Genomic DNA, 56,200 nt, shown 5'->3' with positions numbered 1-56,200 from the left:
TGTCCCACAGCCGACTGACCACCTCGACAGCCTCGGACGCTTCCTCCCACGCAGACTCAGGACCCTGCACTGTCTTTCGGCCGAACAACGCCGCCTGCTCGGCGGTGTCGGACACCGCGACCTGCCAACCGGCCCGCCCAGCAGACGAGTAGTCGATACTCGCGACGGCCTTGGAAATGTGGAACGGCTCGGTGTGCGTGACTGTCGCAGTGGGGATCAGACCGATACGCGAGGTCACAGCACTCAGCCGCGCCGCAGTTGCCACCGCCTCCAATCTCCCGCGCACTGCGTGCCGGCCTTCGGATTGCAGTCCGAACGAGTCAGGGAGGAACGCCAGATCCACCCCACCCCGATCCGCGGCGGTCACCAGGTCCACCCAGTACGAGGGCGTGAACAGATCTTCGGCGCGCGAATCCTCGCGTCGCCAGGAGTACGGATGAGCTCCGGTTCCCTCGAATTCGAGGCCGACCAGGAATGCTCCGGAACTACGCTCGGACATGTTCGGCCTTTCGTGTCGAATGATCCCGCCCGGGGATCGCGTCGAGAAGTGTGCGTGTGTACTCGTTTCGGGGATTGTCGAAAATCTCGGTGGTAGTGCCGATTTCGAGCAATCGCCCGGACTGCATGACGCCGACGACGTCGCTGATCTGGCGAACAACCGCAAGATCGTGGGAGATGAAGAGATAGGTCAGGCCCAGTTCGCGCTGCAACTCGTCGAGTAGCGCCAGAATCTGCGCTTGCACCGAGACGTCGAGAGCGGACACAGGTTCGTCGAGAACGAGCAGGTCCGGCTTCAACGCGAGCGCACGAGCGATCGCCACCCGTTGACGCTGGCCGCCCGAGAGTTCGGCCGGTTTGCGGCTCAGAAACTGCTCGGGAAGTGCAACCTGATCGAGCAACTCTGCCGCACGAGTCTGCTGCTGGCTGCGTCCACCAACCTTGAAGGCCCGCAGCGGCTCCGCAACGATGTCCTGGACGGACAATTTCGGGTCTAGTGATGCATAGGGGTTCTGGTACACGAGCTGGATCTTTCGGCGCAGCTCGCGCAGATCGCTGCCCTTGACCTTCGTGATGTCGTGTCCGTCGAAGGAGATGGTGCCGGCATCCGCCTGCTCCAACCGCACGGCGATGCGCGCCGTGGTCGACTTGCCGGAGCCCGACTCCCCCACCAGCGACACCGTCTGACCCCTCGGAACAGTCAGCGACACTTCGTTCACCGCGGTGATCGAACTCCCGCGTCCGACGTTGAAGTGCTTGGTGATTCCCGTCAGGGTCAGCAGCGGGCTGGTGTCCTGGCGGACCGGGCGAACGACTGGTCCCGAGGACAGGCTCGGCGCAGAGCTCAGAAGTTTCTTCGTGTACTCGTCTCGCGGGTTGTCCAGAATATCTGCGGTGCGGCCGGATTCGACGATCCTGCCGCCCTGCATCACCAGGATCCGGTCCGCGCGGTCTGCGGCCACACCCAGGTCGTGCGTGATCAGGAGCACGGCGGCACCGGATTCGGCAATCCGCTCGTCGAGATGGTCGAGAATGCGCCGTTGAACCGTGACGTCCAGAGCACTGGTCGGCTCGTCGGCGATTACGAGGGCCGGGTTCGCGACAAGCGCGATACCGATCAGAACGCGTTGCCGCATACCGCCGGAGAGCTCGTGCGGGTACTGGCGTGCTCGGATTTCCGGCCGGTCGATACCCGCGCGCTCGAGCACCTCGACGGCGTCCAACCGGGCTTTGCGACGGTCTGCGAGGCCGTGGATCCGGAGGACTTCTGCAACCTGGTCGCCGATCCTCGTCACCGGGTTGAGCGAGGTCGTCGGATCCTGCGGCACCAAACCGATACGCGCGCCGCGGATTCGCTGCCACGCACGGTCGGAATACGAGTCGATCTGTTCACCCTCGAACTCGACGGTCCCGCCGGTGACGTGGCCACTGCCGGCGAGCAGACCCAATATCGCGTGGGCCGTGGTCGACTTACCGGAACCCGATTCCCCGACCACCGCAACTACTTCGCCCCGACCGACGGTGAAGCTCACGCCGGATACCGCGGGCTCGGCGCCGTAGGCGATCTGTAAGTCGGTGACGGAAAGCAACTGTTCCTCGGTCGTGCTCATCGCCGGTTGTTCCTTTCGATCTCGTGGCCGATACGGTGTGCCGAGATGACCACGGCGACAATCGCGAGACCGGGAAGTGTGGTCATCCACCAGGCATTGGCGAGGAAATTACGTCCCTCGGATACCAGCGATCCCCATTCCGGGGTAGGCGGAACGGCGCCGAATCCCAAGAAGCTCAGAGCCGACACCGCCAGTACTGCCTGCCCGAACTCGACAGCGGACAGCGCGACCACCGGCGCGTAGGAGTTGGGAAGCACGTGCCGACGCAGGACACCGAGCCACTGCACACCCGAACTGAACGCGGCCTCGACGTACTGAGCTCCGCGCACCCGCATCACTTCGGCACGCATCACTCGCGCGAAATTGGCGACCATACTGACGCCGACAGCAATGGCGACGTTGATGGTGCCGAAGCCGAGTGCGGTCACCAGTGCCAACGAGAGCAGCAGCGCCGGAATGGACAGCAGCACGTCGACGATGCGCATCAGCACGGCGTCGACGACGCCACCGACAAAGCCCGCGAGCAAACCGATTATCGATCCCGCCACCAATGCGATTCCGACCGCCACCAAGGTTGCGGTCAGGGACAGCGCGGCGCCGTGCACGAACCGTGTGTACAGGTCACGACCGAGATTGTCGGTTCCGAACCAGTGAGCCAGGCTCGGGCCCTGCAGTTTGTCCGCCGGGACACCGGACAACGGATCGCCGCTGGCAAAGAATCCGGGTGCGACGGCAAAGCCGATGGCAAGCAACACGATCAACACCGGAATCACCAAGCCTGGCTTTCGGATCCAGCCGATGGCCGTGGACTTTCGGCGCGAAACAACAGGTGCCTTCGCCTCGACGCTCGGATCGAGGAGTAGGGGTTCGATCAATGTGTCAGACATGAGCCGGCTCCAGATCGGTCGAGCTTTCGGTATTCGACTTTTCGGTGTGACTCTTCTTCGTCTGGATGATCCGTGGATCTATCAAGGGGTAGAAGAGGTCGACCGCGAGGTTGACGAGCACGAACACGAGAGAGGCGAACACAACGACTCCCTGCACCACCGGGATGTCCTGCGCCATCACCGACGTCTGTGTCAGACGGCCGACGCCCGCGCGGGAGAACACCGTTTCCACAACCACCGAGCCCGCCAGCAGCGTGCCGACCAGCACACCGGCAATGGTGAATGCCGGAATGCTCGCCAGTCGCAACGCGTGACGGGTCTGCACGCGCCAACGGCTTGCGCCCTTGGCGTACGCAGTCTCCACGTGCGGCGAACGTAGCGTCGACTGCAGGCTGGTCGTGAGCACCTGCGCGATCACCGCGCCGGTCGGGATCGCCAAGGTGATCGCCGGAAGAATCACCGTTGCGAATCCCTTGTCTCCGAATGCCGGGAAGATGTGCAGACGGAACGAGAAGAGTTGCAGAAGAATCAGGCCCACCCAGAAAGTGGGCACTGCCACACCCAGCGGCGGCAGCGAGAACAACAGATTCGCGAGCCACCGCTTGCGGGTGTAGGTAGCGAAGAACGCGATCGCCACTCCGAACAACACGGCCAGAACCAAAGCGGTGGTTGCCAAGACCAGAGTGCTCGGCAGCGCCGAGAAGATGGCATCCGTCACCGACTGACCGGTGGAGATGGACGTACCGAAATCGCCGCGAAGAGCATTCGTCAGCGACGTCCAGTACTGCACCCACACCGACTGGTCCAAGCCGTACCGTGCCCGAAGCTGATCGAGCGCAGCCTGATCCACTGCAACACCCTGACCGGACGAGTCGGCAGCCATGCTGACGGGATCACTCGGCAGGAGGAACAGAATCACGAACGAGATGGTGAAGGCGGCCCACAGAACCACTGCGGCCTGGCCCAGTCGGGTGAGTACGTATCGAGTCATGATTACTTACCCGACAACCATGCGTCGTAGAACTGCAGGCGCGAGGAGGCTTCGAAGTTCAGGTCCTGCACACTCGATCCGGCGCCGATGGCCTGCGAGAGCTCGATGGTGGGGATGGAGAGTCCACGGTCGAGGATCAATTCCTGTGCGGTGGATACCAGTTCGCCGCGTTGGCCGTTGTCCGTGGCTGCAAGCTGGTCTGTGAGTACATTGTCGAGCTCCGGATCTGCGCCGCGACGGTTCAGGTTGCGGCCTTCGGTGCTGAACGATGCCCGCAAGATGTCGGCGTCCGCGCGAGTGCTGTTGTAATACAGCGAATCGTAATCACCCGATACTCCCTTCTCGGTCCATTCACCGTTCGAGACCAAGTTGAGCTGCAGGTCGACGCCGACCTTCTTGAGCTGCTGCTGCACGAGCTCGAGGATGGCCTGGTTACCCGAGAACACCGGACTGAAGGTGACGCTGAAAGTGAGCTTCTGCCCGTCCTTCTCGCGGATACCGTCGCTGCCGGTCTTCCAACCAGCCGCGTCGAGGAGTTTCGCCGACTTGTCGGCGTCGTACGTCACGACACTGGATTCGTCGCTGTAGAGCGGAGTGGTGTGAGCCAGCGGGCTCGTGGCCGGGAAGAACGACGGATCCAGAACGGTGTCGACGAGTTCTTGGCGGTTGATCGCGGGAATGATGGCCTGACGAACAGCCTGATCAGCGAGAACGCCGCGACTGACGTTGGGCTGGAAGAAGAAGCTCACACCCGGGTTCGGCCTTGTGAGGATTCGTCCACCCGCGCCCTCGATTTGCGGCGCATCCTGCGGAAGCGCATCGCTGACCGCATCGAGCTGGCCGGAGGCCACGCTGCCCGCCCGCACACCGGATTCGGGAACCACCGTGAAGTCGACGCCATCGAGGTACGCCTCGCCCTGATGCGCGACCGCATCCGAGGCCCAGTTGTATCCCGCACGCTTGGCGATCTTGACGCTCTTGTCCTGCTGCCAGTCGGTGTACACGAACGGTCCGGAGGCGATCACCGCTGCACCGGGGCAGCGCTGCTCGGATGCCAGCGCGGTGGTGGAATCGGCGAGGATTCCGAGCTGTGGCGTCGAAGTTGCTTGCAGGAACTGAACATTGGGTCCGGAGAAATTGATCTTCGCCGTGTGAGCATCTACGACGTCGGTACCGGTGTACGAGGACAGGTAACTCTTCGCCAACGACGCGTTCGGTCCCAGGTTCTTGACCGAGTCGAAGGTCTTCTTCACCGAATCCGCCGTCACCGGTGTGCCGTCACTGAAGGTGGCGTCGTCGCGAAGGACGAACGTGAAGCTAGCGGCGTCGGGGCTGATCTCCCAACTCTTGGCGAGCCACGGGGTGATCTCTCCGGTGTCGGGATTTTGATCGGTAAGCGAATCCACCACTGTCCGAGTGACATACACGGTCTGGTTACTGCCGGCCTGGGCCGGATCGGCGCACGTCGGCGCCTGCGACAGACCGTAGCGAAGGGTTCCGCCGGACTGGGCGGGGCCTGCGTCGGCAGCACTGTCACTCCCGCTGCTGCAGGCGGCGAGGACGGTGCCGAGAACCGAGACAGCACCGATACCGGCGATTACGGTCGCGCGTTTGCGGGCACCGAATGAGGGCGAAGACACCAAGAACTCCTAAAGAGGCATGCCGAAGAGCGCACCCGTCGCCTGAGACGAAAAAGGCGATCGAGCACGAATCACTTGTGAGAGAAGAGAAAACAGACTTGTCGACGACTCGCCTGAGTGTGAATGACTGACCGAGAGGTCAGTTGGTACAGAAAGATCCCGCGGTGCGGCACAGGTCTACGTGACGACGCGACCAGGCGGTATCGAAACCGCCTTCGACTGCCTTCATTTCGTGTTCCTCCATCGGTCCTGGCGGTAGCACCCGCACCCGCTCACTCGGGGGGTTGCTGCGACTTCAATGAGCCAGGTCTCTCGGTCGCTCTGGATGGTCGTTCGCAAGTGTACGAGGTCAAACCCGGGTGTTGTCAACCCGGTCGGTAGGAATTGCTGCTCGAGTCACATTTTCGAGCACCCGAAGTTGTTTCTCGAACGGGTGGACGCCCACCTCTTCGGGCGAGAGTGAAGCGTCGTAAAGCGGTGTGTATCCACTGGACAGATACAGCGCGACGGCCTCCGGCTGCCGAGGACCCGTCGTGAGAAACACACGGTTGTATCCACGAAGTTCGATCTCTCGTTCCAACTCGCGAACGACGGCCTTGCCGAGGCCGCGCTTCCGATAGTCGACCGACGTCCAGATTCTCTTCAGTTCGGCAGTGGTGGAATCGAATTGACGAAACGCACCACCGGCGATCGGCAGACCGTCGTGGGTGAGCACCAGAAGCGCACCCTGCGGGTAGGCAAATTCTTCTGCCGGATACGTCGTGAGATCCTCGAGCATCGCTTCGCGAGTCCCGCCGTAACGCGAACTGTATTCGAGTGCCAACTCCGCGATCAGTGGAGCTGCCAAGGGATCGTCCTGCGATACCGAATAGACCTCTACCGCTCCGACACCCTCGAGCTGCCGAGTTCCGAGCTCCAGTGCCACAACACTTTCCTCCATGAATCTGGTCAACGCTCCCCCAGCCTGAAAACTTCCGGAGCGAGGGTGGTTCCGTCGACGAGGTCCGCCACAAGTTCACCCAAGGCCGGACCGAACTTGAACCCATGCCCCGAGAACCCCGCCGCCACTGTGACGGCGCCGACTCGGTCGATGACGAAGTTACTGTCCGGCGTGCTCGTGTACAGGCAGGTGAGCGACTCGACACGGGTGGTGTCGACACCGGGTAACCACGACTCGGCGTACTCCACCAATCGCTGCTCTCCGTCGACACCAGGGGTGTAGTCACGGGTCTGCGGAGTCACCACCGGCCCGGTCGCGTGTTCGCCGATCTTGATCCCGTCCTCGGAACCGAGCCCGTAGATCCCCGCGGTCTCCAATTCTGCGCCGGTGTGGTGAACGAAACTCGGCCACTCGACTCCGGGATCGAGCGGTGCAAAGTGGGCCGGTTGTTCCTGTGTCGTGCGCAGCGTCGGCAAGACGATCTCGGAGCCGAGACCGCTGTCTGCGATCAGATCTGCAGTCCACGCACCGGCCGCGATCACGACCTGACGAGCTGCGAGCGTTCCACTGTCCGTCACCACGTCCACGCCGTAGGACGCTCGCGCGAGTGCCAACACCCGAACATCGTGACGGACCTCGGCACCGGCAAACACCGCTCCCGCCTTCAGGGCGGTCACTGCGCGGTCCGCGTGCAACCGGCCTGCGTCGGGATGATGGAGCACCGTGGTGTCGAATCGCAGCCCCGGCCAACGGGCGGACGCCTCGGCAGGAGTGAGGATCTCACCCTTGATGCCCGCCTCGAGAAGTATCTTCGCCTTGGACTGCACTGCCTGCGGCAGGCCGTGATCGACGGCACCGGTGAGTTCCAGGAACCCGATGTCCGTCGTGGTCTCCAACTCCCGCCACAGCGGCAGCGCGCCGGCCGCCAAACCTGTGTACAGGTGATTGTCGTACGCCTGCCGATAGATGCGCGAAGTACCGTGCGACGCACCGTGCTTGTGCCCCGGCCCGAACTGTTCCAGCTGAACGACGCTACGTCCGCGTGCCGCGAGCCGCCAGGCGGCGGAGGACCCGACGAGTCCTCCGCCGATGACGATCACATCGAAAATCTCACTCATGGACGAGAGCTCACTTGGTCTTCGGAAGGCCGGGCGGGTTGATCAGGGACGTGTCGACGGCTTCGCTGGTGATGTTCCAGCGCTCGAGGATCTGCTGGTACGTGCCGTTCTCGATCGTGTGGTTGATCGCGTCGTTGATCGCCTTGATCAGGCCGTTGTCCTTCTTCACCAGCACCGCGATCTGCCCCTGCAGGGTGTCGCCGGCCCCGGAGAACTCACCGACAACCTCGGTCTCCCCCGACTGCTTGGCGTGGAACTGCGACGACGGGTTCGGGCCGAAGTAGGCGTCGATCCGGCCGGACTGCAGCGGGAGGTAGTAGTCGGTGGTGTTCTGGTAGTAGGAGATGTCGGTAGGCGCCAGGCCGGCCGCGACGTTCTGCTCACTCCACTTGACCAGCAGCGCTTCCTGATTGGTGCCCGAGGAGACGGCGATCTTCTTGCCCGCGACGTCCTTGGGTTCCTTGATGGAGATTCCGGCACCCTTCTTGGCTTCGAAGGCGAGGGTGTCGAGACGGTAGGTCGCGAAGTCGTACTTCTCCTTACGCTCCTCTGTGACAGTCACATTGGAGAGGAAGGCGTCGGCCTCACCGGAGTCGATCCGGACGAAGTTCTGTGCCCAATCTGCTGTCTGCAGGTCGACCTTCAAGCCGAGAACGTCACCGATCAGATAGGCGAAGTCGGTCTCGGAACCGATGAGGGTGGTGTCGTCGTCGGCGTAGAAACGGAGCGGCGGAGCGGAACCGGCACTACCGGTGACGCGCAGCGTGCCACGATCGCGGATGTCCTGAGGTAGCTCGGCGGCGATTGAATCCACCTTGTCGGTGGTGATGCGGTTCTGATCGGCCGTGAGGTTGTAACCCGCAGCAGCGGTGACCTGGGCGCCGTCGGACTCGGCGTCCGCGCTGCTGCATGCAGCGCTGAGCAATCCGACGGTGGCAAGCGCCGAGATCAGAAAAGTCGCGCGACGGGATGTGGAGAACATCAATTTTTCCTTCCGGGAATGAGTCTGGGTCGCGTCAGAGGACGCGGGAGAGAAAGGCTTTGGTCCGTTCGTGGACCGGATTGTCGATCACCTGCGAAGGCGGGCCCTGTTCGACGATGACGCCGCCGTCCATGAAGACCGCAGTGTCCGCCACTTCCCGAGCAAATCCGACCTCGTGTGTGACGATCACCAAGGTGGCGCCGTCACGGGCCAGCTGAGCCAGGACTTCGAGAACCTCGCCCACCAGTTCCGGGTCGAGCGCCGACGTCGGCTCGTCGAAGAGAATGACCGCCGGCCGCAGTGCCAGCGCTCGCGCTATCGCGACGCGCTGTTGCTGGCCACCGGAGAGTTGGCGGGGATACTCGTCCGCCTTGTCCCCCACTCCCACTCGCTCGAGCAGTGCGCGGGCCTCGCGGTACACCTCGTCACGATCACGCTTCTGGGCCGAGAGCGGCGCTTCCACCACGTTTTCCAACGCGGTCAGGTGCGGAAACAGGTTGAAGTTCTGGAACACGAATCCGATGTGCGAACGCTGTTTCAGGATCTCGCGGTCACGCAGTTCGTGGAGCCGATTTCCCTTGCGCCGGTACCCGATCAGTTCTCCGTCGATCCGTACGGTCCCGCGGTCGACCTTCTCGAGGTGATTGAGGGTGCGCAGCAAGGTGGACTTACCGGAACCCGACGGACCGAGAATGACGGTCACTTCGCCCTTGCGGACCAGGAGATCAACGCCGGCAAGTACTTCCAGCGTGCCGAAGGACTTGTGAATTCCGCGTGCTTCGACGGCGTACACCGTATCTTCGGCCAGTTCTGCGGTCATCGGGTCGCACCTCTCGGAATATCGAGACGCGCATCGCGAATCTCTTCGAACTTCTTGCGCGCCTTCTGTACCGGAGTCAACGGAAGAGCACGGGCGGATCCTCGTGCATAGTGGCGCTCCACGTAGTACTGACCGATCGAGAGCAACGTCGTGAGGATGATGTACCAGATCGTGGCGACCATCAGCAGGGGCACGACTCGTCCGTTGCGGCCGAAGATGACCTGCACCTGGTAGAACAGTTCGGCGATTGCCATGGTGGAGACGATCGACGTTCCCTTGAAGAGTCCGATGACCTCGTTGGCGGCGTTGGGGAGGATCGCCCGCATTGCCTGCGGGAGAACGATCTTGAAGAACTGGCGACTGCGCGGAATACCGAGCGAGTGAGCAGCTTCGATCTGACCGTGATCCACCGAGATGATTCCGGAGCGAATGATCTCGGCCGAGTATGCAGCCTGGTGCAGCGCCAAACCGATGACTGCTGCGGTGAATCCGCCGATCACACCGCTGACCTGGAAGGTGAAGAACTCGGGACCGAAAGGTATTCCGAGAGAAAGCGTCTGGTACAGGTATGTGATGTTGAACCAGAAGAGCAGCTGCACGATGAGTGGAATCGAGCGGAAGGCCCAGATGTAGGTCCAAGCGATCACCTGCAGGACCGGGTTTTTCGACAACCGACCGAGTGCCAGGAAAACACCGAGACCGAATCCGAGGATCGTCCCCCACAGCGTCAGTTTGATCGTCATCCACAGCGCGGCGAGCACTGATTTCGCGGTGAAGTACTGCGCGAAGGTCGGCCAGTCCCAGCCGGGGTTGACGACGAGTCCGTGGATGAACTGAGCAAGCAGGACCAGCACGACCGCACTGATCACCCAGCGCAGCGGGTGCCAGGTGCGAGCGACGACAAGCTCCGAGTCGGGAAGTTGCGACTCGGACACCGACTTTTCGGGGCGGACATCGGTGGGCGCGCTCACGGCGCGCTACCTGACGGAGTGGACATCACGAATAGACCTTTCGGGGAAATGGGAACGCAGCTGTGTCCTCGAGTTGGTGCGCTCGAGTTGCGAAGACGACGAGAGTTCGGTCAGCGACAGTGACACGAAGCGGTGCGGCACAGATCGATGTGACGTCGCTTGTGCGCAGCGTGCGAAGTGGTAACCATGTGATGCCTTCCATCGGTCCTGGCGGTAGCACCCGCTCCCGATCACTCGGGGGGTTGCTGCGACGTCGACGAGCCAGGTCTCTCGGTCGCTCTGGATGGTGAGCAAAGACTAGACGCGAAATGTCGAGTCGTCAAATGTTGTATTTCCCTGCACTGCAAGGGAAATGAAGGGTCCACGATGTTGAAATCGCATTGATTCCAACGGTGTCCGCAGCCGCGTTCGGCGTGTTGAATGGAGCGTTCGAATGAAGACCGGGACCGCCGTCCGGACTGACTTTTCCTCTGCCGTACCGTCTGCGGAGTGAGTGGACTCGACGCTTTCTTCATCTTGTTGGCCGGTATCGGCGCGGGCGCGATCAACGCCGTGGTCGGCAGTGGAACGCTGATCACGTTTCCCACCCTGGTCGCCTTCGGCATGCCGCCCGTGACCGCAACCATGTCCAACGCGGTCGGGCTCGTCGCCGGCGGAGTTTCGGGTACCTGGGGCTACCGACGTGAGCTGTCCGGACAGTGGGACCGACTGAAGTGGCAGATTCCGGCGTCACTCGCCGGTGCACTACTCGGTTCGTGGTTGCTCATGCATCTACCCGAGAAACTGTTCGAGACCATCGTTCCGGTGCTGCTGGTCCTCGCTCTCGTGCTCGTCCTCCTCCAACCACGCATCCAGGCGTGGGCCAAGAAGCGTTCCACCGAAGAAACGACGCTGTCCACCAAGAGGCTGATGCTCCTGACCGCCGGCACTTTTGCAGTCGGCATCTACGGCGGGTACTTCACTGCCGCGCAGGGCATCCTTCTCATCGGTGTGATGGGTGCCATCCTCCCGGAAACCCTCCAGCGCATGAACGGCGCGAAGAACCTGCTGTCGCTGCTCGTCAACATCGTTGCAGCAGGGATGTACATCACTCTGGCATTCGATCAGATCAATTGGGCAGCAGCCGGTTTGATCGCCGTCGGCTCACTCGGTGGTGGCGTCCTCGGCGCCCGCTACGGACGGCGCCTGTCCCCCACTGCATTGCGCTACACGATTGTCGTCGTCGGCCTGATCGGACTGTGGCGCCTTCTCGCTTGACCGCCCACATCGGGCGCCACCCGCACATACTGGAGTAATGACCAGTACAGAAGATCAGACCGGTTGGACCTACCTCATGGACATGGACGGGGTTCTCGTCCACGAGGAGCACTTGATACCTGGAGCGGACACGTTCCTGGCAGAGCTGGCGTCGAACGACATCCCGTACATGGTGCTCACCAACAACTCCATCCGCACCCCGCGTGACCTGCGAGCACGCCTGCTCAATTCGGGACTCGACATCCCGGAGAAGTCGATTTGGACGTCAGCGCTCGCAACCGCGACGTTCCTGGCCAACCAGCGGCCGGGCGGCAGCGCCTACGTGGTCGGCGAATCGGGCCTGACCACTGCCCTGCACGACATCGGTTACGTTCTGACGGACAGCGACCCCGACTACGTCGTCCTCGGCGAGACGCGAACGTACTCCTTCGAAGCGATCACCACCGCTATTCGCCTGGTCGAGCGTGGATCGCGGTTCATCGCCACCAACCCGGACGCCACCGGGCCGTCGCGTGACGGCTCGCTGCCGGCCACCGGCTCGGTCGCCGCTCTCATCACCAAGGCGACCGGACGCGATCCCTACTACGTCGGCAAGCCCAACGCCTTGATGATGCGCTCAGCCCTGCGGTCCATCGGCGCTCATTCCGCCAATACGTTGATGATCGGTGATCGCATGGATACCGACATCGTCTGTGGCCTCGAAGCCGGACTGCAGACGATTCTGGTGATGACCGGGATCTCGACCCGCGCGTCGGTAGAGCTCTATCCCTACCGTCCGACCATCGTCCTCGAGTCGGTCGCTGATCTTGTGGGAACAACAACCGATCCATTCCGTAGCAACACAAACAATTGATTCAAATTGCAAAACAAAACCGAAACTCGGTAATTAACTGGTAAAAAACAGCAGATTTGCCAGGTTCCGACTCGTCCGCTTTGTCCAACTGAACAAACCAACGGTTTTATTCGTACCAAACTTACAAACGAGTAGTTAGACGCAGGTCAAAGATCATTTCGACACCGAGTGACAGTTGGACTCCAGTCGTAAAATTGATTTTTCGAAAAGTGGTAACGAATCGTTTGCCGTGTCTGATACTCATGTCTGAATGGCCCCATTTCGGGTCCCAGACATGAAATGAGATTTTCATGAAGAAGCAGACCAAGGGTGCGATCGCTGCTGCGGCGGCCGGTGCCCTCCTCCTCGGCGGTGCCGGCTCGCTCGCAGTCTGGAGCGATTCGGCCGACGTCAGTGGCGGCGGGCCCGTCACGTCCGGCGCCCTCGACCTGAGCTCTTGCGCACCGGTCGGCGGGGGTTGGAACTCCCTCAACCCGACGAAGACCGCGATCACCAACATTTCGGCCTACCGCGTCGTCACGACCGAAAGCATCGAATACACCTGCGACGTCACTGTGACCGCAGTGGGCGATCGTCTCGCGGCTGTTCTGACCGCTGATACGGCCGGAATCGTTCCGGGTGCGAACAGCGCCGAGCTTGCCGCTGCTGTCGTGCCCGTGACGACAATCAAGGACACTGGTGGCAACCCGATTTCGCAGATCACCAAAGCCCAGAACGGAACGATCGTCCACGTCGGAGTCCGGCTGAACTTCAACGAGGTGGCCAATCAGGTCGCGCAGAACCAGTCGCTGAACTTGTCGGCGATGAAGTTGGTCGTCACTCAGACAGCACTGACACCGGCCCCGTAATTTCATGAGGAAAAAGGTCTGGGGAGCGATCGCAGTCGCGGTGGCTGCTGTAGCGGTGTTCGCATCGTCGCAGCAGTCGCTCGCGCTGTGGTCCGATTCGGCGAGCGCGAATGGCGGTACGGCGACAGCCGCCAGCGTCAACCTCACGGTTGGTACATCTGCCGGAACCAGTGCGGCGTACACCCTGGCGAACTTGACGACGGCCGCGACGCCCGTTGTCCCGGGAAACACGGTGCAAGCACCGCTCACCGTCAAGAATTCGGGGGCTGATCCTCTGCGGTGGCGAATGCAGTCGACGACCACGCCACTTCCGGGATTCACGTTGACCACGTACGGCGTCGACAACGAAGGCGCCTGCCCGACCGGCGTGAACACGGCAGCTCCTGCGGTTCCATCCCTGATGTCAGCACCGATGACCGCGTCGCTGCAGCACCCGGTTTCACCGGCGTACATGCCGGATCCGCTCGTGCCTGGCGGCACCTACGTCTTGTGTCTGCGGCTCGCGGTGGACTCTGGTGCGGTCTCCGGTCAAACGAACAAGGCCACCTTCACGTTCCAGGCAGGTCCGGTATGACAAAACACTCGACCAAACGCGGTGAACGTACCGGCCCTCTGTGGTGGGTCACCTCGATTGTCAGCTGGACACTGCTGCTGGCAATTTCGGCAGTCATCGTCGCAACGATTGTCGTTCCCTTCTTTGCCGGAGCACAGCGCTTCACGATTCTGACCGGTTCGATGCGCCCGACGTACAACCCTGGATCACTGGTAGTGGTCAAACCTGTCGATCCGTCCGAACTGGGGATCGGTACACCTATTACGTACCAGCTGGAATCGGGTCAGCCGACCGTCGTCACGCACCGGATCATCGCCACAAGTGAAAACCAGAAGGGTGAAAGAACTTTCATCACCCAGGGCGATGCGAACGGTGAGCCTGACGAGAAGGAAGTACGGCCGGTGCAGATCCGGGGAAAGGTCTGGTACAGCCTGCCTTATCTCGGTTACGTGAACACCTGGCTGACGGGAGAGCAGCGCACCGTGATCGTGGTGATAGTCGTGACCGCTCTACTGCTGTACGCGTCGTACATGATGATCAGCGGCATCCGTGACGGCCGGAAGGAGCGAGCTCGAGCCCGATTGGCTCCTGACCCTGCAACTTTCGCGCCCGCAGACTCCGCCCAGATCGAGAAAGGCCAGCACGATGCCCTCGCGCCCTGACCGTCCGGCCCATCGGATTCGTCACCTGTTGACCAGCACGCGTTTTCGCGCGCTGCTCGCGCTGGGGATGGTGCTTGGTGTCGGCGGAGTGACCACGCTCGCGGCCTGGACGTCTTCCGCCACGGCAACCTCGGGCAACATCACGACGGGTTCTATCAATCTGCAGTTGAACAGCACCGCCCAGCCCACCCTGACCAAGTCCCTGAATTTCAGTGAGCTTGGCAAGTCCGGAATGATTCCCGGTGATTCGAACACCGCTCTGATCAAGGTCAACAACCTGGGCACAGCGTCAACTGTCCCACTGAAGTACACGATCACGTCTACGAGTGATGGTGCGTTGACGACTTCTCTACGAATGACGGTTTCCTCCAACGGAACTGTTGCCAACAAGTGCACTGACGGCACCAACGTGGTGTCCTCGCTCGCGCTGACACTCACCGCGAATCAAGCCATCGGTAGCCCCGACCGCCCACTGGCGGTAGGGGCTACCGAGAATTTATGTGTCTCGGTGCAGCTTCCGACAACACCGACACCGCCGACGAACAGCACGTCGAACATCGTCCTGACCTTCACGGCAAAGGTGTGATGGCAATGGCTCGACACACGAAAAAACATGCAAAGGCCTCGATGCCGAACCGGGTACGGGAAGTCCTGCTCAGTCTGGGAGCCCTCGCAGGCTTGGTATCCCTCATCATTTTCATCGCCGGTCTGGCTTTCGGTATCACCCCGCTGATCTTTCGGAGTGGATCGATGTCACCCACGATCGATACCGGTGCTCTCGCATTCGCGCGCACCGTGCCTGCTTCGGAAGTGCTGGTCGGTGACATCGTCAGCGTCTCCGACAGCCAAGGCACGCGCATCACCCATCGTGTGGAATCAATAGATCAGCAGGGCAACAACCTTGCCGTCGCACAACTGCGTGGTGATGCAAATCCGATCGCCGATCCCGATCCCTACGTCATCACCGAAGCCGATCGCGTCTTCTTCAGCATCAACCGCCTCGGATACGTGGCAGTCTGGCTGTCCGGACCGAGTGGGCTTGTGCTTGGTGCGATTACCGTCGGAGGACTGCTGTACATCGCATTTCGCCCACGAAAAAGACCGGATGAAGGGGAACCCAGCCTGGATCGTCAGGACGCGCACGGCGATTCCCACGCCTTCAAGGCAATCGTCGCATTGGCAACGGTCGGCCTCACTGTTGTCGGTGCGTCCCAGATCGGTGGCACCAAGGCGGGGTACACCGACACAGCCACGGCAACAAGCATTCAGTTCGGCACTGCTGCAACCTTTCCCACGTCGCCAAGCACAGCCAGTTGCGCGGTGAATTTTGCGCTCGTTGTTCCGGTCGCGGTGACAATCACCTGGCCCGCGACTGTCGGAAGCTCATACCGTCTAATTGCCCGCGATAGCAACGGATCCTTGTTGGGATCGAATGACTACACCGCAACGTCTACTACAGGCTCCATGAGATACGGCTCGGGCGGTACAACAGTCGCGTTCCCGCTCATAGTCGGCACCTACAACATCGAAATCCATGGACTGAGCGGCACGTCGGTCACGCCGTCGTACTCCGGCTACCAATTCAGCATTCTCGTCGGCCTGCTCTACTCGTGTGGCGGTCCGATCAGCGGGACATCTGCTCTCAGTCGATCGGCAGCGCCGGCACTGGCGGCAGACGCTCCGAGCACTCCTACTACGGCCGTCACTTCCACGACCGCCTCATCCACCACGCCCACCACGACATTGGCGCCGGCTGTGACAACCACCAGCACAACTGCACCGTCGACAACCACCAGCACAACTGCACCGTCGACAACCACCTCGTCACCGGCTACAACTACGGCGCCCCAGACGACGACCGCTACAACGACAACGACAACGACAACGGTGCCACCAACTACGACCACCCCGAGCGAGGTTCCCGTCGACGCCCCGGCGACCACGACCGGTCTCAGCGCCCAGAAGCTCTCGACTGCCAGCGGAACGGTTGTGTCCGTGTCGAATTCATCGGGCGCTGAGGTATATCGAGGTCCCGTTGACAGCGACGCTGTACTGCATTGGCTCACCGGAACCGATCAGTTGTATGTGATCACCACTGGCGGCGTCACCGTCATCGACACGTCAACGGGAGTCTGGGCCGAATCTCCTGCCCCGAGCGAACTTCCGGACGAGATCAAGGCGCTGGTGCCGTGATGAGAAAGACAACGAAAGCTGCCATGGCAGTTGCCGCGGCCGGAGCCGTATTGCTCGGCGGTTCGGGCACATTGGCGAAGTGGACCGACAGTGCGACCCTGACAAGCGCCGCTGTCCAGTCCGGGACCCTGGATCTGGGAGCATGCGTGACCACGAGCGGCGGGGGCTGGTATTCGCAGGTCTACGTCAACGCGCCCACCAATCCGAATCCACTCGTATATATCCCGGACATCACTACCTACCGGCTCAAGCCCGGATTCAACTACACGTATTTCTGCGATTCGAAGGTGATGGCCACCGGCCCACGTCTGAAAGCGAACGTGACAGTCGACAAGACCAAGTTGAGCGGCGGGCTCGCAGCCGCCAACATCGACCTTCGCACGTACGTCACGGATCAGAGCAACAATCTGCTGTACGACAGCACAGCACCGACGCCGAACCTCATCGCGGTCACGTCGGCCCTGAACAACACCAATCTGACGGCGCAGGTGTTGTTCACGATCTACCCCACCGACACGACAAGCTCAGGTCTCACACTGAATACGACGGCGTTGACGATCGACGTCAAACAACTGGGTCTCACGCCCGCACCGTAGAACGCCTTGCCGTCGGAAGTTCGAGGCAAGGCGCTCCAGCGATTCAGCCGAGTGCTCGCTTCAGATCAGCCAACAGATCAGCCGTGTCTTCGAGCCCGACGGACAGACGGACAACGCCGTCTGTAAGACCCACTGCTGCACGGCCTTCCGGACCCATGGCCCGGTGCGTCGTCGTGGCGGGGTGAGTGATCAACGACTTGGAATCTCCCAAGTTGTTGGAGATGTCGATGACGCGCAGGCCGTTGAGAACCTCGAACGCCCGCTTCTTGCCCTCTCCGTCAGGCGCATCGAGCTCGAACGTGACAACCGTTCCGCCACCGCTCATCTGAGACTTCGCGAGCTCGTGCTGCGGATGCGACGTCAGGTACGGATACTTGACCCACTTGACGCCGGAGTGTCCTTCGAGGAATTCGGCGATCTCGAGTGCCGAAGCCACGGAGTGCCGAATACGGACCGGCATCGTCTCCAGGCCCTTGAGCAGAGTCCACGCATTGAATGGACTGAGCGCAGGACCGGTGTGCCGCATCAGTTCTCGGACGGGACCACTGATGTATTCCTCGGTTCCGAGAATCGCGCCACCGAGCACGCGCCCCTGACCGTCGATGTGCTTGGTGCCGGAGTACACAACGACGTCGGCGCCCAGATCGAGGCTGCGCTGCAGAAGCGGCGTCGCGAAGACGTTGTCCAGCACTACCTTTGCACCGGCTGCATGAGCAAGCTCCGACACCCGTCGAACGTCGACGAGAGATTGCATCGGGTTGGACGGCGTCTCGAAGAACACTGCCGTGGTAGGCACGGACAGCGCCTCTTCCCACTGCGCGTTGTCTTCACCGTCGACGAAGACGACCTCGACTCCCCAGCGCGGAAGAATCTCGTTGCACACGACGAAGCAGGATCCGAAGAGGCTGCGCGCAGCCACCAATCGGTCGCCGTTGGCCAACAGTGCGCCCAACGCCGTGAAGACTGCCGACATTCCGCTGGCAGTCGCAAAGCAGGCTTCTGCACCTTCGATGAGACGCAGGCGCTCTTCGAACATCTTGACCGTCGGGTTGCCGTAGCGGGAGTAGACAAAATGATCCACCTCGCCGGTGAAGGCTTGTTCGGCGGCTTCTGCACTCTCGTAGACGAATCCGGAGTTGAGGAACAGCGCTTCGGAAGTCTCCTCGAACCCGGTACGCATCAGTCCGCCGCGAACACCGAGAGTGCCGAGACCGACGTCGTCCGGCAGCGCCCGTTGAAATGCGCCACCCTGGGGAATTCCGCTCACTGCTGCCTCCACGGCAAGCCGATGGCCCGCCAACCTACAAGTCCGCGATGTCCGTCGGCACCCAATGCGCCTTCGAACCCGTCGAGCACGTTGTACGACGGGCCGATGCCCGCCGCAGTCGCAGCTTCCGCCGCACCGATGGAACGCTGTCCGGATCGACACAGGAAAATCACCGGACGCTCCGACCCGGAGGAATCAGCAGTGATGCCGGCTTCCTTCAACTGGTCGACGAAGTTGTCATTGCGCGCGCCGGTCGGGTGGCTCACCCATTCGATCAGTGCGGCCTGCTTGCCGAGGGAGGACACATCGGGGACACCGACGTACTTCCACTCCGCATCGGTCCGCACGTCGACCAGCACGGCGTCGGGGTTTTCGCGGAGCAGCTCCCAGGCGTGCTCCGGCGTCAGATCGCCTGCGTAACTCACGTAGTCCATGTTTTCACAAGACTGCCGTGAGCGCCTGAGCGGGCCGTCAGTTGCAGACGACCCAACGGTTGCCGTCACGGGTCAGGGCCCAGGTCGAGACTCGCTCGCCCGCTCCGCCACCGGTGATCGTCACGTCGGCCCGGGCGCGATCGCCGTTGACCGCGACCCCGTCCACACCCTTCAGCTCGACCGTCCCGTCGACGCCGGCCATAGGACCGTTGCTCGAATTGAAGCTCGCGCAGGTCAGGGTCTTGATCGTCTCCGCGTCATTCCGATTCTCGGCATCGACGTAGTCGGTGACGGAGCGGCTCACGCGGTCCGACTCGGTGACGTTCTCCTCGGCCGGCGAGATCCACGATGCGACGAAGATTCCACCCAGGATCAAGGCGACGATGGCGACAGCCAAGAGGAACGGCCCCGCAGACGCCTTCTTGCCATCGATGTTGTCGGATTCGCGCAGCTCGTCACTCATAACGCCAATAGTCCCCCACAACTAGAAATTGTGGCCCGTCAAGGATCAGGCCCCTACCCCGGATACCCGAGACAACAGGAGAATGGGAGGAAAGAATAGGTTTACCCACAACCGATCGAGTGAGAGTGTGGATCCGTTCGGCCGCAACCGAGGCACTGTGCTTAGGTTCGGCTAAATTGGATACTTGTCGATATGTTGTCCGAACTTCGAAGAAGGTAGCTGTCCTCACGATGACTGACTCCAACCGCCCACTCCGGGTCGCGATCGTCGGCGCCGGCCCCGCCGGCATCTACGCCGCCGACGCCCTCATGAAATCCGACACCGCAGTTTCCGGCCGCGGCGTCAGCATCGACCTCTTCGAGCGCATGCCCGCGCCCTTCGGCCTGATTCGTTACGGCGTCGCGCCTGATCATCCGCGCATCAAGGGCATCATCACCGCCCTGCACAAGGTGCTCGACAAGCCTCAGGTACGCCTGCTCGGCAACATCGACTACGGCACCGACATCACCCTCGACGACCTGCAGTCGTTCTACGACGCGGTCATCTTCTCCACCGGCGCCAACGCCGACCGTGCGCTCGGCATCCCGGGCATCGAACTCGACGGCAGCTACGGCGCGGCCGACTTCGTCTCCTGGTACGACGGCCACCCCGACGTACCGCGTACGTGGCCGCTCGAAGCCGAGAAGGTCGCCGTCCTCGGCGTCGGCAACGTTGCCCTCGACATCGCCCGCGTTCTCGCCAAGACCGGCGACGAACTGCTGCCGACCGAGATCCCCGCCAACGTCTACGAGGGCCTCAAGAACAACAAGGCCGTCGAGGTTCACGTCTTCGGACGCCGCGGCCCGGCCCAGGCCAAGTTCACCCCTCTCGAACTGCGCGAACTCGACCACTCGCCGACCATCGAGGTCATCGTCGACCCCGAGGACATCGACTACGACGAGGGTTCCGAGCAGGCTCGCCGCAACTCCAAGCAGGTCGACATGGTTGCGAATACGCTGCAGGACTGGGCAATTCGCGACGTCGGAGCCCGTCCTCACAAGCTGTTCCTGCACTTCTTCGAATCTCCCACGGAGATCCTCGGTGAAGACGGCAAGGTCGTCGGCCTGCGCACCGAGCGCACTCAGCTCGACGGCACCGGCAACGTCAAGGGCACCGGCACGTACAAGGACTGGGATGTCCAGGCCGTGTACCGCGCCGTCGGTTACCTCTCGCAGAACATCACGCAGTTGCCGTTCGACGACCAGGCCGGCACCGTCCCCAACGACGCCGGACGCGTCGTCGCCGACGACAACGCCGAGGGCGCAGCCCGGTTCATGCCGGCCACCTACGTCACCGGCTGGATCAAGCGCGGCCCCGTCGGCCTCATCGGCCACACCAAGGGTGACGCCAACGAAACCGTCGCGAATCTTCTCGAGGATTCCGTCGACTTCGCGGGCGCCGCGAACCCCGACGAGAACGCCGTCATCGAGTTCCTCGAAGGCAAGCAGGTTCCGTACACGACCTGGCAGGGCTGGTACCGCCTCGACGCGCACGAGCGCAGCCTGGGCGAGCCCGAGGGCCGTGAGCGCATCAAGGTCGTCGAGCGTCACGACATGCTGAAGGCATCCGAGCCCGACCGCGCGAACTGAGTGCGCGGAAGTAACTGAACAGAAGCCCTCCACCGGCCCGACGCGACCCAGGTCACATCGGGCCGGTGGTGTGTGCAGGGACCCAGGGCAACAGGGCAAAATAGACCCCGTGTTTGACGCCCATGTGCATATCATCGACCCGCGCTTCCCGCTGGTCGAGAATCACGGGTACCTGCCTGAGCCCTTCACCGTGGCCGATTACCGGGCCCGGATTGCCTCGCTGAAGGGCCTCAGCGTTGACGGCGGCGCGGTGGTGACCGCGTCGTACCAGGGCAATGACCAGGAATACCTGAAAGCTGCCTTGTCCGAACTCGGTGAAGGCTGGGTGGGCGTCACTGCTTTGCCGCTCGATGCGACGGATGAAGACATCGTTGCTCTGGACGCACTGGGAGTACGTGCCGTCCGGTTCAACCTGCGCCGCGGCGCCACCGACCTGCGTCTGCTTGCCGATCTTGCCAACCGCGCATTCGATCTGGTCGGCTGGCACGCCGAGTTCTACGTCGATGCCACGCTGTTGCTGTCGTTGGAACCGGTCTTCGCCAAATTGCCCGCGGTGAGCATCGACCATTTGGGAATGTCCACCCGCGGACTGCCGTATCTCCTCAACCTCGTCGACCGCGGAGTGCGCGTCAAAGCCACCGGGTTCGGCCGCACCACCATCTCCGACGTCAGCGATGTGCTGCGCCAGATCCACGCGGTCAATCCCGCTGCGCTGATGTTCGGCACCGATCTACCCGGTACACGGGCACGTCGAGCGTTCGAGGTCCACGACCTGGACGTGATCGCCGACGCTGTCGGCGACGACCTGCCCGCGGTCATGTGTGACAACGCCCGCTCCTGGTACCGCTGCGCTCAGGTGAACGCAACGGCTCCCAGCCACAGCCCCGCCGCGATCAGCGCTCCGAACAGTTCCACCAGCATGGACAATCCGACTGCCTTCACCGCGTGAAGCGTCGACGACCAAGCGATGTCGTAACGGCGCAGCCGCGCTAGTTCCGCGAAATACGTTCCAACGATGAATCCGAGGAACAACCCCACGACCGGAATCACGAAGAACCCGATGATGCCGACGACGCCGCCGACCACCACCGACAGGTTGGGCACTCCCCCGGACTTCATCCGCTTGCCCGGCCACGTGTACTTCACGATCCCGGTGACCACCAGTGCCAGCGCGGACAGCGCGAACACCGTCCACGCCGTGGCACCACCGGTCATGATCGCCCACACCAGAATTGCACCGAAAACGAGAAGCGTCCCCGGGAGAATCGGAACGACGACACCGATCAGACCGACCAGGATGACCAGCCCGACGAGGACCTCGGCCGCTGGACTCATCCGACGGGACGCACCTTCGACGCAGCCTCGCGAGCACGGTCGCGTGCAGTAGGCACGTCGGCGGCCGTCGACACTGCAACACCCATGCGACGACGCGTGAAGCTCTCCGGCTTGCCGAAGAGCCGCAGGTCCGTCTCGGGAACCGCGAGCGCCTCGGCGACGCCGTCGAATCCGATCCCCTTTGCCTCCACTCCGCCGTAGATCACTGCCGATGCTCCCGGAGACGTGAGCGTCGTGTCGACCGGCAAGCCCAGGATCGCGCGGGCATGCAGTTCGAACTCCGAAAGTCGCTGCGTCCGCAGAGTCACCAATCCGGTGTCGTGCGGCCGTGGGCTCACTTCGGAGAAGAAGACGTCGTCGCCCTTCACGAATAGCTCGACGCCGAAGATGCCTCGCCCGCCCAGAGCCGTGGTCACCTTCTCGGCGACGTCTCGGGCCGAGGCGAGGGCAACCGCGGACATCTGCTGCGGCTGCCACGATTCGATGTAGTCTCCGGCCTCCTGCAGGTGCCCGATCGGTTCGCAGAACGACGTCTCGACCTGACCGCTCTCACCGACGGCTCGAACTGTCAATTGCGTTATCTCGTAATCGAAATCGACAAAGCCTTCGACGATCACCCGGCCGTGATTCACACGACCTCCGGCCATCGCGTAATCCCATGCGGCGTCGAGATCTTCGGCGGATCGCACCGTCGACTGTCCCTTCCCCGACGAGGACATGACTGGCTTGATGACGCACGGGAAACCGATTCGGTCTGTCGCTGCCTGCACTTCGGCAAGCGAGTCCGCGAAAGCGTACGGCGAAGTGGGCAGGCCCAACTCCTCGGCCGCGAGCCGACGGATTCCCTCACGGTTCATCGTGAGCTGGGTGGCTCGGGCGGTCGGAATGACCACCGCACCCCCGCGTTCTTCGACGAGTGCAAGCGCATCCGTCGCGATGGCCTCGATCTCGGGAACCACGAAGTGAGGCTTTTCCAACTCGATGACGGCAAGCAGTGCTTCCGGATCGGTCATGTCGACGGTATGAGCACGATGAGCCACCTGGTGCCCAGGGGCATCGGGATACCGATCCACCGCAATCACTTCGACGCCCAGACGCTGCAGCGCGATGACAACTTCCTTACCCAACTCGCCTGATCCCAACATCATCACGCGGATGGAGTTCTCGGTCAGTGGGGTTCCGAATCGGAGCGGAAGCGTCGGCAGGGGCGAAGGCGTCGAATCAAGCTGCATGGGTGCGACTATATGCCAATCCCGATGCAGGTCAGCGCGGTTATCGGCCGTCCACCACACCTTCGCGGCCAAATCCTCGCCGGATCGTTCGGGGTAGCGCAGGTTTGCGATAGGTGCGGGTGGCAGTGTCCGGCTCGGAATTCCGTTGCGGCACGGTGTCGTTGCCGACGCGGTGCACTTTCACGAGGTTGCGCCCAGCACGCTTGGCGTCGTACAGAGCCTCGTCTGCGACGCTCATGAGGGTCGACAGCGCCGGCGTCGCATGATCGACCCACGCGACGCCGACGCTGACGGTGCTCGTCACATCTGATACGGCCGAGTACTCGACTTGCGCGCCGCGGACCGCCTCGGCGACATCGATTGCTCGCGCGTAGCTGCAGTCCGGAAGCAGAACGGCGAACTCCTCGCCGCCGAGCCTTCCGATCAGATCGCCGTCCGACAATCGGTCAGCGGCCCGCTCGGCGAAGTTCGCGAGAACGCTGTCACCGGTCATATGTCCATGCGTGTCGTTGATGCTCTTGAAGTGGTCCAGGTCGAGCATCAGCAGGCCGACCGGAGATTGTGTGCGAGCCGCGTCGGCAAGTTCCGCTTCCGCGTGGCCGAGGAACGCACCGCGCGAGAGGACCCCGGTCAGATGGTCGAATTCGACGGCAAGGAAGAGCTCACGCTCGGCAGCACGGCGTTCCTCGGTCGCACAGGCAACCGCTATCGGCCCCAACGCGATCAGGGTGACCGCTATGGACGTGATGACGTCCTCGTTCCACGTCGAGGCGGCTTGATCTCCGATGTCGAGTCGACCGCTACCCGCCATCATGAGTGACCACACCGACCAGACCACTGAAACGAAGGCAGTGCTCGGAACCGAGATGCGAGTGGCACACCAGAGGAGAGCTGGAATCGGCAAGACCAGCGCAATCGGCCCTTCGATACTGAGGGCGATCGGCACGCAGGCTGCAGTGGCGAGTAGCGGAACGCTCAGAGCGGCGACAGTTCTGGCGGTCAGTTTCCTGCGGAACTCGGCAAGGCTCGACGGGATGGTGAGAGTGAGAATGAGAGGAAGGACCAGCAGGTACGCCATGACCTCGGTGGCACCCCAGTGGAAAAACGTGTCGGCAAAGGACTGACCGCGTAAGAGCCGGTCCAAGGCGCCGGCCGTGGCCGCGGTACCAGTCGCCGCCACGAACGAGACGAAGACCATCCATACCAGCGACTGCGAATCGACCAATCGGAACGGTGTGCGCTTCAAGTAGTACAGAACGAGAACACCGAGCGTCACTCCGGCGAGGTTGGCCCCGTTCAGCTGCAGGGCAAGCGACAGCGAGTTGCCCGTAATCAGGTCAGCGCAGACGTATCCGACGGCCGCGGCGATCCACGTCCGCCATTCGATCAGGACCGGCCATCTGACCATCATTCCCAGCAGAATGGCGTTGGCGCACCAGAATGTCGCGAGCAAACCTGGTGGGCGCGTGAGGATGCCGATCAACGATGCCGCAAGTACGACGGCCAGCACTAGGAGAAGGCGCAGAAAGCGACTCGTCCCTATCATGCGTCACCTCGCGGTCGGCTACCTCTGAATTCGGGAGCACCGGACGTCGCGGTGACCGTATGCCGATGTCGTCGAACCATCGTACGCAGGTGCTGCCACTCGCAGTTCTGTGTTCACATGCCAAAACGGCAGCTGCGACCATCTCCGCAAACGCGAGTGCCCTCCGGCCACGACAGTGGACAGAGGGCACCTGCATGCAATCCGATCGGCAGAGCCGAATGGACCCGCCGGAAGGGATGACTACTCGGCGGATCCGCTGGACAGACCCGAGAGTGAACCGGTGGACGAGCCCTCGCCCTTGCCGGACAGCGATTCGGTGGGAACGGACTTGAGGAAAGCTCCGAGCGCGGTGAGCAGGGGTCCGAGGGTGCTGAGTGATCCGAACATAGGAGGTTCTCCTGTATGTGAGGTGGTGTGATGTTCCAGCGCCATTCCGGCCGCAGGCGGTGGCCGAGATGGTTCGGGAACTTCTGCCGCACGGATGGCTGAACCGCCCCCCGAACAACATCCCGAGCTGTGATGTAGCGCACTTACTTGGCGCTGCCTGCATTTATAGACCGGCTTTCCACACTTGTCTAGCTACCTAATAGCTATCAATGCGGACTTTCGGTCACACCTTTACGGATAATTGCAGTTCAAAGCGCAAATTCACCCTCTAGAATGTCCCATAATGTGATTTCGCTCACAGTGAAAAGCCGAAAAGTGTGACCCACAGACAACTGCGAGCCACACTTTCGGACAAACTGGACTTACTTATCGGCCGCCGATCCCGTCCCAGGGGTGAGAGAGCCACCACCGAGTGCCGTGAACAGGTCCTTGAGCACCGGAATGAACGTCTTGACGACGCCGCTGAAGTCTTCGAATGAACCCATGTCGGGCCTCCTTTTGTCGGAATGCAGTTGAGATGAAGTGAGGACCGAGAACTACTCGGCGGCCGAACCGGCCGAACCCGAGCCGTCTGCCGATCCCGCGTTCAACTTGGTCACGAATGCAAGAACGCTCTTGAGGAAGGCGTCGAGATTCTGAATCGAGGTCATGCGACTACTCCTGTGTTGTTTCGGAAGATTTCTCGAGGTCGAACGTCAGGAGTTCGAGCTCGCGGTGTCCAGCCCCTGAAGGGTTTTGAGCATGTTGACCAGGGGCAGAAGCTGGAGAATGCCCCAGCCCATACCGTTGGCCTTGAGGAGGTTTCCGAGGGATCCCATATGTGACTCCTTGCATGAATATCTATGACGCGGCGCACGTTTTGTTCGCTGCACGTCTTTGTAGCCAAGCTAAATACGTACGTCCAGTTTGTTTCTGTCCAATCGAAAACGTGACACATTGGATGAATATGTAAACCTGCAGTTCAGGTGCTGTGACCTGAATCCAATCTCGAATTCGAGTGTGTTCGAGATCACAGTCAATTAGGACAAAAGGATGCAATCGTCAGAGTCGGTGCCAACCTCGACCGCGATCTGTCATACCGTGTGCGTGTGATCAATCGCGAACGAGCGGCAACCGAGGCAACTCACCGGGAACCGTCGTGCTAGCAAAACTCCTCAAGACGTACCTGCCGCCGTACCGCTGGTTGCTTGCCGGGGTCCTCGCACTGCAACTCTTCGGGGCCATCGCGTCGTTGGTCCTCCCCACACTCAACGCGCGGATCATCGACGACGGCGTCGCCCGAGGCGACACCGGATTCATCATGTCCACCGGCGGGATCATGCTCCTGGTCTCGCTTGCGTCGATCATCGCGTCGGTCGCATCGACCTATCTGGCTGCAAAATCGTCGATGGGCTTCGGCCACGACGTTCGAGGCGCCTTTTACAAGGCAGTCGGCAGTTTCTCGGATCGCGAATTCAACAGTTTCGGTGCGCCGACGCTGATCACACGCAACACCAACGACGTCCTGCAGATCCAGGCCCTGGTCATGCTGACGTCCTCGATGCTCGTCAGCGCCCCACTTATGTGCATCGGCGGCATCATCATGGCTCTGCGCGAGAACCTGCAGATGTCCTGGCTCCTGACGATTTCGGTACCACTGCTCGGCATCACCGTCTCGGTCGTGGTGGCCAAGCTGATCCCGCATTTCCGGACGATGCAGACGCGGATCGACAACATCAATCGATCACTGCGCGAACAGCTCACCGGTATGCGTGTCATTCGCGCCTTCGTTCGCGAACCCGACGAAACGATCCGCTTCGACAAGGCCAACAAGGAACTGACCGACACTTCGCTCCTCATCGGCCGGTACCAGGCGGTTCTGCTGCCCACCGTCATGTTGATCGCCAACCTGTCGAGCGTCGCGGTGCTGTGGTTCGGCGCGCATCTGGTCGATACCGGAGACATGCAGATCGGCCAGATCAGCGCCTTCCTCGCCTACGTCATGCAGATCCTGATGTCCGTGGTCATGGCGACCATGTTGGCCGTCGTGATCCCCCGCGCAGCCGTGTGCGCCGACCGCATCACCGAAGTACTCGACACCGAGGCGACCGTGCCCGCGCCGGCCCAGCCCCTTCGCCCGACCAGCCCATACGGCGTGGTCGAGTTCGGTGGAGCCGGATTCACGTATCCAGGAGCAGAAACGCCGGTTCTGTCGAATGTTTCGATGCGATGCATGCCAGGCACGGTCACCGCGATCGTGGGCAGTACGGGCAGTGGCAAATCGACCCTCGTCTCACTCATCCCCCGGCTCTTCGACGTCACAGCCGGCGCCGTCCTGGTCGACGGCTTGGACGTCCGTGGCTGGGATCAGGACGAACTCTTCGCCAACTTCGGATACGTGCCCCAGAAGGCCTATCTGTTCGCCGGCACGATCGCGAGCAATATCCGCTACGGAAACCCGACCGCCACCGACGACGAGATCTGGGCAGCCCTCACCATCGCCCAGGCAGACGACTTCGTCCGGGAGCTGTCCGACGGTCTCGAGTCACCGATCGCCCAGGGCGGCGGCAATCTCTCGGGCGGACAAAAACAACGTCTCGCCATCGCCAGAGCGGTGGTCCGCAGACCCCGGATCTTCGTCTTCGACGATTCGTTCTCCGCTCTCGACATGCATACGGACGCCGCGGTCCGACGCGAACTCCGGACGGTTTCGACTCATTCGACGGTCATCATCGTGGCTCAGCGCGTCGCATCCATCATCGATGCCGACCAGATCATGGTCCTCGAAGACGGTGCGCCGGTCGGCCTCGGCGACCATCAGTTCCTTCTGGCCAACTGTCCGACGTACCAAGAGATCGTGGCTTCCCAGATTCCCGCGGAGATGAGCGCATGACCAGCCCGCAGGACCCGACATGGGGCGGCCCCAACAGCCAGTACTTCGACGATGCCCCGACGGTGGTGTTCGCCAAGATTCCGAGCGAACCTGAATCCGCGGACGGGGATGCGAAGTCGAGTAACCCCGAGACCCCCGACAAAGAGCCGAAGCCCGCGCTGACCGCGACGGACACCAAACCTCGCCACTTCAAGGCGACGATGAAGCGGCTTCTCTCGCTTCTGCAGCCGCACAAGTTTGCGGTCTTCTGTGTCGTCGTTGCGACGATCGCCAGCATCGCACTCTCCGTCGCAGTGCCGAAGATCCTCGGTCACGCGACAGACCTCATCTTCGCCGGGTTCATCGGCAAGAGCCTGCCCGCCGGACTGACCCGCGAGCAGGCCGCAGACGCCATCCGGGCATCAGGGAATTCGACGTTCGCCGATCTTGTCGCCAACTCGACCGACGTCGTTCCCGGTGTGGGTCTGAACTTCGACGCCATCGGCAAGGTCGTCATGCTCGCGATCGGCGTGTACTTGCTCTCGTCGCTGCTTGCCTGGTTGGAAGCATTCCTCCTCAACATCATCGTCCAGAAGACCATCTACAACCTGCGTGCCTCGGTGGAGGCGAAGCTTCACCGTCTCCCCCTTCCGTATTTCGACAAGACACCGCGCGGCGAGATCCTCAGCCGCGTCACCAACGACATCGACAACATCTCGTCGACGCTGTCGTCGACGTTGACCTCGCTCCTGACGTCGGTGCTCACCGTCCTCGGCGTCCTGACGATGATGTTCGTCATCTCTCCGATGCTCGCCCTGATCGCCCTGATCGCGGTGCCGGTATCGGTGCTCCTCGTTGCCAGGGTCGCCAAGCGAGCACAGGTGTTGTACAAGGCTCAGTGGACCGAGACGGGCAAGATCAACGCGCAGATCGAGGAGAACTACAGCGGTCGCGACCTGGTACGCGTGTACGGGCATCAGGCCGAAGCCGAGCGTGAATTCGCCGAGCAGAACAAGAAGCTCCTCGACGCGTCCTTCGGCGCACAGTTCCTCTCCAGCCTGATCATGCCGGTCATGAACTTCGTCGGAAACATCACCTACGTGCTGCTCGCTGTGGTCGGCGCTCTCAAGGTCGCCAGCGGCAACATGTCACTCGGTGACGTTCAGGCCTTCATCGTCTATTCGCGCCAGTTCAGCCAGCCACTGACGCAGATCGCGTCCATGTCGACCAGCCTGCAGTCCGGAGCCGCGTCGGCGGAGCGGGTCTTCGAGCTTCTCGACGAACCCGAGCAGTCGCCCGACATCGACGTGCCGCTTCTCCCCGAGCCCGCCGGACGTCATCGCAACGTCGGTCACATCGAGTTCGAGAACGTCTCGTTCCGGTACGAGCCGGACAAGCCGTTGATCGAGAACGTGTACCTCACGGCCCGGCCCGGGCAGATGGTCGCCATCGTCGGGCCCACCGGTGCCGGCAAGACCACCTTGGTCAACCTGCTCATGCGCTTCTACGAAGTCGACTCCGGCCGAATCACTCTCGACGACGTCGACATCTCGCAGATGCGCCGCTCCGACTTGCGCAAGCACGTCGGCATGGTTCTGCAGGACACCTGGCTCTTCGGCGGCACGATCCGCGACAACATCGCATACGGCCGACTCGACGCCAGCGAATACGAGATTCACGAAGCCGCACGCGCTGCCTTCGTCGACCGCTTCATCCACACCCTCCCGGACGGGTACGACACCGTGCTGGACGAGGAGGCGTCGAACATCAGCTCCGGCGAGAAGCAGCTCATCACGATCGCTCGTGCATTCCTGTCGGAGCCGTCGCTGCTGATTCTCGACGAGGCGACCAGCTCAGTCGACACACGTACGGAACAGCTTGTGCAGCAAGCAATGTCCGCGTTGCGCGTCGGGCGGACCAGCTTCATCATCGCGCACCGGCTCTCCACCATCCGTAACGCCGATCTGATCGTCGTGATGGAGGCGGGCAAGATCGTCGAGCAGGGCACACACGACGAACTCATCGCAGCGGCGGGCGCGTACTTCCGTCTCTACAACGCTCAGTTCGAGGGTGCCGCCGTCTAGTGATCGGCGCCTCCCTCGGTGGACACAGTGCCCCGGAGCACACCTGATCGATTCGACACGTTACCGTCGGGTCAGAAGTGTTGTCACCGTCTGAATTGGGAGTGCGTGTGTCTGCAGAAGCTGTGGAGAAGAAGGGCCCGCTCGCGGGCATTCGGATCGTGGAATTCGCTGGATTGGGACCGGGCCCGCACGCCGCGACACTGTTGGCGGACATGGGCGCCGACATCGTCATCGTGCAGCGCGCAGGGCAGATTCCGCAGGACTCGAACGCAACCGACCAGATCAAGCGCGGCCGCCGCATCGTCGAGGCCAACCTGAAGGACCCGGCCGACGTCGCGAAAGTGCTCGATCTCCTGGACCGCGCCGACGTCCTCATCGAGGGTTTCCGCCCCGGCGTCATGGAACGCATGGGACTCGGACCCGACGTGGTCTCGGAGCGCAATCCGCGCCTCGTCTACGCCCGTATGACGGGCTGGGGACAGGAAGGACCGCTCGCCAACGCCGCCGGTCACGACATCAACTACATCTCACTGACCGGTGTCCTCAACGCCATCGGACGCAAGGGTGAACGTCCCGTCCCGCCGCTCAACATGGTCGGCGATTTCGGCGGCGGTTCCATGTTCCTGATCTTCGGCATTCTGTCGGCTCTCGTCGAGCGCTCGACGTCCGGTAAGGGCCAGGTCGTCGACGCGGCAATGGTTGACGGAACCCTCGCGCTCTCCCACATGATGTGGGCATTCCGCGGTCGCGGCGTCTGGTCCGACGAGCGCGGCGTCAATCTCCTCGACACCGGCGCTCCGTTCTACGACACCTACGAGACCTCCGACGGCAAGTACATGGCCGTCGGATCCATCGAACCGCAGTTCTACGCATTGCTGCTCGAGGGCCTCGAACTCGATCCCGCGACGCTCCCTCACCAGATGGACACGTCCAAGTGGGACGACATGAAGAAGCTCTTCACCGAAAAGTTCCTGTCCAAGACTCGCGACGAGTGGGCCAAGATCTTCCTCGGCACCGACGCCTGCGTCTCCCCTGTCCTGACTTTCGCCGAGGCTCCGTCCAACGAACACATCGCAGCCCGCGGTTCGCTCATCGAACTGGACGGCGTCACCCAGCATGCTCCCGCACCGCGCTTCTCGCGCACGCCCACCACGACGCCTGCTGCGCCGGCGCGTGAGGCGACGGATATCGATACGGTCTGGACCTAGGGCCTTCGGCCCCTGTGCGCCTTTTTGGTAGTTACTGCAACCAAAAAGGCGCACGGGGCGTCAGCCCAACCTGTAGAACCTGAACATCTCGTGCTCGATCGGCAGCACGTCCACCCGCTCGAAACCTGCCGCCTTGGCATAGCTTTCGAGTGTCGAGTGCCTCATCACCGTCCCGGTGGCAATGCTTCCCGGATGCGAAAGACTGTCCGGTAAGCAGCAGGTCAGCGAAAATCCGTACAGCAATTGCTCGATCGGACCCGCCTCGGGATCGAACTCATCCGCCGTTCGTTCGTCCATCACGATCACCGGAGCGCCCGGCTGGGCAATCGCCCGAGCCGTGGACAGAAAACCCACCGGATCCGGAACGTCGTGAAGGCACTCGAAAGCGAAGACGGCGTCGTAGGTCCCGGCATCGGCTCGCCCGGCCTCAGGAGCCTGTCCGGCGACGTCGACCAACGAGAAATGCACGCGGTCGTCCACCCCCCGATCATGAGCGTTACGACGGGCAGCGTTCACCGACGCCGCGTCGACGTCGAAGCCGTGCACTTCGATCTTCGGGTATCCGAGGGCGAGCGCGATCGACGACCAGCCCTCCCCCATCCCGAGATCAGCGACCTGCCCGCCGTCCGAAAGTGTGGCGTGCAGGTCGGTGACTACCGGCAGAAACTGCTGACAGAGCTGATGGAGATACATCGGCCGATTGAGTAGCGCCTGACCCTCGCGAGCATCGGGGCCCATCGATTCCCACGTGACTCCCCCACCGTGACGATAAGCGTCGAGTAGACGTGGCATCGACGACGTCGTCGCGACGAACAGCCTGGCCAGCGGCGCCAGGAAAAGAAGGTTCTCGTCGTCGACCAGAACATCGGCGTGGGCCTGCGGCAGGCTGTACCGGCGATCGGCATCCGAATTGACGTCCACATAACCGGCGACGGCCTGCTGCTCGAGCCACTCCCGCGCATATCTTTCGACGGTCCCTGTCCGGTCCGCCAGCTCCGTCGACGTGAGCGGGCCGTGATCGCTCAGCGCGCGGTACCAGCCCAACCGGTCGCCCAGATACACGGCCTGCAGCTCCGATGCCCCGAGCGTGGCCGCGAACAATCGTTCTGCGAGCGCTTCCGCCGCACTGGTTCCCGCTGCGCCTGTACCGTCTACCGCCGTCATGCCCTACCTCCTGGTTTCACACCACTTTCAGGGTGTGTACCCAGTTCTCAGACGACGACCATTCGTTGGTCTGCCGTGTCGCGATCCGTCGCGAGAGTGTCGTACGCAGCGGCGATGGACGCAACGCCGCGAATGAGGTCCTCGGGAGAACGTGCGTACGGCACGCGGATGAATCGTTCGAACGCACCTTCGACGCCGAAACGGGGGCCGGCAGCAAGGAGTACGCCGAAGTTGGGTGCCACCGCCGCCAACGCCGTCGAGACGGGCGCGGACATTCGCATCCAGACCGACATTCCGCCGGAACCGATGGTGGGACGCCAGTCCGGCAGATGCTCGGCCACCGCACCGAGGAGTACCGCACGCTGTTCTCGCAGAACTTCGCGACGCTGTTCGAGCAACGAGCGGTCGTCGGCGAGCAAGTAGGCGGCTGCCAACTGATCCATGACGGGAGTACCGAGGTCGACCGCGGCACGCGCCCCCACCAACTGGGTGATGAGCGCGCCATCGGCGCGAATCCAACCGACACGTAGCCCGCCCCACAGCGACTTCGCGGTCGAACCGAGCGTCACCACTTCGGTTTTCGCTGCGCCTCGCCCATGTGAGGCGACCGGCGCCGGCGGTGGTGCGTCGAGCCACAGATCCACCATCGTCTCGTCGACGACCAGAGTCATTCGCGTTTCGTGCGCAATCTTCGCAAGCTCGGCGCGGCCGGAAGAGTCCATGCAGAGGCCGGTCGGGTTGTGAAAGTCGGGGATCAGGTATGCCATTCTGGCAGCGGTTTGCCTTGCTGCACTACGAATCCCGTCGAGATCCCAGGCTCCGGCTGCCGCGAACTCCGGTCGGACCGGAACCGGTACGGGCCGAGCGCCGTTTCGCCGAATCGCTTCCAGCGCATTGGGGTACGTCGGATGATCGACCAGCACTCGCTCGCCGGGTGAGGTGAGCACCGACAGCAACAATCGAAGCGCGTGCTGCGCACCCGAGGTCACCATGATCTGTTCGGCGGTGGTGGGAAGACCCCGCGCCGTGTAGCGCTGCGCGATCACGTCACGCAAGTCGGCGATCCCGACCGGTTCCATCCCGTGAGTGGGAAGGAAGTTCGGAAGTTCCTGCAGCGCAGACGCATACGCCAGTTCGACCTGAGCGGCGGGAGCTGCCATCGCCGCGTAACTGAGGTCGACGACGGGTCCACTCGGCCCGGGTTGATGGGAGCGGAACATCAACCCGTTCGGCCGCGCGCCGGCAGGCAATGCCACGGTGCTTCGCGACCCCTGCCTGCTGATCAGGTACCCCTCGTCTCGCAGCACCGAGTACGACGACGTGATCGTGGTTCGACTGAGTTCGAGTACCGCCGCAAGTTCACGCTCACTCGGCAGTGCGACTCCCAGCGGAACGCGACCGTCGTGCACGAGCAGGCGGATACCGTCGGCAAGCGCACGGTACGCGGGCCTGCGTCCGGACTCTTCCTGCCAGGATCCCAGATCGCGCGCAAGCGAACGGGCACCGAGAACTCGAGTCATCATGCAGTCCAGTATCGACAACTTGGCTATGTAACTCAATACCAGTCGAGTTGATCATATGTCCATGACTACCTTCGCAACCCTGATCGGCATCGGACTCTTCGTGGCACTCGTCTACTTCTTCGCGCCGGCCGAAGGTGAAGGTACATACATTCGTTTGGAGCAGTTTCGCCTGGCAGCACCCCTCGGCGGCATCTTCCACGACAAGACTTCAGACCGCGAGAACGACGCTGTCAGACCCCCGTGCGATTGTGATCAGGGGGAAGAATTCACTGATCTCAGTCCAGTTGCGTGAAACTGGACTCTTTTCGCACTCAGAAAGTCTCCAGAGAGGGTTCCCATGCCGGCTTCCAAAAAGATTCTCTATATCGATCTCGACAACACCTTGGTCAACTTCCAGTCGGGCATCGATCGCCTGACCGACGGCGTCCGAGAGAAGTACAAGAACGACCTCGATGAAGCGCCGCACATCTTCTCTCGCATGGATCCTCTCGACGGCGCTATCGACGCCTACCACCAACTGGCACAGCAGTTCGACACCTACATCCTCTCGACAGCGCCGTGGAAGAACGCCACAGCCTGGCACGACAAGGTTCTGTGGGTCCAAGAGCACCTCGGAATGGAGGAAGGCAGCGTCGCATACAAACGTCTGATCCTCTCGCACCACAAACACCTCAATCGTGGCGACTACCTCGTCGACGACCGCGGAGCAAACGGAGCAGATCGATTCGAGGGCGAGTGGATCAAGTTCGGCAGCACCAAGTTTCCCGACTGGAAGACCGTCACCGCACACTTGTCGAAGCTGGCTTGAAACACGAAATCCCCGCTCATGCTTGCATGAGCGGGGATTTCGAGGGAACGAACTAGCGGACGATCTCGCGCCGGACGATCGTTTCGTCGCGGCCGGGGCCGACACCGATGCAGGAGATGAACGCACCCGAAAGCTCTTCGAGCCTAAGCACGTAGTTCTGCGCATTCTGCGGCAGTTCCTCGAAGGTGCGAGCCTCCGAGATGTCTTCCCACCAGCCGGGCATCTCTTCGTAGATGGGCTTGGCGTGGTGAATGTCGCTCTGTGACATCGGCATTTCGTCGTGGCGGACACCGTCCACCTCGTACGCGACACAGATCGGCACGGTGTCGAGGCTGCTCAGCACGTCCAGCTTGGTGAGGAAGTAGTCGGTGATGCCGTTGACGCGCGTCGCGTAACGCGCGATGACAGCGTCGAACCATCCCGTACGACGAGCGCGTCCGGTGGTGACACCGACCTCGCCGCCCTGCTTCGCCAGGTATGCGCCGTGATCGTCGAACAGCTCCGTCGGGAACGGACCGGAACCGACACGCGTCGTGTACGCCTTCAGGATGCCGAGCACTGTGGTGATCTTGGTGGGACCGATTCCCGAACCGACCGCCGCACCACCCGAAGTGGGGTTGGACGAGGTCACGTACGGGTACGTGCCGTGGTCGACGTCCAGCAGAGTGCCCTGCGAACCTTCGAGTAGAACGGTCTCGCCGCGCTCGAGGGCGAGGTTGAGCTCCAGGCGCGTGTCCGAGATGCGGTGCTTGAAACCCTCGGCCTGCGTCAGTACCTCTTCGACGACCTGCTGCGGGTCGAGTGCCTTGCGGTTGTAGATCTTGACCAGCACCTGGTTCTTGAATTCGAGTGCTGCTTCGACCTTCTGGGTCAGGATCTTCTCGTCAAGGACGTCCGCGGCACGGACACCGACACGGGCGATCTTGTCCTGGTAGCACGGGCCGATACCGCGGCCGGTCGTGCCGATCTTCTTCGCTCCCAGGAAGCGTTCGGTGACCTTGTCGATGGCCACGTGGTACGGCATGATCAGGTGCGCATCAGCAGAAAGCAGCAGGCGGGACGTGTCCACGCCGCGCTCTTCCAGGCCTGCCAATTCGGTCAACAACACACCCGGGTCGACGACGACACCGTTACCGATGACGTTGTTGACGGCGGGGGTGAGGATTCCGGACGGGATGAGGTGCAGTGCGAACTTGTCACCGTTCGGCAGAACCACGGTGTGTCCGGCGTTGTTACCGCCCTGGTATCGCACGACCCACTGAAGCTGCTCGCCCAGTAGATCTGTAGCTTTGCCCTTACCTTCGTCGCCCCACTGGGCGCCGATCAGGACGATTGCCGGCATGACGTTGTCTCCTACGGTCGACGTGCAGCAGTTGTCCCGCCGCATTGGTACTGCCTGGCTTCCGCGCACATGATGCAGCGCCGAACTGTTGCAGTGACCGAAGGAGCAGTCTAGCCCAGAGCACCAGACCAGACCTGACGGTCCAGAATTTGGCCGGTGACCATCACGATTGCGAGTCGACACAGACACTCGCACTAAGATCGTCGGCAGTGATTCGGACGGCCATTTCGGGGAAGGGTGGCGAGGTCCCACTACCCGTGAAGAAGTCTTGATCGAGCTAGGAGTGGCTTTGACCCCTGTGGTGCTCAAATGTGGCGATTCGCCGGTTCCACTCCCCCTGGGTGAACTCACGTCGTTCACTGTCCCTGAACTTCCGGAGAAGCAAGACTTCGACGAGGCCCTGTCCCAACTGCAGGTCGTCACGGAACCTCGCTTGATCGTCGTGGGTAACGACGGCGCGTTTGCCGCGGCATTGACGCGGTTGATGCGATTGGAGCGACTCAACGTCGAACTCGCCTACGTCACCGAGAACAGGTCCGACGCAACCGACGCGTACAAACTCGCGACCGGTGCAAGAGCTGCGCGCGCGGCCTTGAAAGGCACAGTCCACACCGTGCCGCTCATTCGCGACGACGCTGGAATCGCGCTGGTAGGTGCAGCAACTGTCACGGGTCCGGCGGATGCAGACGAACTGATCGGCGAGGCCTACGTCGACGACAACAAGCTGTTCTCCGGCACAGTCCCCGGCATCCGGATAGTGCCGAGCCCCAAGCTCCCCGGGATCAAGGCATCAGTCGACCGCAAGAGCCGCTGGAGCGGGCGACGCTGGCTGGAAGGCCGAGCCATTCAACTGGGCTCGCCGGCAGCGCGACTGGTACGCGACGGGGTGGCCAACCCACGCGATCTGAAGCGTTCGACCTTCTACCGGCACGACAAGACTTGGTTGTTGGTCAGGTGAGAACCGGAGCAGCACGGTCGGCGGTTCGGCCGAGCCCTGTCTTCCTCGGCGTCGTTGCGATCACTGTCATCGCCGGAATCGTCGCTTGGAACTCGACGTGGGGTTCCATCGCGGGCCGCGCGGGTGTTTTTGTCCTCGTGGTTGCCGGCTGGGTGGTCACGCTCTGCTTGCACGAATTCGCGCATGCCTATCTGGCGTGGCGTCATGGAGACACCGACGTCGAGGCTCGTGGCTACCTGACGCTCAACCCGCTCAAGTACAGCCATCCGATGCTCTCGATCGGTCTGCCGGTGCTGTTCATCGCATTGGGCGGCATCGGGCTTCCCGGCGGCGCCGTGTACCTGCGCACCGGGATGTTCCCGCCCAAGGTGCAGGCCCGAATATCGCTCGCCGGTCCGTTCACGAATGCCGTCGCCGCCGTGATCCTCCTCGTCGTCATACGTACGTACGGCTCATCGGCCGAGCATCTGACGTTCTGGGCCGGCCTCAGTTTCCTGGCCTTCTTGCAGGTCATGGCAACAGTTTTGAACCTGCTCCCAGTCCCGGGTCTGGACGGTTACAACGCGCTGGAGCCCTACCTCGCACCCAACACACGGCACCAACTCGACCAGTTCAAGCCGTACGGACTGCTCCTGCTGGTTGCGCTCCTGTTCGTCCCACAGATCAATGTCGTCTTCTTCGACGCGATCTACTGGATCTTCGAATTGAGCGGTGTGTCCGACTACTACGCCATGCTCGGTAACGCCCTCATGCGTTTTTGGACGTGATCGAGTGCGCTGGAGGAGACTCGTGAGAGTCTGACATTTCAGACATTCATTCTTCTTCAGGGGAGCATCGATGATTGCGACGTCATTTCAGTCCGGCGGAGTGGAGTACACCCTCACGCGGGCCGAGATTCGACACGTGGAGGCACTGATCGACTTGCTCGCCGACGACCCGATCGGCAGCACCCGGGAGACGACCAACCCCGAAGCCCGAACGATCTACGAGGACGCGTTCAAGCGAATCGACGAGGATCCGGCTCAACTTCTCGTCACCGTTCTGGTCGGCGACGCGGTAATCGGCACAATGCAATTGACCTTCATTCCGGGTATGAGCCGGATGGGTGCCACGCGACTGCAGATCGAAGCAGTTCGCGTCCACGAGGACTACCGAAGTAAAGGCATCGGCAGTTCGATGATCCGATGGGCCTGCGAAGAAGGTGCCCGGCGCGGCGCGTTTCTGGCGCAGCTCACCTCGGATCAAACTCGCAAGGAAGCTCACGACTTCTACGAGCGACTCGGATTTGTGGCCTCCCATGTCGGGTTCAAGAAGTCACTGAGCTGACGCCCTGCCACAAAACTCCCAAACGCGGGGACTCCCAAACGCGAGCTCGAGCACCGGGGCGTAGAGGTGCCCCGGTGCTCACGTCTTCAGTTGTCGCGATTCACGCCGCGGTGGGTGGGCTGTTCCCGCCGATCGGCTGCTGATACGGATCAACAGACATCGGCGGATAGAACACCGATTTGCGATCCGGCCCGATCTCCACCCGCCACTCGGTGTGGTGCATCGTCCGATGATGATGACCGCACAACAAGATCAGATTGTCGAGATCCGTTGGGCCACCAACGTTCCAGTGAACAATATGATGAGCATCGCACCACCCCGACGGTGTCCCGCATCCCGGAAACGCACACCCACCATCACGAACCGCCAACGCCCGCCGCTGCGGAACCGTCGCCGTTCTCGCTTCCTTACCGCAGTCGAGCGGAACACCATTCTCGTCCAGGAGGATCCGCGTCACGGTGCAGTCGCACGCCAACATCCGTGCAGTATCGATACTGATCGGACCCACCCAATCCGCCCACGCGAAACCCAGTTCCTGAGTCGACGGCAGTAGATCCTTCAATGCTTTGAGGTCGGTCATGTCTTTTGCACTGGCGGTGACTGTGATGTGCGGTTTCACTCCGCCTTCGATCGGACCCAACCCCGCCCGCTCGTACCGGCGCAACAACTCGCAAAACCCATCCGCCCGCCGTAGCGCCGGCGTGCGTGTGTCCTTCACGCCGTCTTTTTCCGGTGTCGGCGCAGACAGGCTCGACAACAACGTGATCAGACGGGCCCCGTTCACAGCATCCAGATCGCCCTTCACGGTCACCCGTCCGTACAACCCTTTCGAGGCGTAGAACTCGTTACGTTCGGAATCCTCGCCGACCGGGACGCCGTCTTCGCGTTTTCCGTACTGCTTCTCGATCCGCCGGATCGCCGCCCGCACCGCATCACAATCGGCAATGTTCTTCGACGCCAACCCCAACAGGATCCCGCGAGCCTTGTCCACATCCGCCAGGGTCATGTTCTTCGGCGGATGCTGACAAAACGACGCCACCTGACGGGCTTTCAACGCATCCACGTCACCACGATGAAACGCATCGCCGACAACCGGTTCGAGCATCAACAACCGCGCCAACCCGACCAGCAGACTGCACTCACCGATCTCCAGATTCGTCGAACCATGCAACCACTGTGCGATCGCCCGAAAACCCTTCCCACCGAGAACGTCCCGGGAAAACATCTCCACGATCAGCAACACCATCCGCGACTGCAACTCGTGTCGGGCGCGCACCAGATCCAGAACCTCACCCTTGAGGTCCTCGCTATCCAGTTGCCATGCTTCCCGACTGTCCATGCTCAAAGTTTAATCGAACATACTTTCGATAACCAGAGACAAACCGGACAACTTCAAGAAGACCTACACTCGAGAGCTGTTGAGATGCATCGCTATTCGCGCAACCGCCGACGCGATTCGTTGACAGAGACTCGCAACTCCCCCAAAGGCACTTCACGACCCGACTCACTGCGCACCTCGACGCGAACGCGCTCACCAGTAGCGTCGTCGGCCACCTCCAACGGTCCACCTTTTCCGCCGTGCAGATACTTGTCGCCCCACTGCATCAGCGCGAGAACCGCCGGCAGCAGGTCACGGCCCTTCTCGGTGAGCACGTACTCGTGCCGCGTCCGCTTTCCAGGCTCCTTGTACGGCACACGCTCGAACAGTCCCGCCTCAGTGAGTTCTTTCAGCCTCGCCGACGCAACCGCCTCGGTGATGCCGACTCGCGACGCGAAGTCGTCGAAACGCGTTGTGCCGTAATAGGCCTCTCGCAGAATGAGTATCGCGGATCGAGTGCCGACCACTTCCATGGCCCGCCCGATCGAACAGTGCGTGGCCCGCCAGGCGTCGCGATCTTCGAGCACTCCGGTCAGTCGTACAGCGTCCATGCAATTCACCATACCCCCTGGCTTGCCATAACCATAGCCAGAGTCTAGATTGCTGACTATGGAACTTCATAGCCAGCCGGTTCGGACCGGACCCCTGCTCGCGATACTGTCGGGGGCGCCGTTTGTCGCCAGCCTCGATCTTTTTGTGGTCAACGTGGCCTTCGGCGACATCGCCAAGAGCTACCCGGGTCACTCGCTCGGCGAGTTCAGTTGGATCCTCAACAGCTACGCGATCGTCTACGCCGCACTGTTGATACCCCTCGGACGCTGGGCGGACAGGATCGGGCACAAGCGCGCCTTCATCGCCGGCCTCGCACTGTTCACCCTCGCCAGCGCCGCCTGTGCCTTCAGCCCGTCCTTGTGGGCACTGGTGGCCTTCCGTATCGTCCAGGCAGTCGGCGCCGCAGCGCTCACCCCGGCCAGCCTCGGGCTTCTGATCAATGCGCTTCCCGCCGCGAAACGTCAATCCGGCGTTCGCATCTGGGCAGCCGCCGGCGCTGCAGCAGCTGCATTCGGCCCTGTCGTGGGCGGCATCCTCGTAGAGGCCTCGTGGCGCTGGGTCTTCCTGATCAATGTTCCAGTGGGCATCGTGTTGCTCTACTTCGCAGTCCGACTCGTACCGGATACAACACACAAGGACCCCGATGCCGGTATCGACTTCGTCGGCGCTGCCCTCCTCACCGTCGGAATCGGCTCTCTCGCGCTGGCACTCGTCCAGGGTCCGGACTGGGGATGGACCGACAATCGCGTTCTGATCGCCTTCGCCGTGGCCACCGTGACACTACTCTCGTTCTGGTGGAGCAACTCTCGTCACCGGACTCCGTTGATTGCTCCGGATCTTCTGAAGATCCGCTCGTTTGCCTGGTCCAACGTCACCGCCATCCTGTTCAGCGCAGCATTCGCCGCGGGTCTTCTCTCGAACATCCTGTGGCTCCAGGAAGCCTGGGGATACTCCGCTCTGCGAACCGGTTTCGCCGTCTCACCGGGTCCGCTTCTCGTTCCGCTGTTCGCCATCGCCGGCGGATCGCTGACGCGCAGGTACTCGGCGGGACGCGTCGCCGCACTCGGCAGCCTTCTGTGGGCAGTCGGAACCGTACTCGTTCTCGTCTCGGTTGATACGACGCCTAACTACGCGACCGGACTCCTACCAGGCTGGATCATCGCCGGGATCGGTGTCGGTCTTGCCCTGCCGACCATTCTGTCGCAGGCCACGGCGGATCTGGCACCTGCCAGATCGGCCACCGGTAGCGCAATCGTCAGCATGAGCCGACAGATCGGAACCGTTCTCGGCGTGAGCGTTCTGATCGCGGTTCTCGGCTCTGCTGTCGACTACGACACCTTCCGCCAGGCCTGGTGGGTGATCTTTGCCGTCGCGCTTGTGTCTGCCCTGGCATCACTGGGAATGACGCCTGCGACCACACCCACCCCGGTTGTCCCTGTTGAATCCGCCATCCCTGAAAGGAATTTGTCATGAGAGACGCAGTTATCGTCGAAGCCGTTCGCACTCCGATCGGCAAGGGAAAGGCGAACGGCGCCCTGCACGGCATCAACGCCGTCGACCTCCTCGCCCACAGCCTCAAGGCGGTAGTCGAACGCACTGGAATCGATGCAGCACTGATCGACGACGTCATCGGTGGAGCGGTAAGCCAAGTCGGTGAACAGAGCCAGAATGTCACTCGCACTGCCCTTCTCGCCGCCGGCTACCCTGAGTCGGTACCGGGAACCACCGTCGACCGACAGTGTGGAAGTAGCCAACAAGCAGTTCATTTTGCCGCTCAGGGCGTCATTGCCGGTGCGTACGACATCGTTGTCGCTGCCGGAGTCGAGTCGATGAGCCGAGTCCCTATGGGCTCGAGCAGCATCGGGCGCGAATCACTCGGCGTGGGTTTCGAAGAGCGCTATCCGGACGGTCTGGTACCGCAGGGCATCAGCGCCGAATTGATCGCTGCCAAGTGGGGACTGAGCCGCACCCAACTCGACGAGTTCTCGGCGTCGAGCCATCGGAAAGCCGCGCTGGCAACCGAGAGTGGTTACTTCACCAAGGAACTCGCCACGCTCCCGCAGCTGTCGGTCGACGAGGCCATCCGCCCCGGCACCACGGTCGAGACCCTGGCCGGCCTACGGACCGCCTTCGAATCCGACTACTACGCACAGCGATTCCCACAGATCGACTGGTCCATCACCGCGGGCAACAGCAGCCCGCTTTCGGACGGCAGTTCGGCGGTGTTGATCACGACCAGTGAGATCGCCGCGAAACTCGGCCTCACCCCGAAGGCACGATTGCACAGCTTCGCAGTTGCCGGCGACGATCCGCTCTACATGCTCACCGCGGTCATCCCGGCTACGCAGAAGGTCCTGGCCCGTGCGGGATTGACGGTCTCGGACATAGATCTGTTCGAGGTCAACGAGGCCTTTGCCCCAGTGGTCCTCTCGTGGGCAGCGGACACCGGCGTCGACCTCTCCAAGGTCAACGTCCACGGCGGCGCCATCGCGCTCGGCCACCCACTGGGCGGCAGCGGAACGCGGATCATGACCACCCTGGTCAACGCGATGGAGCAGCGCGGCGCGCGCTACGGACTCCAGACCATGTGCGAGGCAGGTGGGTTGGCAAACGCGACCATCCTGGAGCGTCTGGGCTGAGCGATCCCCGATGGACGGCATTCCGACATCAGTGACCGAGTGCCGTCCATTCGGGATCCGGCTTGCGCGCAACGACCCGAAACACGATTCCGCCCCGGCCGCTGCGCTGCACCTCGTCGATCAGGAAACCGGCGTTTTCGAGGTATTCAACCGGTTGACGGGTGAGATGATCGGCACCGAACCGAACAAAAAGCGGTTCGACGACCTTCATCAACGTACGAGCAACAACGTTCTTGCTCGGTCCGTGCTCGGCGAGGACGAATCGACCACCGGGTACCAGGACTCGAAATGCTTCGCTCGCAACTCGGTCCGGATCGGGGATCGTGCAAAAGGCGTAGGTCGAGACCAACGTGTCCACGCACTCGTCGGGAACATCGAGTGCTTGCACGTCTCCGAGTCGTAGGTCGACTTCGGTCTTCACTCCTTCGGAGACCTTGAGCCTGGCCTGATCGAGCATCGCAGTCGAGATGTCCACGCCGATGACGTAATCGACGTCGTCTCCGTAGAGAGGCAGGTTCAGTCCGGTACCCACGGCGATCTCGACCACGCGGCCATGCGCCTGGTCCACGGCCCATTTCCGGGCGTCACCGAGCACAAAGCGTTCGAAGCGCCCGATCTGTCGGTCGTAGTGCGCCGCCATTGCGTCGAAAGTCTTGGCGACCTGTGCAGTGTCTGGTTCACGCATAGTGCCCCGTTTCGATCGATCTTCTGTGCAGTCTTACACGCGAGCACCGGGTCGGGAAGACCTTTCGTGACGAAGGGCAACCGACCTCGCGAGGTCGTCCCTGACGGATGCCCCCGGTATCGTTCCAGGTGACCTGACCTCACCTACGACGATCATGGATAGAGACCTCGTGCGATCAAGTAACTGCGTCACCGGTTCGGTCCGGCCACCTTTTTCCACTGATTCCACTGGAGGTCTGTGATGGCCGGCGGACTCTTCGCCCTGCTCGACGACGTCGCAGCCCTGGCTCGCATGGCTGCCGCCTCGATCGACGACGTTGCCGCCGCAACCGGTAAGGCGACCGCCAAAGCGGCCGGCGTGGTGATCGACGACGCAGCCGTCACGCCGCAGTACGTCCGTGGGCTCGCAGCCGAACGCGAGTTGCCCATCATCAAGCGCATCGCCATCGGATCGCTGCGCAACAAGCTGCTGATCATCCTTCCGATCGCTCTGCTGCTGAGTCAGTTCCTCCCCTGGCTGCTGACGCCACTGTTGATGGTCGGCGGCTGTTACCTCAGCTACGAAGCGGTTCACAAGATCTGGGGTGCAATCTTCGGCCACGGTGACCACCACGAGGCCGCTGACGAGCATCCTCGCGACGAAGAAGCAGTGGTTTCGGGCGCCGTCCGCACCGACCTGATCCTGTCCGCCGAGATCATGGTGATCGCACTCAACACCATCGCAGGCGAAGGCTTCTGGAGCCGATTGGTGATCCTTGCCGTCGTGGCGGTCGTCATCACCGTGGTCGTCTACGGCGTCGTCGGACTGATCGTGAAGATGGACGACATCGGATTGAAGATCGCCGAGACGTCGTCTGGCTTCACCCACAAGGTCGGCCGAGGCCTCGTTCGCGGCATGCCTCACGTGATGTCAGTGCTCTCGGTCGTGGGAACCGCCGCGATGCTGTGGGTCGGTGGCCACATCCTGTTGGTCGGCATCGACGAACTGGGCTTCCACCCGCTCTACGACGCCGTTCATCACGGCGAAGAAGCAGTCAGTGACATCGCCGGAGTCGGTGGCGTGCTGGCGTGGATCGTCAACACACTTGCCTCGGCAGCACTGGGCCTGGTGGTTGGCGCCGTTATCGTCGCCGCTCAACTGGGTATCACCCGCATGCTCGCAAAGCGTTCTGCGACGGCTTAGCTGTCGTGCCCGTGGCGGAGCACCATCTGCTCCGCCACGGTGCGTATCCCTTCACGCAAAGACGAGGGTTCGAGCACCTCGACGTCGGCTCCCAGCCCGATCAGCTGCGAGAGCGCGACAGCTTCGCTCTCGAGTTTCAGCTCGGCACTGACCCATCCGTCGTTGTCCTCTGGCCCCACTTCGACTGCAGCGGCAAGCTCGCCCACCACATCGGGGAGCCGGCGCCTGCCCTCTGGTGACAATCGCACGCGACACTCGAAGCGAAGCAGCGAACGGTCGAACTCGGCCATCGACGCTGCCCACCACGACGGCAGGTCGAAATCCGCCGGGCGGGCGAACGAATCATCCTCTACGACGGCGTTTTTGATGCGGCCGACCCGGAACGAGAGCGTACGTCCGTTCAAACCTGCCACGAGATACCAAATTCCGGCTTTGATGACCAGACCCAGCGGTTCGACCGTCCGCTCGCGATCGCGATAGGCGAAGCGCAGTCGACGCGAGTCCAGCACAGCGGATGTGACGATCGGAAGCGCAGAGATGTCGTCGACGCCGCCGAACCAACCCGGAACGTCCACGAGAATGCGGTCCTGCCACAACCGTGCGCTCTCGCGCAGCGGACCGGGCAGGGAGCGGAGCAGTTTGGCCCCCGCCGAACCGGCGGCGTCTGATCGTCCGAGATCTGCAGCGATGGACGGCACACCCAACAGCATGAGTGCGGACGTCTCGTCGTCCGTCATACCGGACAACTTGGACTGCCATCCGTCGAGCAGACGGATGCCACCACCGGGGCCGCTCTCGGTCCAGATCGGCACACCGGCAGCCGACAACGAGGCCACGTCGCGGTAGATCGTCCGCACTGACACACCGAACTCGTCGGCCAACTGCTCGGCGACGACGCCGCGACTCCCCTGCAAACGCAGCATGAGTTGGAGCAACCGCGCGGATCTCATGGACCGAACATTACCGAGAATCACTGACAGAAGTTGTCAGGAATAGGGGTGCACAATGACCGTCATGGTCACCTGGAAGCAGTTCTCCGAAGAAGTACCCGCTCTTGCCGACGCGGTCCAAGCACGATTCAAAGCCCACAAGCATCACGTCCTCGCAACGCTGCGCAAGGACGGTTCACCACGGGTCAGCGGCACCGAAGTCGAAATCCTCGACGGGCGTCTGGTGCTCGGTTCGATGTTCGGCGCACTCAAGGCGAAGGACCTCATCCGTGACGGGCGCTACGCCCTCCACAGCAATCCCGGTGAGCACACCATGGAGGGCGGTGACGCGAAGATCGCCGGAATCGCACGCGAGGTGACCGGCGACGAGTTCGAAGCCGTGCTCGCAAGCTACACCTACGAGGTTCCGAAGCCTCTGCACCTCTTTGTCCTCGACATCGACGAGGTGGTGCACACGACTGTCGACGACGAACACATGTATGTCGACCTCTGGAAGCCGGGCAAAGATATCACCCGCTTCACCAAGTGACGTTCTTCTCGCAGTGCTCTCCGTTGGCACACGATTCCACCTGGACGGTGGCGTGGGAAAGACCGTGACTCTCGAGGACGGTGCGCGCGGATTCCAGAACATTCGACGAATTCGCGTCACTGGTCAGGTGGACCGTGGCGACATCCATGCCGGTGGTGAGAGTCCAGACATGTAGGTCGTGGACACCCATCACGCTCGGCAGCGCCGCCAGGTCGGCCTCGACCGCTTCGACGTCGACGTCGGCCGGCGACGCCTGCGTCAGAATGCGCAGCGATGCTGCGGCCAGTTTGATCGCACGCGGCACCACCCACAGCGAGATGAGAACACCGACGACGACGTCTGCCCACGTCCAGTTGAACAGCAGGACAAGGCCACCGGCGATCAGAACGCCGACGCTACCGACGGCGTCGGCAAGCACTTCGAGGTAGGCGCCACGCACGGCCAGGCTGTCCTTGGAATCGCCGCGCAGCATCAGCATCACGACGATGTTCGCGGCCAGGCCGGCGGCCGCCGTGATGATCAGGGCGCCGCCCGGGATCTCGGGTTCGTTACCGATGCGGCCGATTGCCTCGTAGAAGACCCAGGCGGCGACGGCCAGCAGCATCACCGCATTGGCCATGGCGGTCAGCACTTCGGCGCGGTGCCAACCGAAGGTCCTGGCCGCGGTGGTGCTGCCCCTCTTCGCGAGCAGCAGCGCCGTCAGTCCCATGGCCATACCCACCACGTCTGTGAGCATGTGACCGGCGTCGGCAAGCAGAGCCAACGAGTTGATCAGGATGCCGACCGTGGCCTCGAGTACGAGGAACGCAACGAGGATCGCAAGCGCGATCGCCATTTTTCTGATGCGTTGCGGTGACGGTCCTACGCCGACCGAATCTGCTGCCGAGTGGCCATGTGAATGACCGTGCCCTGCTCCCATTTGTCCTGTTCCCTCCCAAGTCCTTCTCAGAGCATATGCATACATTCGCATACATACAACGAGTTGCTCAGTGAGCGGGAAACGGCAGAGGTCAGTGATCCGGCTCGTAGGCGGGATGAGGCACGGTGGGCGGCAGAGTGGCGATCGACGAGATTCGCTTCATGCCCGCGACCTGCAACAGGTCGACGACCAGCGATCGAATCTGGGCGAACACCACCGTCGAGGACAGGCCCGCGTTCTCCACTATCGCCGGTTTCAGTTCCTTCGCGACCGAGCGCAGGACGCGCGCTGCTTCGGCCTGATCAGGCTGCTCCCCCGGCTCCGCCAGGATCATGTCCTCGAGAACTTCGACGGCTTTCGACAAGCGCTCGACCTGAGCCACCAGACGCGGATCGAGGATCTCGTCGTCCCTGACCAACGTCAACGAACGACGCGCGAGCACTCGAATGTTGCGCATCGCGTTGTCGATGGGATCGGCTGTCGCCATGAGCCTTTCGAGGCGAGGCCGACTGTTCCAGTACAGCGGGGAGATTCGGCTGATCTCGCGCCCGCCGAGAAGGTTACTGCGCAACCCGTCGATGGCACCCTGAGTTGCGCGCGCCTTCTGCAGTGCCTTCACGATCGGGTCCGGGTCATTCGCGACGAGGCCGTCTGCCACCAATTGCAGTACCTCGGAAGCGGTTCCGAGGATCGATGCGGCATCCTTGCGCGCGCGTCGTACCGGGTGGGTGGGGATGATCGCGACCACCGCGATACCCACCAGACCACCGACAAGGGCATCGATCATGCGATCGGGACCGCCGCTGCCGCCCGGCGGGATCAGCGTCGCCACCAGCACAGCCGAGTTTCCCGCCTGCATGGAGAAGATCGGCCCGCTGTTGAGAAGCACCGCGACGGACATCGCCAGCACGACAACCAAACTGATCTGCCACGGTCCGCTCCCGATACCGGAGATGATCAGATCACCGATTCCGATACCGACCGTGACTCCCGCAACCAACTCGAACGAGCGTCGTAGTCGTGCACCCAACGACAGACCGAGCGAGACCACAGCGGCAATCGGCGCGAAGAACGGCGCGTGGTGCCCGATCACCGTGGTGGCAACCCACCACGCCAATCCGGCCGCCAAGGCACATTGAATGATCGGTAGCGCCGACGTCTGAAGCCGACGCACCGATTTGCGAGCCCGGTCCTTGATGCCGGCCCGGCTCGGACGGAAACTGCTAACCGAGGCCAAGCGCTTCGGCGGCGTTGGGATCGCAGTCTTCGAGCAGATCGAGGCAACGCGCGTACTCGTCGGCTTCACCGATCGTCTTCGCGGCCTTGGCCAGGACTGCGACGCAACGCAGGAAACCACGGTTCGGTTCATGGCTGTAGGGCACGGGACCGAAACCCTTCCAACCGTTGCGACGCAGTTGGTCGAGTCCGCGGTGGTATCCGGTACGCGCGTAGGCGTAGGCCGTGATGGTTTCGCCCTTGTCCAGTGCAGCCTCGGCCAGGTAGGCCCACGCAATGGAGGCAGTGGGGTGGTCGGCCGCCACCTGGGCCGGATCAGCGTGGTTGAGCAGTGCCGATTCCGCGTCGTCGTCGCCGGGAAGCAGAGTGGGCTTGGGTCCGAGCAGGTCACCGAATTGGGTCATGCGCTCATTGTGCCCGCTACGCCTTTCTGCCACAGGACCGCCTCGCCGACGGTCGGAGTTATGCAGGCTACATACCGGTCGTTACCCTGACATGGTCATTGCTGCATAAGACCGAAGGGTTACCCGTGCCGGACTCGAAAGACGACAACTCGAAAAAGAGCGCAGCACCGAAGGGTGCGCCCGAGAAGTCGGCCCCGACCGAACCTGCGACTGTGGCGATCCAGAAGACAGACAAGGCCTCGAAAACGGACGGCGACGCCAAAGCTGCCAGCGCACCAACCGTCGCGATCCCCAAGGCAACTCAGGCACCCACAGCAGCACCGACACCCCAGCCCAAGCCGGAGCCCGCCACCGTCGCGATTCCGAAAGCCGCGCAGCCGACACCACCACCCCGGCAGGCTCCGACCCCACCACCACCGCAGCGCGCTGCGCCTCAACCGCAGCAGCGCGCCGCGCCTCAACGTGTGGGTGTCGCAGCGACCCCACCGCCGGCTCAGCCGATGCCGACTCGCATCGAGCCCGCCGCGCCGGAGAAGACCAAGCGCAGCGGCAAGGGCTGGTACATCGCGGCAGCAGCGGCCGGCGTCGCCGTCCTCGCGGCGATCGGCGTCGCCGTATTCGTCTCGTCCAACAGCGGTAGCGGTGAAAGCTCACCCGAAGCTCAGGTCCAGACCGCCATCTCGACGTACGTCGACGCTCTGCAGACCGGCGATCTGGCAACGCTGCGAACGTCGACCTGTGGGGCGTTGGGCGAGTACTACCGCACCATTCCCGACGCAGCGTTCGCGCAGGTCCACGACAATGCCGTCGCGCAGAAGACGATCCCGCAGGTCGGAGCCGTCGACGCGGTGCGCATCACCGACGACACCGCGATCGCTCAGGTCCAGGCGAGTTTGCCGAGCACGGGCGAGCAGTCGTGGCGCACGTTCGACCTCGAGCGCCAGGACGGCACGTGGAAGGTCTGCGATCCCAGCAAGTAGGTACCTGAACAGAAAATGCGCGCCGGCGAGAATTTCGCCGGCGCGCATTTTGTTCTGTGAAGCGCAGTTGTGAAACCGATCAGCCTGCCGACACCGAGCGTCCGGCCGACTTCAGGTCGTTGCACGCCTCGACGACGCGAGCCGTCATGCCGGCTTCGGCCTTCTTGAGGTAGCTGCGCGGGTCGTATGCCTTCTTGTTTCCGACCTCGCCGTCGACCTTGAGGACGCCGTCGTAGTTGGTGAAGAAGTGTCCGGCGATCGGACGGGAGAACGCGTACTGGGTGTCGGTGTCGACGTTCATCTTGACGACGCCGAAGTTCAGCGAGTCCTCGATCTCCGACTTCAACGATCCCGATCCACCGTGGAAGACGAAGTCGAAGGGCTGCGAACCGGAAGCCAGGCCGAGCTTGGCAGCGGCGACCTTCTGGCCCTCTTCGAGAACCTCGGGCTTGAGCTTGACGTTGCCCGGCTTGTAGACGCCGTGGACGTTGCCGAAGGTGGCGGCAAGGAGGTACTTGCCCTGTTCGCCGATGCCCAGAGCATCGACCGTCTTCTCGAAGTCTTCGCTCGAGGTGTAGAGCTTGTCGTTGATCTCGGCTTCGACGCCGTCTTCTTCACCGCCGACGACACCGATCTCGACCTCGAGGATGATGCGTGCAGCCTTCGAGAGGGCGAGCAGTTCCTTGGCGATGGCCAGGTTCTCGTCGATCGGGATAGCCGAGCCGTCCCACATGTGCGACTGGAACAGCGGGTTACGACCGGCGTCGACGCGCTCCTGCGAGATCGCGAGCAGCGGACGCACGTAGGTGTCCAGCTTGTCCTTCGGGCAGTGATCGGTGTGCAGCGCGATGGTGACGTCGTACTTTGCCGCGATCACGTGTGCGAACTCGGCGAGCGCAACAGCGCCGGTGACCATGTCCTTGACGCCCAAACCGGAACCGAACTCGGCGCCGCCCGTCGAGAACTGGATGATGCCGTCACTGCCGGCGTCCGCGAAGCCCTTGATGGCTGCGTTGATGGATTCGGAGCCGACACAGTTGATGGCGGGGAAGGCAAAGGAATGCTCCTTGGCCCGACCAAGCATCTCGGCATAGACCTCGGGAGTTGCGATAGGCACGGCGGGAGTCCTCCATATACGTGTCGTTCGGAGCGCTCGGCGATGTGAAAGCGCTTCGTGTGGTCCTAGCAGTATGGCAAGTCCGACTCGTCACGTCTCTTTGCGGTCTCGGCCCGCCGCCACCGACGCGATGACCTGCGGTGGTGGGAAACACTCAGATTCGGCCGGTACTCTGGCCACCGTGAATGTGCAGGCAGCAACTGAATCCGTGACGAACCTGGCCTTGCTGCCGGACTTCCTCGACCCTGTCCATCTTCTGAACTCGTTCGGGACCTGGTTCTTGCTGGGCCTACTCCTGGTCGTCTTCATCGAATCAGGCCTGCTGTTTCCGCTCTTGCCCGGCGATTCGCTCCTGTTCACTGCCGGTCTGGTCGCCGCGGCAGGCGCCGGAGCCAGTGAGGTCGAAGGCTTCGCACCGCTGTGGCTGCTGCTGCTCACCATTCCGATCGCCGCGATTCTCGGCGACCAGGTGGGCTACTACATCGGCATCAAAGGCGGAACTGCTCTCTTCAAGAGCAACGACGCACGCATCTTCAAGAAGAAGTACATCGACGAGTCGCATGCGTTCTTCGAGAAGCACGGTCCGATCACGATCTTCCTGGCGCGCTTCGTCCCGATCGTGCGCACGTACGCTCCGCTGGTCGCGGGTGCCTCACGCATGAAGTACTCGGTCTTCCTGACGTACAACATCGTCGGCGGCATCGTGTGGGGTGCAGGCGTCACGCTCCTCGGCTACTGGCTGGGGCAGATCGGCTTCATCCGTGACAACATCGACATCATCTTCATCGGCATCGTTCTGGTGTCGGTTCTGCCGATCATCTTCGAAATCGGAAAGCGACTTTTGTCGTCGAGACGCAGTGAAACGGCGAATACTTCCACTACGGACAATTCGACGGTGACAGTCCCCGAAGACCCCACCCCCTGATTGCAGAACGAGGCGAAGAACTGACGACGATGACGCTCGCATCCGGCAGTTTCTCCCCGCTCGAGACTGCCGGGCCTCTGTTGGTCTGGATCATCGTCGTCACGTTCGTCTTCATCGAGTGCGCGATCATCCTCGGGTTGTTTCTCCCCGGTGATTCGCTTCTGATCACAGCCGGAATCGTTCTTGCCGGCCACGAATCCGGCGCGGGCCACGTGTGGGCGTTGTCTGTCGGTGCGATGATCGCGGCCATTGCCGGCAACCAGGTCGGGTACGTCATCGGCCACCGGACCGGCAATCACATCAAAGCCCGTAAGGGCGGCAAGTACTTCACCGAGAAGAACCTGCACCGCGTGAACATCCTGTTGGAAAAACACGGGTTCTGGGCGGTCCTGATTGCTCGCTGGGTTCCGTGGGTGCGCACCCTGTGCCCGATGGTCGCGGGCGCAGCCAAGATGAACCACACGCGCTACACCATTGCGAGCACCATCGGCGCGATCATCTGGGCGCCCGTGCTCCTGCTACTCGGTTTCTACGGTGGCTCGTTCCTCGATCGCGTGCCGTGGTTGCTGCCCGCCGTGCTGATCGTGATGATGGTCAGCTTGGTCATCGGTACTGCGCTGGGAATCTGGCAGTACCGCAAGGAGATGGCCCGACCGGCCGAAGACGTCGAGGTCGAAGAAGTCCTCGACTAGAAGCTGACTGCTCAGTGCAGGTGGCTCTGGTCCCACGCCGGCAGCGGGTCTTCGTAGCGAGTCCATGCCCGCGGTCCTTCGCGTAGTTCGTCATCGGTCAGCAGAGCCGGATCGAGGATTCGTGACGGCGCCGCCGGGTCCAGTTTCACTCCGATGAACACGATCTCCTGCCCTGGCACCTCCGCCGCCGACGCCCACAGTTGAGCCGGTTCGATGACGAGGTTGGGGCCTGCCTGCGACCAGATCGCGGCGAACTCGGGCCGACTGGCGATCCAGCAGAATCCCTTGCTCCGCAGGAGTCCGGCGAACTGACCGAGCGCGGCCTCGAGTCGCGCCGGATGAAAGGGTCGCGAGGCGCGGTATGTGACGCTGCGTATTCCGTATTCCTCGGTTTCCGGGGTGTGCCCACCGGCCAGTTCCTCGTCCCAACCGGATACCTGCGCAGCAAGTTCCGGGTTGTAGAGACCGGTTTCGAGGACACGGTCGAGGGTGACTTTGCCGTGATCTGTTCGAATCAGTTGAGCGGTGGGGTTGAGCCTACGAAGCGTCGCCTCGACGGTTCCTGCCGCCCGCGGGCTCACCAGGTCGGTTTTGTTCAGCAAGATGACGTCGGCGAACTCCACCTGATCGACCAGGAGATCGGAGATGCTGCGTCCGTCCCCCTCCCCTGCTTCGAGGTTGCGTTCGTCCAGTCGTTCGCCTTTTGCCAGCTCGCCGAGGAAGGTCGACGCGTCCACCACGGTCACCATGGTGTCGAGCTTCGCGAGCGAGCCGAGGCTGAAACCGTCCTCGAATTCCCAGTCGAAGGTGGCCGCCACCGGCATCGGTTCGGAGATGCCGGTGGACTCGATCACCAACTGATCGAATCGCCCCTCTCGGGCCAGGGCGCCGACGGCGTCGATCAGATCCTCACGCAGCGTGCAGCAGATGCATCCGTTGGTCAGCTCGACCAACTTCTCTTCCGTGCGGTCGAGATGACCCTGGCCCGCGACGAGGGCCGCGTCGATGTTGATCTCGCTCATGTCGTTGACGATGACGGCGACCCTCCGGCCATCGCGATTGGCGAGAATGTGGTTGAGGAGTGTGGTCTTGCCTGCGCCCAGAAATCCGGACAGCACGGTTACCGGTAGCTGCTTCATTCCTTAATGGTAACCATTGTCATTATCGACAACAGCGGGCGGGCCTACTGCACTGCAGAGGCACTACCCGAGAACTGGCTCTCGGGCCTCGGCAAACCGAAATGATCACGAAGGGTCGTACCCGTGTATTCAGTCCGGAAAAGACCGCGATCCTGCAGGATCGGGACCACACGCTCGGTGAAGATCTCGAGCCCACCCGGGTAGTACGGCGGCATGACGTTGAAGCCGTCAGCAGCACCGCTGGTGAACCATTCCTCGATCGTGTCAGCCACCTGCTCGGCGGTTCCGGCAAACACCCGGTGCCCGCGCGCACCCGCCAAACGATGAAGCAGTCCCCGAACCGTCGGACGCTCACGCTCGACTATGCCGGCGATCACCTGCAATCTGCTTTGCTTGTTGTCGGTGACATCACCTGCCGCCGCGAACAATTCGACAGGAACCGGTGCATCCAGTTCCAGATTCCGAACATCGGTCCCGGTGAGTGCACCGAGTTGCGCGAGCCCGTACTCCGGCGAAGTCAACTCGTTGAATTCTCGCTCGAGCGCCTTGGCTTGTTCCTCGGTGTCACCGATGAACGGGCTGATTCCGGGCAGGATCTTGACATGATCGGGGTTGCGCCCGAACTGAGCAGCCCTCGACTTGATGTCGGTGTAGAACGCCTGCGCATCGGAAAGTCTCTGGTGCGCTGTGAAAATCGCCTCCGCATACTGACCGGCAAACGCGCGACCGTCGTTGGACGCCCCGGCCTGCACCAGCACCGGGTATCCCTGCGGCGTTCGCGGTGCGTTGAACGGTCCCCGCACCCGAAGATGCCGGCCGACGTAGTTGATCTCGTGAATCTTGTTTCTGTCCGCGTAGATTCCGTTCTCCCGGTCCAGACTGATCGCGTCGTCCTCCCAGCTGTCCCACAACCGCACCACCGCGTCGACGAATTCCCTTGCACGCGAATACCGGTCGCCGTGGTCCGGATGCTTGGCCAGCCCGAAGTTCGCGGCAGCCAGATCCGTACCCGTGGTGACGATGTTCCACCCAGCACGTCCGTTCGAGATGTGGTCGAGCGAGGCGAACAGCCGAGCCAGGTTGTACGGCTCGTAGTACGTGGTCGACGCCGTCGCGATCAATCCGATCCGCTCGGTTGCCACTGAAATGGCCGTCAACAAGGTGATCGGCTCCATCGTTCCTGCGGGACCGTGCTCGACGTCGCTGCGCAACGCGGGACCGTCGGCGAAGAAGATTCCGTCGAACTTCGCCGCCTCAGCAGTGCGAGCGATCTCCTGGAAATACGTGACGTCGAACAGACGTTCCGGTGTTGTCCACGGATGACGCCACGCCGCTTCGTGATGACCGGCGGGGTGGATGAACGCGTTGAGGCTCAGTTGGCGCGGAGAATCAGACATGCCTGAATGCTGGCAACTGCCGCCGCAGTCCGACAGGGTTAGGGTTCGCGTGATTCCAACTCGGGGTTGGCAGCTCGGTATCGTCACATGGGTGAGCCGCGTAGTCGTAGCCGAGTTCGTACCGTCCGGATCGACAGCAACTGTTCTTCACCAGTGGTGTGAGGTCTTCGCCGAAGGCCAGCGTCACCTGTCCGGAACTGCGCCGACAGCGACGGCGCTGATGGAAATGATCGAGGCCGAGGACAATTCGGCCGATGTATGGCGTTGGATCACACGCGACGCCGGCACCGACGAGGTCCTCGGCATCGCCCAGGCACGACGGAACTCGGCCGAAGCCGATCTCGCAGAGTTTCGGATGTACGTAACACCCCACGCGCAGCGACGAGGGGTAGGACGAGCGCTTGCCGAACTCGTCGAAGTCGACATCGCCGGGTTCGGCGTGCGAAGAATCAGAGTGACGGCGCTCGTCGGAAGCGCAGCCGAGCATTTCCTGCGATCGTT

General features: G+C 62.4%; 59 protein-coding genes and 2 riboswitches (2 of these 61 running past the window's edge). Of the genes, 26 read left to right on the top strand and 33 right to left on the bottom strand.

Features of this window, described 5'->3' with window-relative positions; all coding sequences use genetic code 11:
* The 11 genes from P0M12_RS19665 to P0M12_RS19620 all read right to left on the bottom strand — a co-directional run.
* Positions 1–499: the beginning of an LLM class flavin-dependent oxidoreductase gene (locus P0M12_RS19665; RefSeq protein ID WP_058038523.1), read on the bottom strand. 620 nt of this gene lie to the left of the window's left edge; the window shows 499 of its 1,119 coding nt (coding positions 1–499); its start codon is at positions 497–499; the stop codon falls past the left edge of the window.
* Complete coding sequence (locus P0M12_RS19660; protein WP_277376730.1) at positions 486–2,108, bottom strand: ABC transporter ATP-binding protein; 1,623 nt, start codon at positions 2,106–2,108, stop codon at positions 486–488. Before P0M12_RS19660 ends, P0M12_RS19665 begins: the two co-directional genes overlap by 14 nt.
* The gene (locus tag P0M12_RS19655; protein WP_007726838.1) at positions 2,105–2,995 is read right to left on the bottom strand and encodes an ABC transporter permease; all 891 of its coding nucleotides are present in this window, start codon (positions 2,993–2,995) and stop codon (positions 2,105–2,107) included. Before P0M12_RS19655 ends, P0M12_RS19660 begins: the two co-directional genes overlap by 4 nt.
* Positions 2,988–3,986: an ABC transporter permease gene (locus tag P0M12_RS19650; protein ID WP_003944382.1), complete on the bottom strand. Its 999-nt coding sequence runs from the start codon at positions 3,984–3,986 to the stop codon at positions 2,988–2,990. The genes P0M12_RS19655 and P0M12_RS19650 overlap by 8 nt, the downstream gene beginning before the upstream one ends.
* A gap of 2 nt (positions 3,987–3,988) precedes the next feature.
* Positions 3,989–5,626 (bottom strand): ABC transporter substrate-binding protein, encoded by a 1,638-nt coding sequence (locus P0M12_RS19645; protein WP_277376729.1) that lies wholly within the window; start codon positions 5,624–5,626, stop codon positions 3,989–3,991.
* A gap of 139 nt (positions 5,627–5,765) precedes the next feature.
* Positions 5,766–5,855 (bottom strand): putative leader peptide, encoded by a 90-nt coding sequence (locus P0M12_RS30430; RefSeq protein ID WP_310504006.1) that lies wholly within the window; start codon positions 5,853–5,855, stop codon positions 5,766–5,768.
* Between the two features lie 8 nt (positions 5,856–5,863).
* A riboswitch (SAM riboswitch) is annotated at positions 5,864–5,958 on the bottom strand.
* 17 nt (positions 5,959–5,975) lie between these two features.
* Positions 5,976–6,566 carry a GNAT family N-acetyltransferase gene (locus P0M12_RS19640; RefSeq protein ID WP_054826010.1) on the bottom strand — a complete coding sequence of 197 codons (591 nt, stop codon included), beginning with the start codon at positions 6,564–6,566 and terminating at the stop codon, positions 5,976–5,978.
* 8 nt (positions 6,567–6,574) lie between these two features.
* Entirely contained in the window at positions 6,575–7,684 is a 1,110-nt protein-coding gene (locus P0M12_RS19635; RefSeq protein ID WP_277376728.1) for an FAD-dependent oxidoreductase, read from the bottom strand.
* A gap of 10 nt (positions 7,685–7,694) precedes the next feature.
* Positions 7,695–8,666, bottom strand: coding sequence for an ABC transporter substrate-binding protein (locus P0M12_RS19630; protein ID WP_007726832.1), 972 nt, complete (start codon positions 8,664–8,666; stop codon positions 7,695–7,697).
* A 34-nt stretch (positions 8,667–8,700) separates the two neighbouring features.
* The gene (locus P0M12_RS19625; RefSeq protein WP_269456395.1) at positions 8,701–9,459 is read right to left on the bottom strand and encodes an amino acid ABC transporter ATP-binding protein; all 759 of its coding nucleotides are present in this window, start codon (positions 9,457–9,459) and stop codon (positions 8,701–8,703) included.
* A 23-nt stretch (positions 9,460–9,482) separates the two neighbouring features.
* The gene (locus tag P0M12_RS19620; protein ID WP_003944440.1) at positions 9,483–10,457 is read right to left on the bottom strand and encodes an amino acid ABC transporter permease; all 975 of its coding nucleotides are present in this window, start codon (positions 10,455–10,457) and stop codon (positions 9,483–9,485) included.
* Positions 10,458–10,652: 195 nt separating this feature from the next.
* Positions 10,653–10,747, bottom strand: a riboswitch (SAM riboswitch).
* 199 nt (positions 10,748–10,946) lie between these two features.
* Between P0M12_RS19620 and P0M12_RS19615 the strand changes: the two genes are divergently transcribed.
* From P0M12_RS19615 to P0M12_RS19580, 8 genes are all read left to right on the top strand, one after another.
* The gene (locus tag P0M12_RS19615; protein ID WP_234552041.1) at positions 10,947–11,714 is read left to right on the top strand and encodes a sulfite exporter TauE/SafE family protein; all 768 of its coding nucleotides are present in this window, start codon (positions 10,947–10,949) and stop codon (positions 11,712–11,714) included.
* 37 nt (positions 11,715–11,751) lie between these two features.
* Positions 11,752–12,567 carry an HAD-IIA family hydrolase gene (locus P0M12_RS19610; RefSeq protein ID WP_003944345.1) on the top strand — a complete coding sequence of 272 codons (816 nt, stop codon included), beginning with the start codon at positions 11,752–11,754 and terminating at the stop codon, positions 12,565–12,567.
* Positions 12,568–12,857: 290 nt separating this feature from the next.
* Positions 12,858–13,415, top strand: a complete 558-nt coding sequence (locus P0M12_RS19605; protein WP_205907599.1) for an alternate-type signal peptide domain-containing protein — start codon at positions 12,858–12,860, stop codon at positions 13,413–13,415.
* 4 nt (positions 13,416–13,419) lie between these two features.
* Positions 13,420–13,989 carry a hypothetical protein gene (locus tag P0M12_RS19600; RefSeq protein WP_047269468.1) on the top strand — a complete coding sequence of 190 codons (570 nt, stop codon included), beginning with the start codon at positions 13,420–13,422 and terminating at the stop codon, positions 13,987–13,989.
* Positions 13,986–14,630 carry a signal peptidase I gene (locus tag P0M12_RS19595; protein WP_214514580.1) on the top strand — a complete coding sequence of 215 codons (645 nt, stop codon included), beginning with the start codon at positions 13,986–13,988 and terminating at the stop codon, positions 14,628–14,630. Before P0M12_RS19600 ends, P0M12_RS19595 begins: the two co-directional genes overlap by 4 nt.
* Positions 14,614–15,216, top strand: coding sequence for a SipW-dependent-type signal peptide-containing protein (locus P0M12_RS19590; protein ID WP_218694945.1), 603 nt, complete (start codon positions 14,614–14,616; stop codon positions 15,214–15,216). The genes P0M12_RS19595 and P0M12_RS19590 overlap by 17 nt, the downstream gene beginning before the upstream one ends.
* A 5-nt stretch (positions 15,217–15,221) precedes the next feature.
* Positions 15,222–16,823, top strand: a complete 1,602-nt coding sequence (locus tag P0M12_RS19585) for a hypothetical protein (protein ID WP_277376727.1) — start codon at positions 15,222–15,224, stop codon at positions 16,821–16,823.
* Positions 16,823–17,419: an alternate-type signal peptide domain-containing protein gene (locus tag P0M12_RS19580; RefSeq protein ID WP_047269470.1), complete on the top strand. Its 597-nt coding sequence runs from the start codon at positions 16,823–16,825 to the stop codon at positions 17,417–17,419. The genes P0M12_RS19585 and P0M12_RS19580 overlap by 1 nt, the downstream gene beginning before the upstream one ends.
* 43 nt (positions 17,420–17,462) lie before the next feature.
* On the opposite strand, the gene P0M12_RS19575 is transcribed toward P0M12_RS19580, so the two are convergent.
* The 3 genes from P0M12_RS19575 to P0M12_RS19565 are packed head-to-tail and all read right to left on the bottom strand — an operon-like array spanning position 17,463 to position 19,583.
* A complete protein-coding gene (locus tag P0M12_RS19575; RefSeq protein WP_172403504.1) occupies positions 17,463–18,686 on the bottom strand; it encodes an O-succinylhomoserine sulfhydrylase in 1,224 nt (407 codons plus the stop codon).
* Complete coding sequence (locus P0M12_RS19570; protein WP_277377929.1) at positions 18,683–19,111, bottom strand: rhodanese-like domain-containing protein; 429 nt, start codon at positions 19,109–19,111, stop codon at positions 18,683–18,685. Before P0M12_RS19570 ends, P0M12_RS19575 begins: the two co-directional genes overlap by 4 nt.
* 46 nt (positions 19,112–19,157) lie before the next feature.
* Positions 19,158–19,583: a hypothetical protein gene (locus tag P0M12_RS19565; protein WP_007726820.1), complete on the bottom strand. Its 426-nt coding sequence runs from the start codon at positions 19,581–19,583 to the stop codon at positions 19,158–19,160.
* A gap of 230 nt (positions 19,584–19,813) precedes the next feature.
* Here P0M12_RS19565 and P0M12_RS19560 point away from each other — a divergent pair, with 230 nt between their 5' ends.
* Complete coding sequence (locus tag P0M12_RS19560; protein ID WP_003944405.1) at positions 19,814–21,211, top strand: FAD-dependent oxidoreductase; 1,398 nt, start codon at positions 19,814–19,816, stop codon at positions 21,209–21,211.
* A gap of 109 nt (positions 21,212–21,320) precedes the next feature.
* Positions 21,321–22,160 carry an amidohydrolase family protein gene (locus P0M12_RS19555; RefSeq protein WP_223304639.1) on the top strand — a complete coding sequence of 280 codons (840 nt, stop codon included), beginning with the start codon at positions 21,321–21,323 and terminating at the stop codon, positions 22,158–22,160.
* On the opposite strand, the gene P0M12_RS19550 is transcribed toward P0M12_RS19555, so the two are convergent.
* The 6 genes from P0M12_RS19550 to P0M12_RS19525 form a co-directional block, all read right to left on the bottom strand.
* Positions 22,064–22,546, bottom strand: coding sequence for a DUF456 domain-containing protein (locus P0M12_RS19550; protein ID WP_042924222.1), 483 nt, complete (start codon positions 22,544–22,546; stop codon positions 22,064–22,066). The two genes, P0M12_RS19555 and P0M12_RS19550, sit on opposite strands and share 97 nt — an antisense overlap.
* Positions 22,543–23,778, bottom strand: a complete 1,236-nt coding sequence (purT, locus tag P0M12_RS19545) for a formate-dependent phosphoribosylglycinamide formyltransferase (RefSeq protein ID WP_003944342.1) — start codon at positions 23,776–23,778, stop codon at positions 22,543–22,545. Before purT ends, P0M12_RS19550 begins: the two co-directional genes overlap by 4 nt.
* Before the next feature lie 40 nt (positions 23,779–23,818).
* A complete protein-coding gene (locus P0M12_RS19540; protein WP_277376726.1) occupies positions 23,819–25,324 on the bottom strand; it encodes a sensor domain-containing diguanylate cyclase in 1,506 nt (501 codons plus the stop codon).
* Between the two features lie 240 nt (positions 25,325–25,564).
* Positions 25,565–25,711: a hypothetical protein gene (locus P0M12_RS19535; RefSeq protein ID WP_007726811.1), complete on the bottom strand. Its 147-nt coding sequence runs from the start codon at positions 25,709–25,711 to the stop codon at positions 25,565–25,567.
* 362 nt (positions 25,712–26,073) lie between these two features.
* Positions 26,074–26,196 carry a hypothetical protein gene (locus tag P0M12_RS19530; protein WP_019749478.1) on the bottom strand — a complete coding sequence of 41 codons (123 nt, stop codon included), beginning with the start codon at positions 26,194–26,196 and terminating at the stop codon, positions 26,074–26,076.
* 210 nt (positions 26,197–26,406) lie between these two features.
* Positions 26,407–26,529, bottom strand: coding sequence for a hypothetical protein (locus P0M12_RS19525; protein WP_003944443.1), 123 nt, complete (start codon positions 26,527–26,529; stop codon positions 26,407–26,409).
* Between the two features lie 320 nt (positions 26,530–26,849).
* Here P0M12_RS19525 and P0M12_RS19520 point away from each other — a divergent pair, with 320 nt between their 5' ends.
* From P0M12_RS19520 to P0M12_RS19510, 3 genes are all read left to right on the top strand, one after another.
* Entirely contained in the window at positions 26,850–28,583 is a 1,734-nt protein-coding gene (locus P0M12_RS19520; RefSeq protein ID WP_118602870.1) for an ABC transporter ATP-binding protein, read from the top strand.
* Positions 28,580–30,646 carry an ABC transporter ATP-binding protein gene (locus P0M12_RS19515; RefSeq protein WP_003944426.1) on the top strand — a complete coding sequence of 689 codons (2,067 nt, stop codon included), beginning with the start codon at positions 28,580–28,582 and terminating at the stop codon, positions 30,644–30,646. The genes P0M12_RS19520 and P0M12_RS19515 overlap by 4 nt, the downstream gene beginning before the upstream one ends.
* Before the next feature lie 107 nt (positions 30,647–30,753).
* Positions 30,754–31,854, top strand: a complete 1,101-nt coding sequence (locus P0M12_RS19510) for a CaiB/BaiF CoA-transferase family protein (protein ID WP_234552035.1) — start codon at positions 30,754–30,756, stop codon at positions 31,852–31,854.
* 60 nt (positions 31,855–31,914) lie between these two features.
* Here P0M12_RS19510 and P0M12_RS19505 read toward each other — a convergent pair whose 3' ends face one another.
* Together P0M12_RS19505 and P0M12_RS19500 are read right to left on the bottom strand one after the other, a co-directional pair.
* A complete protein-coding gene (locus P0M12_RS19505; protein WP_003944389.1) occupies positions 31,915–33,018 on the bottom strand; it encodes a class I SAM-dependent methyltransferase in 1,104 nt (367 codons plus the stop codon).
* A gap of 47 nt (positions 33,019–33,065) precedes the next feature.
* On the bottom strand, positions 33,066–34,541 hold the full coding sequence (locus P0M12_RS19500; RefSeq protein ID WP_054827550.1) for a PLP-dependent aminotransferase family protein: 1,476 nt from the start codon (positions 34,539–34,541) through the stop codon (positions 33,066–33,068).
* A 61-nt stretch (positions 34,542–34,602) separates the two neighbouring features.
* Between P0M12_RS19500 and P0M12_RS19495 the strand changes: the two genes are divergently transcribed.
* Positions 34,603–34,833, top strand: a complete 231-nt coding sequence (locus P0M12_RS19495) for a hypothetical protein (RefSeq protein WP_003944349.1) — start codon at positions 34,603–34,605, stop codon at positions 34,831–34,833.
* Positions 34,834–34,878: 45 nt separating this feature from the next.
* Positions 34,879–35,349, top strand: coding sequence for a 5'-3'-deoxyribonucleotidase (locus P0M12_RS19490; RefSeq protein WP_042951097.1), 471 nt, complete (start codon positions 34,879–34,881; stop codon positions 35,347–35,349).
* A gap of 52 nt (positions 35,350–35,401) precedes the next feature.
* Here the strand turns inward: P0M12_RS19490 and P0M12_RS19485 are convergent, their stop codons facing one another.
* Entirely contained in the window at positions 35,402–36,691 is a 1,290-nt protein-coding gene (locus P0M12_RS19485) for an adenylosuccinate synthase (protein WP_003944351.1), read from the bottom strand.
* A 283-nt stretch (positions 36,692–36,974) separates the two neighbouring features.
* On the opposite strand from P0M12_RS19485, the gene P0M12_RS19480 reads away from it, so the two are divergent.
* The 3 genes from P0M12_RS19480 (at position 36,975) to P0M12_RS19470 (ending at position 38,975) form a co-directional block, all read left to right on the top strand.
* A complete protein-coding gene (locus P0M12_RS19480; protein ID WP_080726714.1) occupies positions 36,975–37,649 on the top strand; it encodes a hypothetical protein in 675 nt (224 codons plus the stop codon).
* Positions 37,646–38,416: a site-2 protease family protein gene (locus tag P0M12_RS19475; RefSeq protein ID WP_003944319.1), complete on the top strand. Its 771-nt coding sequence runs from the start codon at positions 37,646–37,648 to the stop codon at positions 38,414–38,416. Before P0M12_RS19480 ends, P0M12_RS19475 begins: the two co-directional genes overlap by 4 nt.
* 70 nt (positions 38,417–38,486) lie before the next feature.
* Positions 38,487–38,975, top strand: a complete 489-nt coding sequence (locus P0M12_RS19470; protein ID WP_007726792.1) for a GNAT family N-acetyltransferase — start codon at positions 38,487–38,489, stop codon at positions 38,973–38,975.
* 100 nt (positions 38,976–39,075) lie between these two features.
* Here the strand turns inward: P0M12_RS19470 and P0M12_RS19465 are convergent, their stop codons facing one another.
* Positions 39,076–40,314: an HNH endonuclease signature motif containing protein gene (locus P0M12_RS19465; RefSeq protein ID WP_212633978.1), complete on the bottom strand. Its 1,239-nt coding sequence runs from the start codon at positions 40,312–40,314 to the stop codon at positions 39,076–39,078.
* Between the two features lie 92 nt (positions 40,315–40,406).
* Positions 40,407–40,904, bottom strand: a complete 498-nt coding sequence (locus P0M12_RS19460) for a helix-turn-helix domain-containing protein (protein ID WP_007726791.1) — start codon at positions 40,902–40,904, stop codon at positions 40,407–40,409.
* A gap of 58 nt (positions 40,905–40,962) precedes the next feature.
* On the opposite strand from P0M12_RS19460, the gene P0M12_RS19455 reads away from it, so the two are divergent.
* Positions 40,963–42,378, top strand: a complete 1,416-nt coding sequence (locus tag P0M12_RS19455) for an MFS transporter (protein ID WP_165639209.1) — start codon at positions 40,963–40,965, stop codon at positions 42,376–42,378.
* Complete coding sequence (locus P0M12_RS19450; protein ID WP_058038536.1) at positions 42,375–43,544, top strand: thiolase family protein; 1,170 nt, start codon at positions 42,375–42,377, stop codon at positions 43,542–43,544. The genes P0M12_RS19455 and P0M12_RS19450 overlap by 4 nt, the downstream gene beginning before the upstream one ends.
* A gap of 28 nt (positions 43,545–43,572) precedes the next feature.
* Here the strand turns inward: P0M12_RS19450 and P0M12_RS19445 are convergent, their stop codons facing one another.
* Complete coding sequence (locus P0M12_RS19445; RefSeq protein ID WP_058038537.1) at positions 43,573–44,229, bottom strand: methyltransferase domain-containing protein; 657 nt, start codon at positions 44,227–44,229, stop codon at positions 43,573–43,575.
* A gap of 240 nt (positions 44,230–44,469) precedes the next feature.
* On the opposite strand from P0M12_RS19445, the gene P0M12_RS19440 reads away from it, so the two are divergent.
* Positions 44,470–45,411 (top strand): DUF808 domain-containing protein, encoded by a 942-nt coding sequence (locus tag P0M12_RS19440; RefSeq protein WP_007726787.1) that lies wholly within the window; start codon positions 44,470–44,472, stop codon positions 45,409–45,411.
* Here the strand turns inward: P0M12_RS19440 and P0M12_RS19435 are convergent.
* The gene (locus tag P0M12_RS19435) at positions 45,408–46,361 is read right to left on the bottom strand and encodes a YafY family protein (protein ID WP_083059813.1); all 954 of its coding nucleotides are present in this window, start codon (positions 46,359–46,361) and stop codon (positions 45,408–45,410) included. The two genes, P0M12_RS19440 and P0M12_RS19435, sit on opposite strands and share 4 nt — an antisense overlap.
* 64 nt (positions 46,362–46,425) lie before the next feature.
* Between P0M12_RS19435 and P0M12_RS19430 the strand changes: the two genes are divergently transcribed.
* On the top strand, positions 46,426–46,890 hold the full coding sequence (locus P0M12_RS19430; protein ID WP_039972744.1) for a pyridoxamine 5'-phosphate oxidase family protein: 465 nt from the start codon (positions 46,426–46,428) through the stop codon (positions 46,888–46,890).
* Here P0M12_RS19430 and P0M12_RS19425 read toward each other — a convergent pair.
* From P0M12_RS19425 to P0M12_RS19415, 3 genes are all read right to left on the bottom strand, one after another.
* The gene (locus P0M12_RS19425) at positions 46,880–47,809 is read right to left on the bottom strand and encodes a cation diffusion facilitator family transporter (RefSeq protein ID WP_007726784.1); all 930 of its coding nucleotides are present in this window, start codon (positions 47,807–47,809) and stop codon (positions 46,880–46,882) included. The genes P0M12_RS19430 and P0M12_RS19425 overlap by 11 nt on opposite strands.
* Before the next feature lie 91 nt (positions 47,810–47,900).
* Positions 47,901–49,046, bottom strand: a complete 1,146-nt coding sequence (locus P0M12_RS19420) for an FUSC family protein (protein WP_003944297.1) — start codon at positions 49,044–49,046, stop codon at positions 47,901–47,903.
* Positions 49,033–49,449 (bottom strand): DUF3151 domain-containing protein, encoded by a 417-nt coding sequence (locus P0M12_RS19415; protein WP_042452165.1) that lies wholly within the window; start codon positions 49,447–49,449, stop codon positions 49,033–49,035. Before P0M12_RS19415 ends, P0M12_RS19420 begins: the two co-directional genes overlap by 14 nt.
* Before the next feature lie 125 nt (positions 49,450–49,574).
* Between P0M12_RS19415 and P0M12_RS19410 the strand changes: the two genes are divergently transcribed.
* A complete protein-coding gene (locus P0M12_RS19410) occupies positions 49,575–50,429 on the top strand; it encodes a nuclear transport factor 2 family protein (RefSeq protein WP_047269483.1) in 855 nt (284 codons plus the stop codon).
* Positions 50,430–50,508: 79 nt separating this feature from the next.
* On the opposite strand, the gene fbaA is transcribed toward P0M12_RS19410, so the two are convergent.
* Positions 50,509–51,546: a class II fructose-bisphosphate aldolase gene (gene fbaA, locus P0M12_RS19405; RefSeq protein WP_007726777.1), complete on the bottom strand. Its 1,038-nt coding sequence runs from the start codon at positions 51,544–51,546 to the stop codon at positions 50,509–50,511.
* Positions 51,547–51,727: 181 nt separating this feature from the next.
* Here fbaA and P0M12_RS19400 point away from each other — a divergent pair, with 181 nt between their 5' ends.
* Both P0M12_RS19400 and P0M12_RS19395 read left to right on the top strand, forming a co-directional pair.
* Positions 51,728–52,471, top strand: coding sequence for a VTT domain-containing protein (locus P0M12_RS19400; protein WP_277376723.1), 744 nt, complete (start codon positions 51,728–51,730; stop codon positions 52,469–52,471).
* Between the two features lie 29 nt (positions 52,472–52,500).
* Positions 52,501–53,163: a DedA family protein gene (locus tag P0M12_RS19395; protein ID WP_003944306.1), complete on the top strand. Its 663-nt coding sequence runs from the start codon at positions 52,501–52,503 to the stop codon at positions 53,161–53,163.
* 11 nt (positions 53,164–53,174) lie between these two features.
* On the opposite strand, the gene P0M12_RS19390 is transcribed toward P0M12_RS19395, so the two are convergent.
* Complete coding sequence (locus P0M12_RS19390; RefSeq protein WP_277376722.1) at positions 53,175–54,302, bottom strand: GTP-binding protein; 1,128 nt, start codon at positions 54,300–54,302, stop codon at positions 53,175–53,177.
* Positions 54,303–54,346: 44 nt separating this feature from the next.
* Complete coding sequence (locus P0M12_RS19385) at positions 54,347–55,699, bottom strand: LLM class flavin-dependent oxidoreductase (protein ID WP_277376721.1); 1,353 nt, start codon at positions 55,697–55,699, stop codon at positions 54,347–54,349.
* A gap of 91 nt (positions 55,700–55,790) precedes the next feature.
* Here P0M12_RS19385 and P0M12_RS19380 point away from each other — a divergent pair, with 91 nt between their 5' ends.
* Positions 55,791–56,200, top strand: partial view of a GNAT family N-acetyltransferase gene (locus P0M12_RS19380; protein WP_277376720.1) — the beginning only. It continues 589 nt past the right edge of the window; 410 of the gene's 999 nt are visible here — the first part of the coding sequence; its start codon is at positions 55,791–55,793; its stop codon lies off the right edge, out of view.

Source organism: Rhodococcus sp. RCBS9 (assembly GCF_029457415.1).
GTDB lineage: Bacteria > Actinomycetota > Actinomycetes > Mycobacteriales > Mycobacteriaceae > Rhodococcus_F > Rhodococcus_F qingshengii.
This window is presented reverse-complemented; position numbering and strand designations above follow the sequence as displayed.

What these genes read in the sequence shown, in the direction of transcription:
- P0M12_RS19470 (WP_007726792.1), top strand. Translation starts at nt 38,487, where the DNA reads ATGATTGCGACGTCATTTCAGTCCGGCGGAGTGGAGTACACCCTCACG.
- P0M12_RS19460 (WP_007726791.1), bottom strand. Translation starts at nt 40,904, where the DNA reads ATGGACGCTGTACGACTGACCGGAGTGCTCGAAGATCGCGACGCCTGG.
- P0M12_RS19505 (WP_003944389.1), bottom strand. Translation starts at nt 33,018, where the DNA reads ATGACGGCGGTAGACGGTACAGGCGCAGCGGGAACCAGTGCGGCGGAA.
- P0M12_RS19660 (WP_277376730.1), bottom strand. Translation starts at nt 2,108, where the DNA reads ATGAGCACGACCGAGGAACAGTTGCTTTCCGTCACCGACTTACAGATC.
- P0M12_RS19635 (WP_277376728.1), bottom strand. Translation starts at nt 7,684, where the DNA reads ATGAGTGAGATTTTCGATGTGATCGTCATCGGCGGAGGACTCGTCGGG.
- P0M12_RS19640 (WP_054826010.1), bottom strand. Translation starts at nt 6,566, where the DNA reads ATGGAGGAAAGTGTTGTGGCACTGGAGCTCGGAACTCGGCAGCTCGAG.
- P0M12_RS19595 (WP_214514580.1), top strand. Translation starts at nt 13,986, where the DNA reads ATGACAAAACACTCGACCAAACGCGGTGAACGTACCGGCCCTCTGTGG.
- P0M12_RS19395 (WP_003944306.1), top strand. Translation starts at nt 52,501, where the DNA reads ATGACGCTCGCATCCGGCAGTTTCTCCCCGCTCGAGACTGCCGGGCCT.
- P0M12_RS19630 (WP_007726832.1), bottom strand. Translation starts at nt 8,666, where the DNA reads ATGTTCTCCACATCCCGTCGCGCGACTTTTCTGATCTCGGCGCTTGCC.
- P0M12_RS19425 (WP_007726784.1), bottom strand. Translation starts at nt 47,809, where the DNA reads ATGGGAGCAGGGCACGGTCATTCACATGGCCACTCGGCAGCAGATTCG.
- P0M12_RS19485 (WP_003944351.1), bottom strand. Translation starts at nt 36,691, where the DNA reads ATGCCGGCAATCGTCCTGATCGGCGCCCAGTGGGGCGACGAAGGTAAG.
- P0M12_RS19490 (WP_042951097.1), top strand. Translation starts at nt 34,879, where the DNA reads ATGCCGGCTTCCAAAAAGATTCTCTATATCGATCTCGACAACACCTTG.
- P0M12_RS19655 (WP_007726838.1), bottom strand. Translation starts at nt 2,995, where the DNA reads ATGTCTGACACATTGATCGAACCCCTACTCCTCGATCCGAGCGTCGAG.
- P0M12_RS19600 (WP_047269468.1), top strand. Translation starts at nt 13,420, where the DNA reads ATGAGGAAAAAGGTCTGGGGAGCGATCGCAGTCGCGGTGGCTGCTGTA.
- P0M12_RS19610 (WP_003944345.1), top strand. Translation starts at nt 11,752, where the DNA reads ATGACCAGTACAGAAGATCAGACCGGTTGGACCTACCTCATGGACATG.
- P0M12_RS19540 (WP_277376726.1), bottom strand. Translation starts at nt 25,324, where the DNA reads ATGATAGGGACGAGTCGCTTTCTGCGCCTTCTCCTAGTGCTGGCCGTC.
- P0M12_RS19445 (WP_058038537.1), bottom strand. Translation starts at nt 44,229, where the DNA reads ATGCGTGAACCAGACACTGCACAGGTCGCCAAGACTTTCGACGCAATG.
- P0M12_RS19500 (WP_054827550.1), bottom strand. Translation starts at nt 34,541, where the DNA reads ATGATGACTCGAGTTCTCGGTGCCCGTTCGCTTGCGCGCGATCTGGGA.
- P0M12_RS19650 (WP_003944382.1), bottom strand. Translation starts at nt 3,986, where the DNA reads ATGACTCGATACGTACTCACCCGACTGGGCCAGGCCGCAGTGGTTCTG.
- P0M12_RS19590 (WP_218694945.1), top strand. Translation starts at nt 14,614, where the DNA reads ATGCCCTCGCGCCCTGACCGTCCGGCCCATCGGATTCGTCACCTGTTG.
- P0M12_RS19560 (WP_003944405.1), top strand. Translation starts at nt 19,814, where the DNA reads ATGACTGACTCCAACCGCCCACTCCGGGTCGCGATCGTCGGCGCCGGC.
- P0M12_RS19550 (WP_042924222.1), bottom strand. Translation starts at nt 22,546, where the DNA reads ATGAGTCCAGCGGCCGAGGTCCTCGTCGGGCTGGTCATCCTGGTCGGT.
- P0M12_RS19535 (WP_007726811.1), bottom strand. Translation starts at nt 25,711, where the DNA reads ATGTTCGGATCACTCAGCACCCTCGGACCCCTGCTCACCGCGCTCGGA.
- P0M12_RS19585 (WP_277376727.1), top strand. Translation starts at nt 15,222, where the DNA reads ATGGCTCGACACACGAAAAAACATGCAAAGGCCTCGATGCCGAACCGG.
- purT (WP_003944342.1), bottom strand. Translation starts at nt 23,778, where the DNA reads ATGCAGCTTGATTCGACGCCTTCGCCCCTGCCGACGCTTCCGCTCCGA.
- P0M12_RS19530 (WP_019749478.1), bottom strand. Translation starts at nt 26,196, where the DNA reads ATGGGTTCATTCGAAGACTTCAGCGGCGTCGTCAAGACGTTCATTCCG.
- P0M12_RS19465 (WP_212633978.1), bottom strand. Translation starts at nt 40,314, where the DNA reads ATGGACAGTCGGGAAGCATGGCAACTGGATAGCGAGGACCTCAAGGGT.
- P0M12_RS19565 (WP_007726820.1), bottom strand. Translation starts at nt 19,583, where the DNA reads ATGAGTGACGAGCTGCGCGAATCCGACAACATCGATGGCAAGAAGGCG.
- P0M12_RS30430 (WP_310504006.1), bottom strand. Translation starts at nt 5,855, where the DNA reads ATGAAGGCAGTCGAAGGCGGTTTCGATACCGCCTGGTCGCGTCGTCAC.
- P0M12_RS19455 (WP_165639209.1), top strand. Translation starts at nt 40,963, where the DNA reads ATGGAACTTCATAGCCAGCCGGTTCGGACCGGACCCCTGCTCGCGATA.
- P0M12_RS19605 (WP_205907599.1), top strand. Translation starts at nt 12,858, where the DNA reads ATGAAGAAGCAGACCAAGGGTGCGATCGCTGCTGCGGCGGCCGGTGCC.
- P0M12_RS19580 (WP_047269470.1), top strand. Translation starts at nt 16,823, where the DNA reads ATGAGAAAGACAACGAAAGCTGCCATGGCAGTTGCCGCGGCCGGAGCC.
- P0M12_RS19390 (WP_277376722.1), bottom strand. Translation starts at nt 54,302, where the DNA reads ATGAAGCAGCTACCGGTAACCGTGCTGTCCGGATTTCTGGGCGCAGGC.
- P0M12_RS19495 (WP_003944349.1), top strand. Translation starts at nt 34,603, where the DNA reads ATGACTACCTTCGCAACCCTGATCGGCATCGGACTCTTCGTGGCACTC.
- P0M12_RS19415 (WP_042452165.1), bottom strand. Translation starts at nt 49,449, where the DNA reads ATGACCCAATTCGGTGACCTGCTCGGACCCAAGCCCACTCTGCTTCCC.
- P0M12_RS19440 (WP_007726787.1), top strand. Translation starts at nt 44,470, where the DNA reads ATGGCCGGCGGACTCTTCGCCCTGCTCGACGACGTCGCAGCCCTGGCT.
- P0M12_RS19525 (WP_003944443.1), bottom strand. Translation starts at nt 26,529, where the DNA reads ATGGGATCCCTCGGAAACCTCCTCAAGGCCAACGGTATGGGCTGGGGC.
- P0M12_RS19385 (WP_277376721.1), bottom strand. Translation starts at nt 55,699, where the DNA reads ATGTCTGATTCTCCGCGCCAACTGAGCCTCAACGCGTTCATCCACCCC.
- P0M12_RS19430 (WP_039972744.1), top strand. Translation starts at nt 46,426, where the DNA reads ATGGTCACCTGGAAGCAGTTCTCCGAAGAAGTACCCGCTCTTGCCGAC.
- P0M12_RS19450 (WP_058038536.1), top strand. Translation starts at nt 42,375, where the DNA reads ATGAGAGACGCAGTTATCGTCGAAGCCGTTCGCACTCCGATCGGCAAG.
- P0M12_RS19435 (WP_083059813.1), bottom strand. Translation starts at nt 46,361, where the DNA reads ATGAGATCCGCGCGGTTGCTCCAACTCATGCTGCGTTTGCAGGGGAGT.
- P0M12_RS19515 (WP_003944426.1), top strand. Translation starts at nt 28,580, where the DNA reads ATGACCAGCCCGCAGGACCCGACATGGGGCGGCCCCAACAGCCAGTAC.